The 57173-nt window shown below is 69.5% G+C and carries 50 protein-coding genes and 2 tRNA genes (1 of these 52 running past the window's edge); 34 read left to right on the forward strand and 18 right to left on the reverse strand.

Annotated elements, in window-relative coordinates:
* Positions 1 to 104: 104 nt before the first annotated feature.
* The 18 genes from phnE (at position 105) to ABD056_RS13735 (ending at position 14836) form a co-directional block, all read left to right on the forward strand.
* Entirely contained in the window at positions 105 to 920 is an 816-nt protein-coding gene (gene phnE / locus ABD056_RS13650; RefSeq protein ID WP_343867412.1) for a phosphonate ABC transporter, permease protein PhnE, read from the forward strand.
* A gap of 22 nt (positions 921 to 942) precedes the next feature.
* Positions 943 to 1554 (forward strand): DapH/DapD/GlmU-related protein, encoded by a 612-nt coding sequence (locus ABD056_RS13655; protein ID WP_343867414.1) that lies wholly within the window; start codon positions 943 to 945, stop codon positions 1552 to 1554.
* A 238-nt stretch (positions 1555 to 1792) separates the two neighbouring features.
* Positions 1793 to 3460, forward strand: coding sequence for a methyl-accepting chemotaxis protein (locus ABD056_RS13660; RefSeq protein ID WP_343867415.1), 1668 nt, complete (start codon positions 1793 to 1795; stop codon positions 3458 to 3460).
* Between the two features lie 228 nt (positions 3461 to 3688).
* Positions 3689 to 5104 (forward strand): nitrogenase iron-molybdenum cofactor biosynthesis protein NifE, encoded by a 1416-nt coding sequence (gene nifE / locus ABD056_RS13665; RefSeq protein WP_343867416.1) that lies wholly within the window; start codon positions 3689 to 3691, stop codon positions 5102 to 5104.
* 4 nt (positions 5105 to 5108) lie between these two features.
* Complete coding sequence (gene nifN, locus ABD056_RS13670; protein ID WP_343867418.1) at positions 5109 to 6485, forward strand: nitrogenase iron-molybdenum cofactor biosynthesis protein NifN; 1377 nt, start codon at positions 5109 to 5111, stop codon at positions 6483 to 6485.
* Positions 6457 to 6948 (forward strand): nitrogen fixation protein NifX, encoded by a 492-nt coding sequence (gene nifX, locus ABD056_RS13675; protein WP_343867419.1) that lies wholly within the window; start codon positions 6457 to 6459, stop codon positions 6946 to 6948. The genes nifN and nifX overlap by 29 nt, the downstream gene beginning before the upstream one ends.
* 5 nt (positions 6949 to 6953) lie before the next feature.
* Positions 6954 to 7412 carry a NifX-associated nitrogen fixation protein gene (locus ABD056_RS13680; protein ID WP_343867421.1) on the forward strand — a complete coding sequence of 153 codons (459 nt, stop codon included), beginning with the start codon at positions 6954 to 6956 and terminating at the stop codon, positions 7410 to 7412.
* Positions 7413 to 7425: 13 nt separating this feature from the next.
* Positions 7426 to 7632: a CCE_0567 family metalloprotein gene (locus ABD056_RS13685; RefSeq protein ID WP_343867422.1), complete on the forward strand. Its 207-nt coding sequence runs from the start codon at positions 7426 to 7428 to the stop codon at positions 7630 to 7632.
* A 71-nt stretch (positions 7633 to 7703) separates the two neighbouring features.
* Positions 7704 to 8000 carry a ferredoxin III, nif-specific gene (gene fdxB / locus ABD056_RS13690; RefSeq protein ID WP_343867424.1) on the forward strand — a complete coding sequence of 99 codons (297 nt, stop codon included), beginning with the start codon at positions 7704 to 7706 and terminating at the stop codon, positions 7998 to 8000.
* Positions 8001 to 8014: 14 nt separating this feature from the next.
* Positions 8015 to 8623 carry a nitrogen fixation protein NifQ gene (locus ABD056_RS13695; protein WP_343867425.1) on the forward strand — a complete coding sequence of 203 codons (609 nt, stop codon included), beginning with the start codon at positions 8015 to 8017 and terminating at the stop codon, positions 8621 to 8623.
* 64 nt (positions 8624 to 8687) lie between these two features.
* Complete coding sequence (locus ABD056_RS13700) at positions 8688 to 9152, forward strand: GNAT family N-acetyltransferase (protein WP_343867427.1); 465 nt, start codon at positions 8688 to 8690, stop codon at positions 9150 to 9152.
* Between the two features lie 169 nt (positions 9153 to 9321).
* Positions 9322 to 9651, forward strand: a complete 330-nt coding sequence (locus tag ABD056_RS13705) for a HesB/IscA family protein (RefSeq protein ID WP_343867429.1) — start codon at positions 9322 to 9324, stop codon at positions 9649 to 9651.
* Between the two features lie 80 nt (positions 9652 to 9731).
* Positions 9732 to 10715, forward strand: a complete 984-nt coding sequence (gene nifU / locus ABD056_RS13710; protein ID WP_343867431.1) for a Fe-S cluster assembly protein NifU — start codon at positions 9732 to 9734, stop codon at positions 10713 to 10715.
* Between the two features lie 44 nt (positions 10716 to 10759).
* Positions 10760 to 11983, forward strand: a complete 1224-nt coding sequence (nifS, locus tag ABD056_RS13715) for a cysteine desulfurase NifS (RefSeq protein ID WP_343867432.1) — start codon at positions 10760 to 10762, stop codon at positions 11981 to 11983.
* A gap of 28 nt (positions 11984 to 12011) precedes the next feature.
* Entirely contained in the window at positions 12012 to 13193 is a 1182-nt protein-coding gene (gene nifV, locus ABD056_RS13720; protein ID WP_343867433.1) for a homocitrate synthase, read from the forward strand.
* Positions 13193 to 14062, forward strand: a complete 870-nt coding sequence (gene cysE / locus ABD056_RS13725) for a serine O-acetyltransferase (protein WP_425545039.1) — start codon at positions 13193 to 13195, stop codon at positions 14060 to 14062. Before nifV ends, cysE begins: the two co-directional genes overlap by 1 nt.
* A gap of 38 nt (positions 14063 to 14100) precedes the next feature.
* The gene (gene nifW, locus ABD056_RS13730) at positions 14101 to 14427 is read left to right on the forward strand and encodes a nitrogenase-stabilizing/protective protein NifW (protein ID WP_343867434.1); all 327 of its coding nucleotides are present in this window, start codon (positions 14101 to 14103) and stop codon (positions 14425 to 14427) included.
* Between the two features lie 85 nt (positions 14428 to 14512).
* Entirely contained in the window at positions 14513 to 14836 is a 324-nt protein-coding gene (locus ABD056_RS13735; protein ID WP_343867435.1) for a peptidylprolyl isomerase, read from the forward strand.
* 119 nt (positions 14837 to 14955) lie between these two features.
* Here ABD056_RS13735 and ABD056_RS13740 read toward each other — a convergent pair whose 3' ends face one another.
* Positions 14956 to 15933 carry a 2-hydroxyacid dehydrogenase gene (locus tag ABD056_RS13740; RefSeq protein ID WP_343867436.1) on the reverse strand — a complete coding sequence of 326 codons (978 nt, stop codon included), beginning with the start codon at positions 15931 to 15933 and terminating at the stop codon, positions 14956 to 14958.
* An 81-nt stretch (positions 15934 to 16014) separates the two neighbouring features.
* Between ABD056_RS13740 and ABD056_RS13745 the strand changes: the two genes are divergently transcribed.
* Entirely contained in the window at positions 16015 to 16899 is an 885-nt protein-coding gene (locus tag ABD056_RS13745; protein ID WP_343867438.1) for an NAD(P)-dependent oxidoreductase, read from the forward strand.
* A 59-nt stretch (positions 16900 to 16958) separates the two neighbouring features.
* Entirely contained in the window at positions 16959 to 17717 is a 759-nt protein-coding gene (locus ABD056_RS13750) for an SRPBCC family protein (protein WP_343867440.1), read from the forward strand.
* A gap of 105 nt (positions 17718 to 17822) precedes the next feature.
* On the opposite strand, the gene infA is transcribed toward ABD056_RS13750, so the two are convergent.
* Positions 17823 to 18044 (reverse strand): translation initiation factor IF-1, encoded by a 222-nt coding sequence (gene infA / locus ABD056_RS13755; protein ID WP_343867442.1) that lies wholly within the window; start codon positions 18042 to 18044, stop codon positions 17823 to 17825.
* Between the two features lie 302 nt (positions 18045 to 18346).
* Complete coding sequence (locus tag ABD056_RS13760) at positions 18347 to 19525, reverse strand: M20 aminoacylase family protein (RefSeq protein WP_343867444.1); 1179 nt, start codon at positions 19523 to 19525, stop codon at positions 18347 to 18349.
* A 153-nt stretch (positions 19526 to 19678) separates the two neighbouring features.
* Between ABD056_RS13760 and ABD056_RS13765 the strand changes: the two genes are divergently transcribed.
* From ABD056_RS13765 to ABD056_RS13775, 3 genes are all read left to right on the forward strand, one after another.
* A complete protein-coding gene (locus ABD056_RS13765; RefSeq protein WP_343867447.1) occupies positions 19679 to 20947 on the forward strand; it encodes an MFS transporter in 1269 nt (422 codons plus the stop codon).
* A complete protein-coding gene (locus ABD056_RS13770; protein ID WP_343867449.1) occupies positions 20944 to 21681 on the forward strand; it encodes an SAM hydrolase/SAM-dependent halogenase family protein in 738 nt (245 codons plus the stop codon). The genes ABD056_RS13765 and ABD056_RS13770 overlap by 4 nt, the downstream gene beginning before the upstream one ends.
* A 130-nt stretch (positions 21682 to 21811) precedes the next feature.
* Positions 21812 to 22639, forward strand: coding sequence for an MBL fold metallo-hydrolase (locus ABD056_RS13775; protein ID WP_343867451.1), 828 nt, complete (start codon positions 21812 to 21814; stop codon positions 22637 to 22639).
* 19 nt (positions 22640 to 22658) lie between these two features.
* Here ABD056_RS13775 and ABD056_RS13780 read toward each other — a convergent pair whose 3' ends face one another.
* The 5 genes from ABD056_RS13780 to ABD056_RS13800 all read right to left on the reverse strand — a co-directional run bounded on the left by ABD056_RS13780 (position 22659) and on the right by ABD056_RS13800 (position 28240).
* Complete coding sequence (locus ABD056_RS13780; RefSeq protein WP_343867453.1) at positions 22659 to 23399, reverse strand: hypothetical protein; 741 nt, start codon at positions 23397 to 23399, stop codon at positions 22659 to 22661.
* A gap of 86 nt (positions 23400 to 23485) precedes the next feature.
* Entirely contained in the window at positions 23486 to 24157 is a 672-nt protein-coding gene (locus ABD056_RS13785; RefSeq protein ID WP_343867456.1) for an OmpA/MotB family protein, read from the reverse strand.
* Between the two features lie 4 nt (positions 24158 to 24161).
* Positions 24162 to 24959 carry a motility protein A gene (locus tag ABD056_RS13790; RefSeq protein WP_343867458.1) on the reverse strand — a complete coding sequence of 266 codons (798 nt, stop codon included), beginning with the start codon at positions 24957 to 24959 and terminating at the stop codon, positions 24162 to 24164.
* Positions 24960 to 25097: 138 nt separating this feature from the next.
* Positions 25098 to 26471, reverse strand: coding sequence for an HlyD family type I secretion periplasmic adaptor subunit (locus tag ABD056_RS13795; protein ID WP_343867460.1), 1374 nt, complete (start codon positions 26469 to 26471; stop codon positions 25098 to 25100).
* Complete coding sequence (locus ABD056_RS13800) at positions 26468 to 28240, reverse strand: peptidase domain-containing ABC transporter (protein ID WP_343867462.1); 1773 nt, start codon at positions 28238 to 28240, stop codon at positions 26468 to 26470. Before ABD056_RS13800 ends, ABD056_RS13795 begins: the two co-directional genes overlap by 4 nt.
* A 187-nt stretch (positions 28241 to 28427) precedes the next feature.
* Here ABD056_RS13800 and ABD056_RS13805 point away from each other — a divergent pair, with 187 nt between their 5' ends.
* Positions 28428 to 30671 (forward strand): CHASE2 domain-containing protein, encoded by a 2244-nt coding sequence (locus ABD056_RS13805; RefSeq protein ID WP_343867464.1) that lies wholly within the window; start codon positions 28428 to 28430, stop codon positions 30669 to 30671.
* Positions 30672 to 30808: 137 nt separating this feature from the next.
* Here the strand turns inward: ABD056_RS13805 and ABD056_RS13810 are convergent, their stop codons facing one another.
* Positions 30809 to 31912: a TolC family outer membrane protein gene (locus tag ABD056_RS13810; RefSeq protein WP_343867466.1), complete on the reverse strand. Its 1104-nt coding sequence runs from the start codon at positions 31910 to 31912 to the stop codon at positions 30809 to 30811.
* A gap of 486 nt (positions 31913 to 32398) precedes the next feature.
* Between ABD056_RS13810 and ABD056_RS13815 the strand changes: the two genes are divergently transcribed.
* On the forward strand, positions 32399 to 35641 hold the full coding sequence (locus ABD056_RS13815; protein ID WP_343867468.1) for a bifunctional diguanylate cyclase/phosphodiesterase: 3243 nt from the start codon (positions 32399 to 32401) through the stop codon (positions 35639 to 35641).
* A 136-nt stretch (positions 35642 to 35777) separates the two neighbouring features.
* Positions 35778 to 36716 carry an SMP-30/gluconolactonase/LRE family protein gene (locus ABD056_RS13820; protein ID WP_343867470.1) on the forward strand — a complete coding sequence of 313 codons (939 nt, stop codon included), beginning with the start codon at positions 35778 to 35780 and terminating at the stop codon, positions 36714 to 36716.
* Here ABD056_RS13820 and ABD056_RS13825 read toward each other — a convergent pair.
* The 7 genes from ABD056_RS13825 to ABD056_RS13855 all read right to left on the reverse strand — a co-directional run bounded on the left by ABD056_RS13825 (position 36706) and on the right by ABD056_RS13855 (position 43267).
* Positions 36706 to 39423 carry a bifunctional acetate--CoA ligase family protein/GNAT family N-acetyltransferase gene (locus ABD056_RS13825; RefSeq protein WP_343867472.1) on the reverse strand — a complete coding sequence of 906 codons (2718 nt, stop codon included), beginning with the start codon at positions 39421 to 39423 and terminating at the stop codon, positions 36706 to 36708. The two genes, ABD056_RS13820 and ABD056_RS13825, sit on opposite strands and share 11 nt — an antisense overlap.
* Positions 39424 to 39545: 122 nt before the next feature.
* On the reverse strand, positions 39546 to 40613 hold the full coding sequence (locus ABD056_RS13830) for an SLAC1 anion channel family protein (RefSeq protein ID WP_343867474.1): 1068 nt from the start codon (positions 40611 to 40613) through the stop codon (positions 39546 to 39548).
* Positions 40614 to 40723: 110 nt separating this feature from the next.
* Positions 40724 to 41398 (reverse strand): hypothetical protein, encoded by a 675-nt coding sequence (locus ABD056_RS13835; protein WP_343867476.1) that lies wholly within the window; start codon positions 41396 to 41398, stop codon positions 40724 to 40726.
* A gap of 365 nt (positions 41399 to 41763) precedes the next feature.
* Positions 41764 to 42465 (reverse strand): hypothetical protein, encoded by a 702-nt coding sequence (locus ABD056_RS13840; RefSeq protein WP_343867478.1) that lies wholly within the window; start codon positions 42463 to 42465, stop codon positions 41764 to 41766.
* Between the two features lie 264 nt (positions 42466 to 42729).
* Positions 42730 to 43059, reverse strand: coding sequence for a heat shock protein HspQ (hspQ, locus tag ABD056_RS13845; protein ID WP_343867480.1), 330 nt, complete (start codon positions 43057 to 43059; stop codon positions 42730 to 42732).
* Between the two features lie 40 nt (positions 43060 to 43099).
* A tRNA-Asn gene (locus ABD056_RS13850) sits at positions 43100 to 43174 on the reverse strand.
* A 19-nt stretch (positions 43175 to 43193) separates the two neighbouring features.
* Positions 43194 to 43267 (reverse strand) — tRNA-Cys (locus ABD056_RS13855).
* A gap of 276 nt (positions 43268 to 43543) precedes the next feature.
* On the opposite strand from ABD056_RS13855, the gene ABD056_RS13860 reads away from it, so the two are divergent.
* The 8 genes from ABD056_RS13860 (at position 43544) to ABD056_RS13895 (ending at position 53708) form a co-directional block, all read left to right on the forward strand.
* On the forward strand, positions 43544 to 44200 hold the full coding sequence (locus tag ABD056_RS13860) for a protein-L-isoaspartate O-methyltransferase family protein (protein WP_343867482.1): 657 nt from the start codon (positions 43544 to 43546) through the stop codon (positions 44198 to 44200).
* Between the two features lie 174 nt (positions 44201 to 44374).
* Entirely contained in the window at positions 44375 to 45790 is a 1416-nt protein-coding gene (locus ABD056_RS13865) for a TolC family outer membrane protein (protein WP_343867484.1), read from the forward strand.
* A gap of 95 nt (positions 45791 to 45885) precedes the next feature.
* Positions 45886 to 46560, forward strand: a complete 675-nt coding sequence (locus tag ABD056_RS13870) for a DUF2497 domain-containing protein (protein ID WP_343867486.1) — start codon at positions 45886 to 45888, stop codon at positions 46558 to 46560.
* Positions 46561 to 46692: 132 nt separating this feature from the next.
* The gene (locus ABD056_RS13875) at positions 46693 to 49347 is read left to right on the forward strand and encodes a valine--tRNA ligase (protein WP_343867488.1); all 2655 of its coding nucleotides are present in this window, start codon (positions 46693 to 46695) and stop codon (positions 49345 to 49347) included.
* A gap of 57 nt (positions 49348 to 49404) precedes the next feature.
* On the forward strand, positions 49405 to 49917 hold the full coding sequence (locus ABD056_RS13880) for a hypothetical protein (protein WP_343867490.1): 513 nt from the start codon (positions 49405 to 49407) through the stop codon (positions 49915 to 49917).
* A gap of 8 nt (positions 49918 to 49925) precedes the next feature.
* The gene (locus tag ABD056_RS13885; protein ID WP_343867492.1) at positions 49926 to 50828 is read left to right on the forward strand and encodes an HAD-IIA family hydrolase; all 903 of its coding nucleotides are present in this window, start codon (positions 49926 to 49928) and stop codon (positions 50826 to 50828) included.
* 129 nt (positions 50829 to 50957) lie between these two features.
* Positions 50958 to 52811, forward strand: coding sequence for a dihydroxy-acid dehydratase (ilvD, locus tag ABD056_RS13890; protein ID WP_343867494.1), 1854 nt, complete (start codon positions 50958 to 50960; stop codon positions 52809 to 52811).
* A gap of 33 nt (positions 52812 to 52844) precedes the next feature.
* Positions 52845 to 53708: a bacteriohemerythrin gene (locus tag ABD056_RS13895; RefSeq protein ID WP_343867496.1), complete on the forward strand. Its 864-nt coding sequence runs from the start codon at positions 52845 to 52847 to the stop codon at positions 53706 to 53708.
* A gap of 61 nt (positions 53709 to 53769) precedes the next feature.
* Here ABD056_RS13895 and ABD056_RS13900 read toward each other — a convergent pair whose 3' ends face one another.
* Entirely contained in the window at positions 53770 to 56265 is a 2496-nt protein-coding gene (locus ABD056_RS13900; RefSeq protein ID WP_343867499.1) for a cation:proton antiporter, read from the reverse strand.
* Between the two features lie 156 nt (positions 56266 to 56421).
* Positions 56422 to 57173, reverse strand: the 3' portion of a protein-coding gene (gene xth / locus ABD056_RS13905) for an exodeoxyribonuclease III (protein WP_343867501.1). It continues 31 nt past the right edge of the window; only the last 752 of its 783 coding nucleotides appear in the window; its start codon lies off the right edge, out of view — the gene reads right to left on this strand; the stop codon is at positions 56422 to 56424.

The raw sequence follows: 57173 nt of genomic DNA on the forward strand, positions 1-57173 counted from the left end.
CATGAAAACCCGCCGCCCCTTCGTCCCGACTTGACGCCCGACACGGTATCTCAGGCGGGAGCGGCGCCGTCCCTTTTCAGCGCCCCGTGCCGGAGATCCCCGCCATGACCGCCGCCTTCGCCCGCCGACGCACCGTGCAGAGCCTGGAGCCGCCGCGCCGCGACCTCAAGCGGTCGCTCGGATACTACCTGGGCTGGGCCGCCATCCTGACGGTGCTGGCCTGGTCGTGGGAGGGGGCGGACATGCGCCCCGGCGCCCTGGTGCAGTACTGGCCCAACATGGTGCGCTTCGCCGAGGGCTTCTTCCCGCCTGCCTTCGGCGAGTGGCAGATGTACCTGGAGGAAATGGTCATCACGGTGCAGATCGCCGTGTGGGGCACTTTCCTCTCCATCGTGCTGTCCATTCCCTTCGGCATCCTGTCGTCGGAAAACATGGTGCCGTGGTGGGTCTATCAGCCGGTGCGCCGCCTGATGGACGCCTTCCGCGCCATCAACGAGATGGTCTTCGCCATGCTGTTCGTGGTGGCGGTGGGTCTCGGGCCGTTCGCCGGCGTGCTGGCGCTGTTCATCCACACCACCGGCATCCTCGCCAAGCTGTTCTCCGAGGCGGTGGAGGCGGTGGACCCGCGCCCCATCGAAGGCATCCGCGCCACCGGCGCCGGCTGGCTGCAGGAAGTGGTGTTCGGCGTCATCCCGCAGGTCATCCCGCTGTGGATCAGCTACAGCCTCTACCGCTTTGAAAGCAATGTGCGTTCCGCCACCGTGCTGGGCATCGTCGGGGCCGGCGGCATCGGCCAGGTGCTGTGGGAATACATCCGCGGCTTCTACTACGCCGAGACGGCGGCGGTGATGCTGATCATCATCCTGACCGTGTCGCTGATCGACGTCGCCTCGCAGCGCCTTCGCAAGATGTTCCTGTAAGCCCATGGCCATGCACGAAATCATGCCGAAAACCCTGAGCGTCGCGCCGTTCATCCACCCGGCGGCGGAGGTGCGCGACTGTTCCTTCGGCCGCTATTGCGAGGTCGGCGCCCGCACCCGGCTGGCGGAAACCACCTTCGACGATTACAGCTACATCGGCGAGGATTGCGAGGTCATCTACACCACCGTCGGCAAGTTCGTGAACATCGCCGCCGCGGTGCGTCTGAACCCCGGCCAGCATCCCGTCGACCGGCCGAGCATGCATCACTTCCAGTACCGCAGCGCCATGTACGGCATGGGGCCGGACGATGATGCCTTCTTCGGCTGGCGGCGGTCGCAGCCGCTGACCATCGGCCACGACGTCTGGATCGGCCATGGCGCCACCATCATGGGCGGCCTCAGCATCGGCACCGGGGCGGTGATCGGCGCCGGGGCGGTGGTCACCCGCGACGTGCCGGACTACACCATCGTCGCCGGCGTGCCGGCCCGCCCCCTGCGCGAGCGCTTTCCGCCCGACGTCCAGCGGGCGCTGAAGCGCATCGCCTGGTGGCACTGGGACCACGAGCGCCTGACGGAGGCACTGCCGGATTTCCGCACCCTCGGCGTCGAAGGCTTCATTCGGAAGTACGGATGAGGCCTCGCCCGGCCGGTGCCAACGGTGCGGCCGCAGGTACCGGAAATCACCGTCTTCGGTTCCTTTACGGCTAAAAGGTATATGCGCGGTTCTTCCGCATACCAGTGGCAAAGCCGACTTTCGTCGTCACCTATTTCGCGGTAGAGCTTCCGCCGAAGGGCGTAGGCACGTGCGGCGGGTTTCCCGGACCTGCCGGCGGCGCGGGCCCGGCCGGTTCACCCGAAAGAAGATCGGAACAATGCTGCTTGAGAAATTCTCGATTGCCCGCCGCCTGTGGCTGCCGGTGATCGTGGCGGCCGTCGGCGTGGTTGCCGCTTCGGCCATCGGACTGGTGATGATCAAGTCGGTGATGCTGTCGGAGCGCGAGGAGATGCTGCGCTCGGTGGCGTCCTCCACGGTCACCGCGGCGGTGCAGGCCGCCCGCGGCGCCGACGGCGCGCTTGACGTGGAGGCGCTGGCGGAAGCCATGAAGGGCGCCCGCTTCGGCGACAACGAGTACTTCTTCCTCTACGGCTACGACGCGGTGATGCGCATGCACCCGCACAATCCGTCGCTGCTCGGCAAGGACCGCAGCGGCATCGCCGACACCACCGGCAAGCTCTACGTGGCCGAGATGGTGCAGAAGGCCCGCGCCGGCGGCGGCACCGTCACCTACTGGTTCCCCAAGCCCAACCAGACCGAGCCGTCGCCCAAGATGGCCTACGTCTTCCCCATCGCCGGCACCGACCTGTTCGCCGCCACCGGCGTCTACATTGACGACATCGAGCACGCCTTCTGGAGCCGCGCCACGGTGCTGGCGGCGGTTGCGGCCGTTCTGCTGGTGGTGGCTGTGCTGGCCTCGCTGCTGCTGCGCCGCTCCATCGTCGGGCCGCTGGCGGAGCTGACGGCGGACATGCAGCGGCTGGCCACCGGCGACACCTCCGTGGTCGTCGAGGGCACCGAGCTGAAGACCGAACTGGGCGCCTTCGCCCGCGCCCTGGAGGTGTTCAAGGAGAACGCCATCGAGCGCGACGCCGCCCTGGCCCGCGAGCGCGAGGAGGAACGCCGCCGCAGCGAGCGCGCCGCCCGCATCGACGCCCTGACCGCCGAGTTCCAGCGCGACGTCACCGCCCTGGTGGCGGAAGTGGACGATGCCGCCCACCACCTGTCGGAAACCGCCTCCACCCTGTCGGCGGCGGCGGCCCAGACCACCGGCCAGTCGGCCGAGGTGGCGGCGGCCTCCACCCAGGCGTCGACCAACGTCGAGTCGGTCGCCTCGGCCACCGAGGAACTGTCGGCCTCGGTGTCGGAAATCGGCCGTCAGGTGCAGAAGTCGTCGGAAATTGCCGCCCGCGCCGTGGCCCAGGCGGAAAGCACCAACACCACCATCAGCGGCCTGGCCGTCGCCGCCGACCGCATCGGCCAGATCGTGCAGCTGATCACCGACGTGGCCTCGCAGACCAACCTGCTGGCGCTCAACGCCACCATCGAGGCGGCGCGCGCCGGCGAGGCCGGCAAGGGCTTCGCCGTGGTGGCGAACGAGGTGAAGAGCCTCGCCACCCAGACCGCCCGCGCGACGGAAGAGATCGCCAACCAGATCACCGACATCCAGAAGGAAACCAACCGCGCCGTCGATGCCATGCGGGAAATCGCCGCCACCATCGAAGAGATGAACGGCATCTCCGCCGGCATTTCCTCGGCGGTGGAAGAGCAGCACGCCGCCACGGCGGAAATCGCCCGCAACATCCAGCAGGCGTCCCACGGCGTGGCGGATGTCAGCCGCAGCATCGTCGGCGTGTCGTCGGCGGCGGAACTGACCAGCAATGCCTCCGACGAGGTGCACGGCCGCGCCGGCGGCCTGAAGCAGCAGGCCCGCACCCTCGGCCAGTCGGTGGAAAGCTTCCTGGCCCGCATCCAGGCGGCCTGATCCTCCCCGCACTACTGCCACCGGCCACGGGCCCGGCCGCCACCCTGGCGCCGGGCCCGTGGTCTGTCTGTCGGCCGGCCGTGTACGACATCCGACAATGGCCGGGATGCGACACAGGGGCCTTGGCTCAACCTGTTGATATTGCAGCCTTCCTGCTCTGGCATGAGGGTTGCTTTCCCTGGCGGTACCACCTCGGGACCACTCCCCCAGCCCCGGAGGACGCCGCCAATGCTGAAAGAGAAGATCCAGGACCTCTTCAACGAGCCCGGTTGCGACAAGAACCAGGCCAAGAGCGCCGCCGAGCGCAAGAAGGGGTGCACCACCAAGGGCCTGACGCCCGGCGCCGCCGCCGGCGGCTGCGCCTATGACGGTGCGCTGATCGCCCTGCAGCCCATCACCGACGTCGTGCATCTGGTCCACGGGCCCATCGCCTGCCTCGGCAATGCGTGGGACAACCGCCATGCCGCGTCGTCGGGGTCGCAGCTCTACCGCATGGGCTTCACCACCGACATGGGCGAGCTGGACGTGGTCTACGGCGGCGAGAAGAAGCTGTGGAAGGCCATCCGCGACGTCATCGCCGACCGCGACCCGCCGGCGGTGTTCGTCTACCAGACCTGCGTCCCCGCTCTCATCGGTGACGACATCGAGAAGGTCTGCGAGGCCGCGACCGAGAAGTTCGGCCGCCCGGTGGTGCCGGTGAACGCGCCGGGCTTCGTCGGATCGAAAAACCTCGGCAACAAGCTGGGCGGCGAGGCGCTGCTCGACTACGTCATCGGCACGGTGGAGCCCGACGACGCCGGCCCGACCGACGTCAACATCATCGGCGAATACAACCTGTCGGGCGAGCTGTGGCAGGTGAAGCCGCTGCTGGAAAAGCTCGGCATCCGCCTGCGCGCCTGCATCACCGGCGACGCCAGGTTCCAGGACGTGGCGACGGCGCACCGGGCGCGGGTGAACATGATGGTGTGCTCCCAGGCCATGATCAACGTCGGCCGCAAGATGCAGGAACGCTGGGGCATCCCCTACTTCGAGGGCAGCTTCTACGGCATCGAGGACACCTCCGACGTGCTGCGCACCATGGCGCGCATGCTGGTGGAGCGCGGCGCGCCGGCCGACCTGACCGACCGCACCGAGGCGCTGATCGCCGAGGAGGAAGACAAGGCCTGGGCCGCCATCCGCGCCTTCCGCCCGCGCCTGGAGGGCCGCAAGGTGCTGCTCTACACCGGTGGTCACAAGAGCTGGTCGGTGATCTCCGCCCTGCATGAGGTGGGGATGGAGGTGATCCGCACCAGCGTCCGCAAAGCCACCGCCAACGACAAGGCCCGCGCGCTCGACCTCATGGACGGCGATGAAAGCGCCCTGGTCGGCCAGATCCCGGCGCCCGAGATGTACCGCATGCTGGAAGACGGCGAGGCCGACATCATGCTGTCGGGCGGCCGCACCCAGTTCATCGCCCTGAAGGCCCGCCGCCCCTGGCTCGACATCAACCAGGAGCGCCATTACGCCTACGCCGGCTATGTCGGCATGGTGGAACTGGTGCGCCAGCTCGACAAGGCCATCAACAACCCCATGTGGGCGCTGATCCAGAAGGACGCGCCGTGGGACGAGCAGGGCCAAGTCCGAACCAGCGGCGGGGAGGGCTGAGGCCATGCAGAAGCACTCCGACAAGTTCGTCATCGCCCGCAAGTCGGCCTCCACCAACCCGCTGAAGATGTCGGCGCCGCTGGGTGCGGCCATGGCCTACCTGGGGCTGGACGGCTGCCTGCCGCTGTTCCACGGCAGCCAGGGCTGCACCGCCTTCGGCCTCGTGCTGCTGGTACGCCACTTCAAGGAAGCCATCCCGTTCCAGACCACCGCCATGAACGAGGTGACCACCATCCTCGGCGGTATGGACAACGTGGAGCAGGCGGTCCTCAACATCTCCAAGCGGGCGAAGCCGCGCATCATCGGCATCTGCTCCACCGGCCTGACCGAAACCCGCGGCGAGGACACCGGCGCCGACATCCGCGTAATCAAGGCCCGCAATGCCGAGGCGCTGGGCGACTGCGAACTGGTGTTTGCCGCCACGCCCGACTTCGCCGGCGGCATGCAGGAAGGCTGGGGCAAGGCGGTGGCGGCGATCATCGACGCCTTCGTGCCGGCCGCCGATGGCACCCGCGCCTTGCGGCAGGTGAACATCCTCGCCGGCTGCCACATGACGCCCGGCGACGTCGAGGAGCTGCGCGACATGGTCGCCGCCTTCGGGCTGGAGGCCATCGTGCTGCCGGACCTGGCGGGGTCGCTGGACGGCCACGTTCCGGGCCGCTACGTGCCCACCACCTACGGCGGCACCACGCTGGAGGACATGGGGCGCATGCACCGCTCCGTCGCCACCATCGCGGTGGGCGAGCACATGCGCATCTCGGCCGAGCGGCTGGAGGCGCGCACCGGCGTGCCGACGCGCTTCTTCGACAGCCTGACCGGCCTGGATGCGGTGGACCGCCTGATGGTGGCGCTGTCGGACATCTCCGGCCAGCCGGTGCCGCGCAAGTACCGCCGCCAGCGCAGCCAACTGGTGGACGCCATGCTCGACGGCCACTTCCACTTCGGCCAGAAGAAGATCGCGCTGGCCGCCGAGCCCGACCTGCTGTGGGCGGTCGGGCGCCTGTTCACCGACCTGGGGGCGGAGCTGGCGACGGTGGTGACCACCGTGCCGGCGCCGCACCTGGAACGGCTGCCGTGCGCGCAGATCATCGTCGGCGACCTGTGGGACCTGGAGGAAGGGGCGGCGGCCACCGGCGCCGACCTGCTGGTGACCCACAGCCACGGCCGCCAGGCCAGCGAGCGCCTGGGCCTGCCGCTGGTGCGCGTCGGCTTCCCGCAGTTCGATCGCATCGGGGCGAGCCACCAGACGCTGATCGGCTATCGCGGCACGCGGGAGCTGGTGTGCAGCATCGCCAACACCTTCATCGACAGCCAGCACGCCCACAGCCCGCAGGACTGGCAGGAGGATCGCCATGGCGGTTCGCACGCTGCGGCTGGTTGAGCACTCCGCGCCGGCCGATGCCGCCGGCGCCGACCGCAAGAGGGGCACCATGAAGATCGCCTTCACCACCCAGGACATGAAGACCTGCGACGCGCATTTCGCCAGCGCCCGCAACATCGCCGTCTATGAAGTCTCCAAGGACGGCTACCGCTTCCTCGAAGCCATGCAGTTCGACAACACCAGCAACGAGGAAGGCAAGCATTCCGAGGACGGCGACGACCGCATCGCCGGCAAGGTAGCGGCGCTGGGCGGCTGCACCATCCTGTTCGTGAAGGCCATCGGCGGGCCGGCGGCGGCGCGCGTGGTGCAGGCCAAGGTGCACCCGATCAAGCTGCCGCAGCCGGAGCCCATCACGGTGGTGCTCGACCGCATGGTCGGCATGCTGAACGGCGCGCCGCCGCCGTGGCTGCGCAAGGCGCTCGCCCAGACCGACGACCGCGACATGAGCTTCATGGAGGACTGACTGACATGACCACCGACGTTCTGGAGGCCGGCCTCGACGGCGATTTCGTGAAGGAACTGGTGCGCCAGATCCGCGCCCACGACAGCTACGGCACCTGGGAGCGCAAGGACGACGCCGCCCTGCTGGCCGACTTCATCGTCACCAAGGAACAGCGGCGCGAAATCCCCATCATCGGCGACCCCGACCCGGACATCCTGTGGCGGATCGAGATGTTCTACGCCGCCGTCGGCCTGCTGGTGGAACGCCGCACCGGCCGCATGTGCAGCCCGATGATGAAGATGAGCCACGAGGGTTTCGGCCGCCTCATCATGACCACCGGCCGGCTGGTGGCGGTGGTGAAGTCCCTGCGCGACGTCCACCGCTTCGGCTTCGAGACCTTCGAGAAGCTGAACGACGCCGGCGAGAAGCTGGTCGCCGACGCCGTGAAGTGGATCGAGAAGTACCCGCAGGTGGCGGACGAGTGAGGAGGACGGCGGCATGTCGGAAATCGACGACCTGAAGGCGGAGCTGAAGAAGCTCTCGGCCCGCGCCACCACGGCGAAGATGAACCTGCACGACCTGTCGGAGGAACTGCCGACCGACTGGGAGAAGATCCCGGCGGTGGCGCAGGCGACCTACGACGCCCACGCCGCCCTCATGGCCGCGCGGGCGAAGCTGAAGGCGCTGGAGGCGGCGGCGGGCTGAGAGAACCGTCGCCGGAGAGAGACAGAACTGCAAACGGCCTCGAAAATGGGGCCATCGAGAGGGGTAAAGCCATGGCCAACGTGACTTATGCGACCCGCGACGGGACGCCCTGGGAACCGAAGTACATCGAAAGCATCAACATGGCCTCGTGCATCGGCTGCGGCCGCTGCTTCAAGGTGTGTACCCAGGGCGTGCTGGAGCTGAAGGGCGTCAACGACGAGGGCGAGCTGTGCGACCCCTTCGACGACGATGAAGAGATCGAGCGCAAGGTCATGACGGTGGCCAATTCCGGCAAGTGCATCGGCTGCAACAGCTGCGCCGCCGTCTGCGGCGCCAACTGTCAGACCCACGCCGCCGCCGCGGCCTGAAGCGGAGACGGCACATGACGCAGACGGTGTATCGCAGGCTCATGGCGAGCGGTGGCTTGGGGGAGTACGTCGACCGCCATGTCTTCGCCTGCGTGATCGCCGTCTGTCGTGGTGATCCGGCGCGGACCCTTGCCGACGGCACGGGTCTCGCGCCGGACACCTTGACCCTGCTGGTCGACCTCCACTTCCCCGGCTGCGAGGACATCCTCGCCGACCCCCCGACGGCGGTGCCGGACACCGCCGCGGCGCTGGAGGAAGAGGACCTCGTCCAGCTGCTGCTGGATCACCGCAGCGATCCTCACAACATCCGCTCGGCGTGGATGGCGGCGCTGGTGGCCCGCCGCTCGCTCGGGGCCAATCACCTGTGGCAGGACCTCGGCCTGACCCGCCGCGACGAGCTGTCGGCCCTGCTGACCCGCCACTTCCGCCCCCTGGCGGCGCTGAACGTGCAGAACATGAAGTGGAAGAAGTTCTTCTACCGCCAGCTCTGCCAGCGCGAAGGCATCCTCATCTGCAAGGCCCCCAACTGCGAGGTCTGCACCGACTTCGCCCACTGCTTCGGCCCCGAAACCGGCGACCCGCTGGCGACCCTGGCGGAGGCGGCGCGCGTGGCGGCGGAGTAGGCGCTTATACCCATCGACCGCGATTCATGGCAATCTCCGGCAACTAGCTCCGGGGGCTCGCCGCATGTCGTCCTTCACCATCACCTCCGCAGACCCGCTCGACCCGCCGGTCTCCGACCTGATCCGCGAGTGGCTGGCCCTTTCCGCCGCCACCACGCCCGATCCCAGGAGCCGTCATGCCTTCCCGGTCGAGCGTCTGGCCGACCCGCGGGTCTCCTTCTTCGTCGCCCGGACCCAGCGGGCCGATCTCCTCGGCTGCGGGGCACTCTATCGCCACGACGGAGGGCTCGGCGAGGTGAAGAGCATGTACGTCCGCCCCCAGGCGCGGCGGCTCGGGGTCGCGCGGGCCCTGTTGCAACAGGTCGAGGCCGCGGCGCGGGAGGCCGGACTTGCGCGGCTGAGCCTGGAGACGGGGGCCGCGTTCGCCCCTGCCATCGCGCTGTATCGGGCGGCTGGCTTCATCCCCTGCGAGCCGTTCGCCGCCTACCGTCCCGACCCGCTGTCGGTCTTCCTGACGAAGGCGCTGTAATACCCTCACGATCCGTGCGTGTTTCATGTCGTGAATGCGACACAGCCCCGCCGTTGTCGGGAACCGATCACCGGCCGCGGGCGCCTACACCTTCCATATCAAGCACTTAGAACTTGGCATCCGGCTTGCTTTTCCTCCGGCAGAGGTTTCCCCCACGGAGGATGATGCAATGCTCGACGTGACCTCGAACGCTGTGGATGCCATCCGTCGCGTGCTCGGCAAGGGCGATACCGCCGCGCCGGCCGCCGGCCTGCGGATCATGGTCTCGGCCGGCGGCTGCTCCGGCTACCAGTACCGCATGGGCCTGGTGGCGGCCGCCGAGCAGTCCGACACCGTCATCGACCTGGACGACGTCAAGGTGTTCGTCGACGCCGACAGCGCCCCGCTGCTGGCCGGCGCGCGGCTGGATTTCGTGGAAGACATCTCGGGCTCCGGCTTCGTGTTCGACAACCCGCAGGCGGCCGACAAGTGCTCCTGCGGCAAGTCGTTCTCCTGCTGAGCGGCTGACCCGCGCCCGGCCCCACACACCGCCCGCCCGACCGCCCGCGAAGACGACACGTAGACAGGAAGGCCCCCGCCATGTGGAACTACACCGACAAGGTCAAGGAATACTTCTTCGATCCGAAGAACGCCGGCGTGCTGAGCGATGCCAACGGCGTCGGCGAGGTCGGCTCCATCTCCTGCGGCGACGCGCTGCGCCTGATGATCAAGGTGGATGAAGCCACCCACGTCATCACCGAGGCCCGCTTCCAGACCTTCGGCTGCGGCTCGGCCATCGCGTCGTCGTCGGCGCTGACGGAACTGATCATCGGCAAGACGGTGGACGAGGCGCTGGCCGTCACCAACCAGGACATCGCCGACTTCCTGGGCGGCCTGCCGCCGGAGAAGATGCACTGCTCGGTCATGGGGGCGGAAGCCCTGCGCGCCGCCATCGCCAACTACAAGGGCGTCGAGCTGGACGAGGACGACCACGAGGAAGGGGCGCTGCTGTGCAAGTGCTTCGGCATCGACTACGGCATGGTCGAGCGCGCCGTCCGCACCAACGGCCTCACCACCCTCGACCAGGTCACCGCCTACACCAAGGCCGGCGGCAGCTGCAAGACCTGCCACGAGAAGATCGAGGAAGCCCTGGCCGAAATCAACGCCGCCATGGTCGCCGAGGGCGCGCTGGCGGCGGCGGAGGCCTTCTCCGTCGGTGCCGCGCCGTCGCCCAAGGCACCGGCCAGCCCCATCGTGGTGAAGAAGCCCGGCACCTCCGCCCCGGTGCAGGTCAGCCCGCTCGCCGCCCAGGCGGAGAAGGCGCGGCCGGCCGGCCTCACCAACCTGCAGAAGATCACCCTCATCCAGGCCGCCATTGAGGACATCCGCCCGCAGCTGCAGCGCGACGGCGGCGACATCGAACTGGTGGATGTGGACGGCGACACGGTGGTGGTGAAGCTGTCGGGCACCTGCGTCGGCTGCCAGATGAGTTCCATCACCATCCAGGGCGTGCAGGCGGCGGTGATGGAGAAGGTGGGGCGGCCGCTCCGCGTCATTCCGCACACCGCCCTCGCCAGCGCCTGACGCCTGATCCCCCGACCCCCCGCGAGCCGAGAAAGGGACACGCCATGACCGCCGTGACCGCCGCGCCCAAGGGCATCTACCTCGACAACAACGCCACCACCCGCGTCGATCCGCGCGTGGTGGAGGCCATGCTGCCGTTCTTCACCGAGCAGTTCGGCAACCCGTCCTCCATCCACAGCTTCGGCGCCGATGTCGGCAAGGCCGTGCGCTGGGCGCGGGAACAGGTCAAGGCGCTGCTGGGCGCCGAGCACGACACCGAGATCGTGTTCACCTCCGGCGGCACGGAAAGCGACAATGCCGCCATCCTGTCGGCCCTGAAGACGCAGGTCGGCCGCAACGAGATCATCACCTCGGCGGTGGAGCATCCGGCCATCCTGTCCCTGTGCGAGTACCTGGCCAAGCACGAGGGTTATGTGCTGCACGTCATCCCGGTGGACAGCCTCGGCCGGCTGGATATCGAGGCCTATGGCAAGGCGCTGTCGGAGAAGACGGCCATCGTCTCCTTCATGTGGGCCAACAACGAGACCGGCACCATCTTCCCCATCCCGCGACTGGCGGCCATGGCGAAGAAGGTCGGCGCCCTGTTCCACACCGACGCGGTGCAGGCGGTGGGCAAGATCCCGCTCGACCTGGCTCAGACGGAGGTGGATTTCCTGTCGCTGTCCGGCCACAAGCTGCACGGCCCGAAGGGCATCGGCGCGCTGTACGTGCGCCGCGGCGTGCGCTTCCGGCCGATGATCCGCGGCGGCCACCAGGAACGCGACCGGCGCGCCGGCACAGAGAACACCACCGGCATCATCGGCCTCGGCAAGGCCTGCGAGCTGGCGCTGACGCACATGGAGGAGGAGAACACCCGCGTCCGGGCCCTGCGTGACAAGCTGGAGCAGGGCATCGTGTCGCAGGTGTCGCACTGCTTCGTCACCGGCGATGCCGCCAACCGCCTGCCCAACACCTGCAACATCGCCTTCGAGTACATCGAGGGCGAGGCCATCCTGCTGTTCCTCAACCGCCTGGGCATCGCCGCCTCGTCGGGGTCGGCCTGCACCTCGGGGTCGCTGGAGCCGAGCCACGTCATGCGGGCGATGAGCGTGCCCTTCACGGCGGCCCACGGCGCCACCCGCTTCTCGCTGTCGCGCGAGACGACGGAGGCGGAGATCGACGCCACCATCGCCGCCGTGCCCGGCATCATCGACCGGCTGCGCAGCCTGTCGCCGTTCTGGGACAAGAGCGCCCCGCAGGCGGAGAGCTTCCAGCCCGCCTACAGCTGATCACCCTGTGACCCGGGAGGGCGCGGCCATGGCCTTCACCCCCATCGTGATGAACGACACCACCCTGCGCGACGGCGAGCAGACCGCCGGCGTTGCCTTCACCAGCCTGGAACGGCTGGCCATCGCCACCGCCCTGGCCGAGGCCGGGGTGCCGGAAATGGAAGTCGGCATCCCCGCCATGGGGGCGGAGGAACAGGACGACATCCGTTCCATCGTCGCCCTGCGGCTCGGCCCGACGCCCATCGCCTGGTGCCGCATGCTGGATGCCGACCTGACGGCCGCCTATGGATGTGGCGTGCCGATGGTGAACCTGTCGGTCAGCGTGTCCGACCAGCAGATCCGCAACAAGCTCGGCCGCGACCGGGCCTGGGTGCTGGCGCAGGTGGACCGGCTGGTGCGGCAGGCCTGCGACCTCGGCCTTGCGGTGGCGGTGGGGGGCGAGGATTCCAGCCGCGCCGACCCCGACTTCGTGCTGCGGGTGATCGAGGCGGCGGAGAAGGCCGGCGCCCGCCGTTACCGCTTCGCCGACACCCTCGGCATCATGGACCCGTTCTCCACCCGCGCCGTGTTCCAGCGGCTGCGGGCGGCGACGGGGCTGGAGCTGGAAATCCACGCCCACGACGACCTCGGCCTCGCCACCGCGAACTCCCTGGCTGCGGTGATGGGGGGCGCGACTCATGTGTCGACCACCGTCAACGGCCTGGGCGAGCGGGCCGGCAACGCGCCGCTGGAGGAGGTGGTGATGGCGCTTCACCATCTCCACCAGCGCCCCACCGGCGTGCAGCCGCGCGCCCTGCCGCAGGTATCGGCGCTGGTGGCGCAGGCGTCAGGACGGCCGGTGCCGGTGAACAAGTCCATCGTCGGCGACGCCATCTTCACCCATGAAAGCGGCATCCACGTCGCCGGCCTGCTGCGCGACCCGGCCAACTATCAGGCGGTGGACCCGGCGGAGCTGGGGCGATCGCACCGGGTGGTGCTGGGCAAGCACTCCGGCCTCGCCGCCGTCCTCAACGCCTGCCAGGACATCGGCCTGGCGGTGGAAGAGGCGCAGGGCCGCGCCATGCTCGCCCGCGTCCGCCAGCACGCCGCCGAGACCAAGCGACCGCCGTCGCCGGACGACCTCAAGCGCTTCTTCCTCGACACCGTGGCGGTGGCGGAGGCGGCGGTCGACCTGCGCGGCGCCGAGCCCGCCTCGCGGAGGACCAACTGATGACGGCCGTTCCCGCCATGACCGACGATCCCGCCGCCTCCGCCGCTGCCTCGCGCCCGCCGCTGCCCGGCCTGTTCGCCCTGCTGCGGGAGGACGTGGACAGCGTGCTCGCCCGCGACCCGGCGGCGCGCGGCCGGCTGGAGGTGCTGTTCACCTACCCCGGTCTGCATGCGGTGATGATCCACCGCCTGACCCATGGCCTGTGGCGGCGCGGCTTCCGCTTCACGGCGCGGTTTCTGGCCTTCCTCGGCCGGCTGGTCACCAATGTGGACATCCACCCCGGCGCCACCATCGGCCGGCGCTTCTTCGTCGACCACGGCGCCGGCGTGGTGATCGGCGAGACGGCGGAGATCGGCGACGACGTGACGCTGTACCAGGGCGTCACCCTCGGCGGCACCTCCCTCAGCAAGGGCAAGCGCCACCCGACGCTGGAGGACGGCGTGCTGGTGGGGGCGGGGGCGAAGATCCTGGGCGCCAACCGCATCGGCCGCGGCGCCCGCATCGGCGCCAATTCGGTGGTCATCGGCGACGTGCCGCCGGCCATGACGGTGGTCGGCATTCCCGGCCGCATCGTCTGGCCGGAGGACCGCAAGCGCCCGGCCGTCGCCGGCATCGACCTCGACCACCACCTGATGCCCGATCCGGTCGGCAAGGCGCTGGCCTGCATGCTCGACCGCATCTCCGAGCTGGAAGACAAGCTGGCGCGGGTGGCGCCGCACCTGCTCACCGACGATGCCGGCGCCAGCGCCGCGCTGCTCGCCCGCCCCGATCCGCAGGACCATCACCTGTGCGGCGAGCCCTGCGACGGCGCCTGCCTCGGCCACGGCGGCGAGGCGGCGGCTGCGCCCCGCATCGCGCTGCCGTCCTGACCCGTTCAACCGACCCTCAACCCCCGGAGGTCCCCGTCATGAGCACCTTCCTCGACACCTTTTCCCGCCTGTCGGCGGCGGAAGAGATCTTCGATTTCCTCGGCGTGCCCTACGACGCCCACGTGGTGCGGGTGAACCGCCTGCACATCCTCAAGCGCATGCACGACTACCTGCGGCGGGAAAGCAGCGAGGGGCTGGACGATGCCGCCCTGCGCGACGTCTATCGCGCCGCGCTCACCCGCGCCCATGCCGACTTCAGCACCAGCAACGCGGTGACGGAAAAGGTGTTCAAGGTGTTCCGCGATCAGGCCGGGCAGGGCTTCGTCGGACTGGATGACATCGAGGTGCTGCCGGCGCGCGGCTGACCCCGAACCCCCTGCCGGTTTGGGGTTGCGGCGCGCCGCCGGATCGGGGACAACGGGCCTTCGAACCCATTACGGAGTGTTTGCCATGTCCCCCTCCCAGGTCCGCGCGTCGCACATCCTGCTGATGTACGTCGGCTCCATGCGCTCGACCGCCAGCCGCAGCAAGGACGAGGCGAAGGCCGAGATCGAGTCCCTGAAGGCCCAGATCGACGGCGGCGCCAGCTTCGCCGAACTGGCCCAGAAGCACTCCGACTGCCCCTCGGGCCAGGAAGGCGGTGACCTCGGCTTCTTCCCGCGCGGCGCCATGGTGCCGGAATTCGAAAAGGCCGCCTTCGCCATGGAACCGGGCGAGACCTCGGGCGTGGTGGAAACCTCCTTCGGCTACCACCTGATCCAGCGCACGGCCTGATTTCAAGGCAGGGGCCGCGCGGCGCAGTCGCGCCGTTCAGGGAGCGGTGAGGGGACTCACCGCTCCCTGGCTGGTTCTGGCGCCTGATCGACCGGGGCGCTCTGTGCTATGCCGCGCCGTCAGGCCACCCGGTCCGGCGCCGGGGCGCCGCGGAATACCGCATCCAGATTGTCCAGCGCCCGCATGCCCATGGCGGTGCGGGTTTCCAGCGTTGCCGTGCCCAGGTGCGGCAGCAGGAAGGCGCTGGGCAGGTCGAGGTAGCCGGGGTTGACCGCCGGCTCGCCGTCGTAGACATCAAGCCCCGCCGCCGCCACCCGGCCGCTGCGCAGGGCGTCGATCAGGGCGGCGTCGTCGATCACCGTGCCGCGGGCCGTATTGACCACCACTGCCCCCGGAGGCAGCAGGGCCAGCCGCTCCGCGTTGAGGAAGTGGCGATTCTCGGCCGACCCCGGCATGTGGACCGAGAGGAAGTCCGACACCGCCAGCAGGCTTTCCGCCGTGTCGTGCCAGATCAGGCCGAGAACCTGTTCCTCCGCCGCCGACAGGCGGGTGCGCTTGGTGTAGTGCAGGCGCATGCCGAAGGCCGCCGCCCGCCGTGCCACCGCCATGCCGATGCGCCCCATGCCGAGGATGCCCAGCCGCTTGCCGCCGGGGTGCATGCCGAGCAACTGGGTCGGAGTCCAGCCGGTCCAGCGGCCCTCGCGCACCAGCGTCTCGCCCTCCCACGCCCGCCGGGCCGCGCCCAGCAGGCACAGCAGGGCGATGTCGGCCGTCGCCTCGGTCACCACCTCGGGGGTATTGGTGACCACCAGCCCGCGCGCCCGCGCCGCCGCCAGGTCGATGTGATCGTAACCGACGGAGAAGGTGGCGATGGCTCGCACCCGCGCCGGCAGGGCGGCGATGACCTCGGCCGTCAGGCGGTCGGTGGGGGTGACCAGCAAGGCGTCGGCATCGCAGGCGGCGGCGGCCTCCACCAGCTCGCTGCCGGTATAGGGGCGGTCCTGCGGGTTCAGGCGGGCATTCCAGTCGCGGGCGGCCCGTGCCTCCACCGGCTCCGGCAGGCGGCGGGAGAGCAGGAGAACCGGTTTGTCGGCCATGGGAAATCCCTTATAGTTGTTGTTCCTGCACGGCGCCGCTCGGCGGCGGTCGGCGCATCCACTGGCGGAGCATAGCGGACCATGGCGGTCGGAATCACCACCGGGAATACGGTCGGGGTCATCGGCCTCGGCATCATGGGCGCGTCCATGGCGCGCAACCTGATGAAGGCGGGCTTCCCGGTGCACGGCTACACCCGCACCAAGGCGCGCGCCGAAGGGCTGATTGCCGACGGGCTGGTGTGGCAGGAGTCGCCGGCGGCGCTGGCGGCAGCCTGTGACGTCATCATCACCATGGTCGGCTACCCGCAGGATGTGGAAGAGACCTATTACGGCGACGGCGGCATCCTGAGCCATGCCCGACCGGGCAGCTACCTGATCGACATGACCACCAGCTCGCCGTCGCTGGCCGCCAGGATTGCCCAGGATGCCGAGATGCGGGCGCTGCATGCGCTGGATGCGCCGGTGTCGGGCGGCGACGTCGGGGCGCGCGAGGGCACGCTCGCCATCATGTGCGGCGGCCGGCAGGAGGATTTCGACGCCGTGCTGCCGGTGTTCCAGGCCATGGGCAAGACCATCGCCCTGCTCGGCCCGGCGGGCGCCGGCCAGCACACCAAGATGGTCAACCAGATCGTCATCGCCGGCACCATCATGGGCGTCGCCGAGGCCATGAGCTACGCCGGCCGCGCCGGGCTGGACCGCAACGCCGTGCTGGACGTCATCGGCCAGGGGGCGGCGGGCGGCTTCCAGCTGAACGTGCTCGGGCGGCGCATGGCGCAGGGGGATTTCGCGCCCGGCTTCTTCGTCCATCACTTCCAGAAGGACATGGGCATCGCCGCCGCCGAGGCGGAGGAGCTTGGCCTTGACCTGCGCGCCCTGCAACTGGCGCTGCAGCAGTTCCAGCGCTATGTCGACGAACGCAACGGCCGCGAGCGCGGCACCCACGGGATTCTCGAACTCTACGACTGAGCGGTCGCGCGCATGTGGGGGTGCGCCGGCAAAATCGTGGCGCAGCAGGGGGATACAGCATGAAGTTCGCAGGGGACTACCGCATTCCGGCACCGCGCGAAGCGGTGTGGCAGGCGCTGAACGATACCGAGATCCTGAAGGCCAGCATCGACCAGCTGGAAGCGCTGGAGTGGACGGCGCCGGATGCTCTGCGGGCGACGGTGGCGACGCCGGTCGGGCCGCTCACCGCCCGCTTCCAGGCCACCATCACCCTGACGGAGGTGGAGCCGCCGCACCGCTATGTGCTCAGCGGCCGGGGCGAGGGCGGCATGGCCGGTTTCGCCGGCGTGGTGGCGCGGGTGCGGCTGGAGGACGACGGCGAGGACGCCACCCGTCTGGTCTACGACTGCGACGTGGAGATCGGCGGCAAGCTGGCCGATGTCGGCGGCGGTGTCGTCAAGGCGGTGGCCGACCGGGCGGCGGAGGCCTTTCTGGAGGGGTTCACCAGCCGCCTGCTGGTCGCCATGGCGGCGGCGCCCTTCGATCTGGCGGCGCTGCTGGGCGACGCCGATGCCGACGGCGCGGCCGCCGGGGCCGAGGCGGTCGATGCGCCGTTCTCGTGGGGCGGGGCGGGCAGCCGCATCGGCGACCGTCTGCGCGAGCTGGAGGCGCTCAGCCTGACGGAACAGGGCGCGGCGGGGCTGGTGGTCGGCGGGGCCAGTGGCACGGGGGCCGGATCGGTGCCGGGCGGCAGCATCCCCCTCAACGCCACGACGGCGATCATCGTCGCCGGCTGGGGGGCCATGGCGGGCATCCTGCTGCTGCTGTTCGCCATCTAGGCGGGGCGCAGGCGCCGCCGGATCGGGCCGGGCAGACCTCGACAGAAGAGGCGGGGGCAGAAGAGGCGGGGGCGCCGGGTCGGCGCCCGCCTGCGGACTGCCGCCTCAGTGCTTGTGGCGGAAGACGATGCGGGCCTTGGTGAGATCGTAGGGGGTCATCTCGACATCGACCTTGTCGCCGACGGAAACGCGGATGCGGAACTTGCGCATCTTGCCGGCGGTATGGGCCAGCACTTCATGCTCGTTGTCGAGCTTCACGCGGAACATGGCGTTGGGCAGCTTCTCGACCACCGTGCCGCCGAATTCGAGCACTTCTTCCTTGGACATGGCAAACTCCTTGTCTGGTCGTCCGACGGCCGGGGCGCGGTGACGACGGGGCTTCATCCCCGCATCGGGTGCGGGGGCGGACGACGGGTTCGTCGTAGTGAACGCCGGAAGGCAAAAAGGCTTTCGCAGCGGGGGGATACCGCCGCCGTGCGAGCACGATGCCGGGTCCGGGCAAGGGCGGCGCAACCAGGGCGCCGGACGAAAGGGGCGCCCGCGCCAATGGCGGCCACCCCATGTTGTGGTGTGTTATATAAAGACCCCGGCGCCCGCTGGCAAGTTGCATGCCGCCGTGCCGACGCGGCTCAGCGTTGCGGACAAAGCGTTTCCGCCAGCCGGGCGAAGAACGAGGCGCCCGCCGTCAGGATGTCGTCGTTGAAGTCGTAGCGCGGGTTGTGCAGGCCGACGCAGCCCAGCGCCGGGCTGCCCTCGCCGTTGCCGATGAAGCCGTAGGCGCCCGGCTTGACCTGCAGGAAGAAGCTGAAGTCCTCGGCGAACATCACCGGATGCTGCACCAGCGCCTTGTCCTCGCCCAGGGTTTCGGCCGCCACGCGCAGCGCCGCCTCCGCCTCGGCGGCGGTGTTGACGGTGGGCGGATAGCCGTACTGGTAGTCGAAGCTCATGGTCACATCGTGCGCCGCGGCGATGCCGTCGATCACCCGTCGCATGCCGGCGATGGCGGCCTCGCCCAGATCCTTGTCGAAGTAGCGCACGGTGCCGCCCAGGCGGGCGGTATCGGGCAGCACGTTGAAGGTGTCGCCGGCGTGGAACTCGGTGACCGAGATCACCAGCGTCTCGTGCGGCGGGCAGTTGCGGCTGACCAGATGCTGCAACGCCTGCACCAGCGCCGCCCCGGCCACCACCGGATCGCGGCCGAGGTGCGGCGCGGCGGCATGGGCGCCCTTGCCCTGGATGGTGATGGAAAAGCGGTCGGCGGCGGCCATCACCGGCCCCGGCGACACCGCCACGGCGCCGGCCGGCAGGCCGGGCATGTTGTGGACGCCGAACACGCTCTCCACCGGCCAGCGGTCGAACACGCCGTCCTCGATCATGGCGCGGGCGCCGGCGCGGCCTTCCTCCGCCGGCTGGAACAGGAACACCAGGGTGCCGGAGAAGCGCCGCGTTTCCGCCAGATAGCGCGCCGCCCCCAGCAGCATGGCGGTATGGCCGTCGTGGCCGCAGGCGTGCATGACGCCGTCGTGGCGGGAGCGGTGCGGCCGGTCGGCCAACGTTTCCTGGATCGGCAGGGCGTCCATGTCGGCCCGCAGGCCGATCATCGGGCCGTCGCCCTGGCGCAGCACGCCGACCACGCCGGTGCCGCCGATGCCTTCCACCACCTCGTCGAAGCCGAACTCCCGCAGCCGCTCCGCCACCGTCTTCGCCGTCCGATGCTCCTCGAAGGCCAGTTCGGGGTGCATGTGCAGGTCGTGGCGCCATGCGACCAGATCGTCGCGGAAGCCGGCGATGCGGTTGATGACGGGCATTCGGGGCGGACTCCTCGGCTGTCGATGGGGCAGGGTAGCGCGTGCAGTGGCTCTTGCGAAGCGGCCTCGGCGCGGCCTAAGCATGGGGCTCGGGCCGCCGTCGGTGGCCCTGGAGATGGGGGCGCCGGCGCCCGCCGGCAAGCGAGGGAGCGGATGACGGGGGCAGGGGGGCAGCACACCGACAGCCCGGCGGGCGGACCGGCCGCCTCGCCCTGGGGCGTGCTGGCCGCCACCACGGCGGTGCAGGCGCTGATCAGCATGGCCGCCCTGACGCCGCCGGTGTTCGCCGCTGTGGCGACGCGGGAGGTGGGGCTGCCGGCCAGCTTCGTCGGCTATTACACCTCGCTGGTCTACCTGGGGGCGATGCTGACCTCGCTCATCTCCGGCAGTCTGGTCGGCCGCTTCGGCGCCATGCGGGTGAGCCAGGTCTGCCTGCTGCTGTGCGGCGGCGGCCTGGCGGTGCTGGCCGCCACCCAGGCCGGTCCGCTGCTGGCGCTGGCGGTGGCCGGGGCGCTGGTGATCGGCTTCGGCTACGGCCCCGTCACCCCGGCGTCGAGCCACATCCTCGCCCGCTCCACGCCGGCCCATCGGCGCGGGCTGGTGTTCTCGCTCAAGCAGACCGGGGTGCCCATCGGCGGCATGCTGGCCGGCGCGGCAGTGCCGCCGCTGGTGCTGTGGGGCGACTGGCGGCTGGCGGCGATGGCAGTGGCGGCAGTGGCGGCGGTGCTGGCCCTGGTGGTGCAGCCGGCGCGCCCCGGACTGGATGCCGACCGCGACCCCGGCCGCAGCCTGCGCGCCGCCGGCGTGCTGGGGCCGCTGCGGCTGGTGTGGCGGCATCGACCGCTGCGGCTGCTGTCGCTCGCCTCCTTCACCTTCGCGGCGATCCAGCTCAGTCTGGCGAGCTTCCTGGTCACCTACCTTGTGCAGCGGGTGGGGCTGACCCTGGTCGATGCCGGCTTGGTGCTGGCCGTGGCCCAGGGCAGCGGCATCGCCGGCCGCGTGGTGTGGGGCATCGTCGCCGACCGCTGGTGCGGCGCCCGCGTGACGCTGGTCGGGCTGGCGGTGGTGATGGCGGCGGCGGCGCTGGCGGCGGGCTGGCTGTTCCCGCTGCTGCCGCTGGCGGTGATCGTCGCCGTCGCGGCGGTGTTCGGCGCCACGGCCATCGGCTGGAACGGCGTCTTCCTGGCCGAGATCGCCCATCTGGCCCCGAGCGGCCGGGCCGGCGAGGCCACCGGCGGGGCGCTGTTCTTCACCTACGGCGGCGTGGTCTGCGGCCCGTCGCTGTTCGGCGTGGCGGTGGAGACCCTGCCCGGCGATTACGGCGCCGCCTTCACCGCCTTTGCCGTCGCGGCGCTGGCGGGCGGCGTTCTCACCCTGCGGGCCGGCGGCGGCCGGCGGCAGACGGAGGATCGGCAGTCATGATCGTGCTGTTCACCGATTTCGGCCTCACCGGCCCCTATGTCGGCCAGATGAAGGCGGTGCTGGCGCAGCAGGCGCCGGGGGTGCCGGTGATCGACCTGTTCGCCGATGCGCCGGCCTTCGAGCCGCAGCTGTCGGCCTATCTGCTGGCTGCCTATGCGCCGTGGTTCCCGCCCGGCACCGTGTTCCTGTGCGTGGTCGACCCCGGCGTCGGCACCGACGAGCGCCTGCCGGTGGCGGTGCGGGCCGGCGGCCGCTGGTTCGTCGGCCCCGGCAACGGCCTGTTCGAGCCGGTGATGCGCCGCAGCCCGCAGCCGGCGGAGGCGTGGCGCATCGCATGGCAGCCGCCGCAGCTGTCGGCCAGCTTCCACGGCCGCGACCTGTTCGCCCCGGTGGCGGCGGAACTGGCGACCGCGCCGACCGTCAGCGGCCGGCTGGAGACTGTCGACCCGGCGCTCCTCGCCCGCCCCGACTGGCCGGACGACCTTGCCCGCATCGTCTATGTCGATCCCTACGGCAATGCCATGACCGGCCTGCGGGCCTCGGCGGTACCGGGCGATGCGGTGCTGCGGGTCGGCGGGACATCCATCGCACCGGCCCGGACTTTTGGCGAGGTGCCGGTGGGATGCACCCTGTGGTATGAGAATTCGACCGGACTGGTCGAGATTGCCGTCAACAGGGGGCGGGCCGCAGAAGTCTTGGGGTTGCGGCCCGGCATGGCGGTGGATTTCACCTGACGGTCGTGGCAGGGGCGTGCCAATGCGCGTATCCTGTTGCGCAAGAACCATAAAGCGTAGAAGCTGACGAAATGCGGTCGACGGGGGAAAGCGACAGACCGATGCGGTGTCGAGAGGGGTGCAGTCGGAAATGTCATTCACCGTAAAGTTCTGGGGCGTGCGGGGCAGCATCGCGTGCCCGTCCCCGAACCATGTCATCTATGGCGGCAATACAAGCTGTATCGAGGTGATTGCCGGCAAGCGGCACATCATCCTTGATGCCGGCACGGGCATTCGCAACCTGGGTCACCGGTTCATCCAGGAGGACATCCAGGAAGCGGTGCTGCTGCTGACGCACACGCACTGGGACCACATCAACGGGTTCCCGTTCTTCGCGCCGCTGTTCCAGAAGAACCGCAGCTTCGACATCTACGCCGGCCACCTGTGGGATACCGGCGGGGTGCAGAGCGTGCTGGCCTCCAGCATGTCCAACCCCATGTTCCCGGTGCCGCTGGCGGCGCTGCAGGCCAGCCTGCGGTTCCACGATTTCCGCGCCGGCGAAACCCTGGACCTGGGGCCGGGGGTGACGGTGAAGACGGCGCCGCTGAACCATCCCAACGGCGCCACCGGCTATCGCATCGAGTACGACGGCCGGTCCGTGTGCTACGTCACCGATACGGAACACCTGCCGGGCCAGCCGGACGACAACGTGCTGCAGCTGATCGCCGGCGCCGATCTGGTGATCTACGACAGCACCTATACCGATACCGAGTTCCCGGCCCGCGTCGGCTGGGGCCATTCCACCTGGCAGGAAGGCGTGCGCCTGTGCCGTCAGGCGGATGTGCGGCGGCTGGCCATCTTCCACCACGACCCCGACCACGACGACGCCTTCATGGCCGAGCTGGAGGACGAGGCGCATCTGCTGTGGGACGGCACCTTCGTCGCCCGCGAAGGCATGCAGGTGACGGTCGGCGACTGAGCCGAGGCTGGCGGCGCCTCTACACCGCCACCAGCAGCAGCCCGGCATAGAGCGCGGCACCACCGGCGAAGGCGCCGAAGTGGCTGCCGCGCTCCTCCGGCAGTTCCTCCTTCAGGATGTTCAGCATCATGCCGCCGGCCAGGAAGGCGAACAGCAGCCCGACGGCCGCATCCGGCAGGCGGGTGGCGACGCCCAGCGCCCAGCCGGCGGCGGCGCTGGCCGTCAGCAGCCAGCGGCCGTGGCGGCGGTAGCGCTCGCGGTGATCGCGCAGCAGGGCGAAGTCGGTGCTGACGAAATGCAGGGCCATGGCGACGGCGAACAGCAGCAGGGCGGTCAGCGACTCTGCCTCCCGGTGGCTGAGCAGGTAGCCGACGAAGGCATTGTAGGCGGCGAAGGCGGCCAGATGGACGGCGTAGAGGCCGGGGCGCGGCGCATCGGGCGGCAGCGGGTCGTGCCGCTGTCGCTGCCGCCGCCGCTTCACCGCTCGCTCCATGCCGTAGAAGGCGGCGAGGCCGGCCAGCGCGACGGCGTGGATGGTCTGTTCCCGCACCAGCCAGGCGCCGTCCTCGGTCTCCGGCGCCAGCGACTGCTGATGCAGCGCCAGTTCCGGCAGGATGTGCATGAACAGGTAGGCGACAGCCCCGCCGCCGGCCGCCGACAGCCAGCGGCTGCGCGGGGCATGGTCGACCAGATGCAGGTGATGGACCCCCAGGTGCACCACGGCGAACAGCAGGGTGCAGGCAAAGGTGGCAACGACCATCAGGCAGGCTCCCGGCGGGTGAACTCCTGCACGGTCAATGCCTGGGGCCGCCGGCGGGTGCGCGCTGGCGGGGACGGCCGGACGGATCAGCGCGGATAGACGCGCACCACCACTCGCCGGTTGATTTCCTGGTTCATGGGCAGCGGATCGCCATAGGCGTCGCGGTTGGGCACCTTCGGCCGGGTGTCGGCATAGCCGATGGCCTCCATGCGCTCCGGCGTGATGCCGGTATCGGCGAAGAAGCGCACCACGCGCGTCGCGCGCCCGGCCGACAGTTCCCAGTTGGAGGGGAAGACCTGGGTGGCGATGGGGCTGTCGTCGGTATGCCCCTGCACCTCAATCTGGAAGCCGCGGTAGCGCTCGGCCGCGATGGTGGCGGCGATGCGCTGCAGCGGCTGGATGGCTTCCTCCCGGATCTCGGCCGAGCCCGGCTCGTAGAAGGCGGAGGAGGCGAACTCGATGGTCAGGCCCTGGTCGTCGGTGCCGACGGCAACCACGTCTTCCAGCTTCATGGCCTGCACGGCGTCCTGCACGTCGATCTTCAGCAGCTGGATCGGCCGCACCGTGTCACGGTTGCCGATGCCCTTGGCGACGCCCGCCTTGACCTGTTCGAACAGCACCACGTCCACCTTGGAGATGGACACCAGCATGATGAAGAACGTCAGCAGCAGGGTGACCATGTCGGCGAAGGTGGTCATCCAGTCTTCGTCGGCTTCCACCTTCTTCCGCTGAAAGCGGTTCCCCATGTTCTGGATCATGGCGCTAGCCCTTCCGCATGCGGTCGATGCTGAAGTGGATCGACGGGTCGAGGTAGGCGTTCATCTTGTCCTGGATGTACCGCGGGCTCTTGCGCTCGGCCAGCAGGGCGAGGCCCTCGGCGATCAGGTAGTTGCGGAAGCGCAGGATTTCCTCGCGCTGCTGCACCTTGGTGGCGGCCGGCAGCAGGATGAGGCGGGCAAACAGGATGCCGTAAAGGGTGGTGATCAGCGCCACCGCCATGCCCGGACCGATCTTGGACGGGTCTTCGCCCATGTTGTCGAGCATGATGATCAGGCCGACCAGGGTGCCGATCATGCCGAAGGCCGGTGCCGTCGACGACATGGCGCGCAGGATGTCGGACTGCACGGTGTTGCGCTGGAAGGTGGTCTCGACGGTGGTCGCCAGGATCTCGCGGATTTCCTGGCCGGTGTAGCCGGAGATCACCAGGTCGATGCCGAAGCCGAGGAAGCGGTCCTGGTGGCGGACCTTGCCGGCGTCGCTTTCCAGGCCCGGCAGGCCGCTTTTCTGGATGATGTAGCCCCAGCGGATCACCCGTCCGACCTCGTTGGTCAGGATGGAGCGGGTGACCTTGTTGACGAACAGCACCGACTGCAGGCTTTTCAGCGACAGCAGCACATAGCGGAATTCATAGGCGGTGAAGGTGGCGGCGAAGGTGCCGCCGATCACCATGATCACGCTGGGGAGGTTGAGGAAGACCCAGAAATTTTCCGTCGACAGCACGATGGCGCCGACGAAAAGCCCGAACCCTACCAGCACACCGATGATCGTTGCGAACGACATATAGCTTCTGCCCCTCTCGACGCGCCGTTCTCGGCCCCGTCTCTCCCCGAACGCGCCGCCGGTCTTACGGAGTAAGCACTATAGGCGAAGGCCAACTCAAAAGACACTATTTCTGATTGGGTGGCGTGCGGTTCCTGCTCAGCGTTCGCGGAAGGCCTCGTGGCGCAGCTTCAGCACCGGCTTGATCAGGTAGTCGAGCACGGAGCGGGTGCCGGTGTGGATGTCCACGGTGGCCTGCATGCCCGGCGTTATGGCGAAATCGCCGGGGTTTTCACCCAGATAGTCCTTGTCCGTCTCCACCAGCACGCGGAAGTAGGGGGGCTCCCGCTCCGGCGCCGTCGAGTCGGGGGCGACGTGGGTGACGCGGCCCTCCAGGCCGCCGTAGCGGGCATAATCGTAGGTTGAGACCTTCACCGTCGCCGGCTGCCCCTCGCGCACATAGCCGCGATCCACCGGGCTCAGCCGCGCCTCGATGATGAGGGTGTCGCCGGTCGGCACGATGTCCATGATCGGCTCGCCGCCCTTCACCACGCCGCCGATGGTGCTGTAGCGCATGTTCTTGACGACGCCGTCGATGGGGCTGCGCACTTCGGTGCGCAGGGCCTGGTTGGTGGCGTCCCGCAGCAGTTCGGTGGTGCGGGCGATGTTCAGTTCGGCCTCGGCGATGCCTTCCTGGGCCTCGCGGCGGAAGCGCAGCGTCTCTTCCTCGACCCGCTTCTGGGCCTCCGCCAGGGCGGCGCGGGCGCGCGGGATGCTCTGGCCGATGACCGCCAGTTCGCCCTCCAGCGCCTGCACCTCCGACTGCAACTGCAGGTGTTCAAGCTTGGGGGTGAGGTTGTCCTTCAGCAGCTGCGCCGACATGCCCAGCTTCTGCCGCGCCAGCCGCACGGCGGAGCCCAGCGCCGCCTGCTTGGCCTCGTACTCGCGGATTTCGTGGCGGCGCTGCTCCACCTGGTCCTCCAGCACCGCGATCTGCTTGGACAGTTCGTTGCGGCGGGCGACGAAGGCCTCGCGCTCGCCGGCGGCCAGTTGCGGGCGGCGGGCCGCTTCCTCCGCCGGCAGGGCGAGGTCGGTGCCGCGGGCCTCGGCCTCGTGGCGGGCGCGGGCGAGGGTGAACCCGTCCATGCGGACCTGCAGTTCTTCCTTGTTGATGGCCGTCTGGGCGAGGTCGAGCAGCACCAGCGGCGCCCCGGCGGCGACCAGATCGCCCTCGCGCACATAGAAGTCGGTGATGATGCCGCCTTCCAGGTGCTGGATGACCTTCACCTTGCTCTGCGGCACCACCTCGCCCTCGGCCACCGACACCTCGTCGAGCTGGGCCACCGCCGACCACCCCATGGCGGCCGCCAGCAGCAGGCCGGCGACGGCGGCGGCGGTGCGCCAGCCGGGCGCCCGGCGGCTCGACAGCAGGGCGCCGAGCGGATCGGCGGCGGCCGGGGCAGGGGCCAGGACCGGGGCGGGAGCCAGGACCGGGGCAGCGTCGGAGGGGGAGGCGGGCAGCGGCGCGGTCATTGCAGGATGGTCCGGGCGGGCGTGACGGTGGGCTTGGGCTGGGCGGCCTGCTGCTGGGCGGCGCCGGGCGGCGTCTTCTGCCCGCTCAGCCATGCCAGCACCTGGCTGGCGGGGCCGCCGGCGGCGACCCGGCCGCGCTCGATCACCACCAGCGAGCGGGCGACGTTGAGCAGGGCCGGGGCATGGGTGACCAGCACCACGTTATGGTCCTGCGCCAGCTGCGCCAGGGTCTTCGCCAGGTCTTCCTCGGCCTGACGGTCGAGGTTGCTGGAGGGCTCGTCCATGATCACCACCGGCGGGTCGCCGACCAGGGCGCGGGCGATGGCGATGCGCTGGCGGATGCCGCCGGAGACGATGGCGCCGCCCTCGCCGACGTCGGTGGCATAGCCGTCGGCCATGTCCATGATGGCCTGATGCACGCCGGCCAGCCGGGCGGCGGCGATGATCTGGTCGTCGGTGGCGCCGGGGGCGCCCTGGGCGATGTTGTCGCGCACGGTGCCGGAGAACAGCCGGCAGTCCTGCGGCACGTAGCCGATCCAGCGGGCGAGGTCGTCGCGGGAGAACTGCCCCATGTCGCCGCCGTCGAGCAGCACCCGGCCGCTCTCCGGCTGGTAGAGCCCGGCCATCAGCTTGGCCAGCGTGCTCTTGCCGCTGCCGTTGCGGCCGATCAGGCAGGTGATGCCGCCGGGCGGGATGTCGATGGCGATGTCGGCCAGCACCGGCTGCGCCTGGGCGCCGTAGCGGAAGGCGGCCTTCTCCAGAGTCAGCCGGCCGGCCGGGCGCGGGTGGGCGATGGCCGAGGTCATGCGCTCCTCGCTCAGCCCGAACAGCTCGTCCAGGCGGCGCAGGGACTGGCGGAAGCCGCTCCAGGTCCGCCACGCGCCGACCAGCTGGTTCATGGGCGACATCATCCGCCCCGACAGCATGTTGGCGGCGATGAGGGCGCCGATGGTCATCTGCTGTTCCATGATCGCCAGGGCGCCGACGGTGGTCATGGCGACGGTGGTGACCAGGGTGATGGCGTGGGCGAGGTTGATCCAGCCGTCGCTGCGGGTGCCGCGGTCGATGGACTGGGCGATGGCGGCGGCCTGCGCTTCCTCCCACCGCGGGCGCAGCTGGCTGTGCATGGCCAGGGCCTTGAGGGCGGTGCGGTTGTGGATGGTTTCCGTCACCAGCCGGTCGCGGTCGGCCAGCTGCTTCTTCTCCCGCCCGGCGGCCCCGTTGAGGGTGGCGGCCGACCGCCAGCTGATGAGCACGAACACCGCGAAGGCGGCCACGATCACCCATGCCACCGGCCAGGCGATGACGAAGATCAGGGCGACGAACAGCAGCACGAACGGCAGGTCTACTAGTAGAACGACGGTGGCGCCGGACAGGGTGTTGCGCACCGCGTCCAGGTCGCGGAACACGCCCTGCCAATAGGCGGCCGGGCGGGCCTCCAGGGTGCGCAGGGGCAGGCTGACCATCTTGTCGAACAGGCGGCGGCCGACCTGGACGTCGATCTCCAGCGCCACCCGCTGCAGCACGCGTGACCGCGTCTGCCGCAGCACGTAGTCGAAGGCGGCGACCAGCGCCATGCCGATCACCAGCCCCTGCAAGGTGGACATGCCGCTGTGGAACACCACCCGGTCGTAGACCTGCAGGGTGAACACCGGCGCGGCGACCGCCAGCACGTTCGTGAAGAACGAGATGGTCAGCACTTCCAGGAACAGCGGTCGCACCGGCGCCAGCACCGGGCGCAGCCACGACGAACGGTCGGCATCACTCATTTGGAAGCTTTCACCACCCCTGGCGGCCGGCCCGTGGTCGGGCCGGTCCTGCGCGTTCTTCCCCACCGCAGAGGGAACACCCGCGCGCCACCCGGTGGCAAGAGCTTTTTCCTGTCCCCGGCGGCGGTTGAACTGCGCTATGCTGCCGCCGCAGAGAGTTGAGGGGATCAGGGGGATTTCCAAAGCCATGGCCAGTGCGGGCAAGGGCAGGGTGGCGCGTGCAATGCGCGCCGCCTTCGGCATGGATAAGGGCAGGGGCTGGGCGCTGCTGCTGTTGATGGCGCTGCTGGTTCTGCGGGTCTACGACCCCGCTGCCATGGAGCTGCTACGGGTCAAGACCTTCGACGTCTACCAGACGCTCAAGCCCCGGCAGGTGAGCGAGCAGCGGCCGGTGACCATCATCGACCTGGATGAACGCTCCCTGCGCGAGGTCGGGCAATGGCCGTGGCCGCGCACGGTGGTGGCCGATCTGGTGCAGCGTCTGACCGCCCTCGGCGCCGTCGTCATCGGCTTCGATATTGTGTTCGCCGAGCCCGACCGCACCTCGCCGGCGCTCATCCAGGCGTCCATGCCCGGCCTCGACGACGACACCCGCGCCCGCCTGATGGCCATGCCGAGCAACGACGCGGTGCTGGCCGCCGCCATCTCCCAGAGCCGGGTGGTGATGGGGCAGAGCGTGCGCGCCGACGCCCCGCCGGTGGACCCGGCGGCGCCGCGCCCGTCGGTGGCGATGATCGGCAACGACGTGGCCTCGCTGCTGGAACAGCACGCCGGCGTCCTGCGCAGCATCGTGGAGCTGGACAAGGCCGCCGCCGGCCGCGGCATCTTCAACACCACCGGCGAAGTCGACGGGCTGGTGCGGCGGGTGCCCATGGTGGTGACGGTGGGCGGCAAGGATCTTTACCCCAGCCTGTCGGCGGAGATGCTGCGCGTCGCCACCGGCTCCCAGACCATCGCCGTCAAGGCCCGCGGCACCGAAGGGGTGGAGGGCGTGGTCATCGCCCGCAACCTGGTGCGCACCGACGACAGCGGCCGCATGTGGGTCTATTTCTCCCACATGGACGAGAAGAAGTACGTGCCGGCGGTGGACGTGCTGAACGGCACCGTCGATCCCTCCCGCATCGCCGGCAAGCTGGTGCTGATCGGCACCTCCGCCGTCGGCCTGCTCGACATCAAATCGTCGCCGTTGGATGCCTTCCTGCCGGGGGTGGAGGTCCACGCCCAGATCCTGGAAAACATCCTCGCCAACGAGCAGGTCTGGCGGCCGCGCAACGCACATTCGGTGGAAGTGGTGGCGGCGCTGGTGGTCGGCTACCTGATGATCATGCTGGTGCCGCTGGTGCGGGCGCGCTGGACGGTGCTGCTGGGGGCGGCGGCCATTGCCGCCATGTTCGGCTTCTCGTGGTATTCCTTCGACACCGCGCTGACGCTCTATGACCCGGTGTTCCCGGCCATGGTGGCGACCATCCTGTTCGTCTACCTGACCTATGTCGGCTACACCACCGAGGAAGCGCAGAAGCGGCAGGTGCGCCAGGCCTTCGGCCAGTACCTGTCGCCGGCCCTGGTGGAGCGGCTGGCGGCCGACCCGACTCAGCTCAAGCTGGGTGGCGAGATGCGCGACATGACGCTGATGTTCTGCGACGTGCGCGGCTTCACCACCATTTCCGAGCTGTTCGACGCCGAGGGCCTGACGCGGCTCATCAACCGCTTCCTGACGCCCATGACCGACATCATCATGGCCCGCCAGGGCACCATCGACAAATACATGGGCGACTGCATCATGGCGTTCTGGAACGCGCCGCTGGACGATGCCGACCATGCCCGCCACGCCTGTGACTCGGCGCTCGGCATGATCGCCTCGCTGACGGCGCTGAACCAGGCGCTGGAGCAGGAGGCGAAGGAGGAAGGCCGCCGCCACGTGCCGCTGAACATCGGCATCGGCCTCAACTCCGGCATCGTCTGCGTCGGCAACATGGGCTCGCAGCAGCGCTTCGACTACTCCGTGCTGGGCGACAACGTGAACCTGGCGTCGCGCCTGGAAGGCCAGTCGAAGACCTACGGCGTCACCGTGGTGCTGGGCGAGGGCACCGCCGCCCAGGCCCCCGAATACGCCATGATCGAGCTGGACCTGATCAAGGTGAAGGGCAAGACGGAAGCGGTGCGCATCTTCGCCCTGCTCGGCGATCCGGCCCTTGCCGCCACCGAAGGCTTCCAGGCCCTGCGCGCCAAGCACGACCGCATGCTGGTCGCCTACCGGGCGCAGCAGTGGTCGCAGACCCGCACCCTGATGGCCGAACTGCGCCACGATGCCGCCGCCATCGGCCTGCACCTGGACGGTCTCTATGACCTCTACGAAGACCGCATGGTCGCTTACGAGGCCGATCCGCCCGGCGAGGGCTGGGACGGCGTGTTCGTGGCGACCTCGAAGTAAGCCGCAGACACTGCGGGAGGAAAAGGAAATGGCCCCGCCGGTGCGTCCGGCGGGGCCATTTCTGTTTCTGTCTCTGTCTCTGTCTCGACCTCGGCCGCTGCCCGGGGGGACGGGGCAGGGCAGGCGGTCGGTTCAGGTCAGGCCGGACCCTCGCCGGCGGCGGCGGAGCCGGCGGCGTCCAGCGTCTCCAGGTTCAGCTTGCCCATGGCGGCGAGCACCTGATAGCTGGCGATCTGGGCATCGAACAGCGCCGAGATGTAGTTGATCTTGGCGGTGAAGACCTCGTTCTCCGCATCCAGCACGTTCAGCGCCGTGTCCTTGCCAGCCTCGCGCAGGCGCTGGCGGGCGGTATAGACCTCTTCGGCGATGTTGACGGCGTTCTGCAGCAGGCTGACGCGCTGGCGGGCGGTATCCAGCGACTCCCAGGCGATGCGGGTCTGTTCGGTGACCCGGCGGCGGGTGTGCGACTGGGTTTCCTGCGCGGCGGCATGCTCGAAGGCCGACCGGGCGACGGCGGCGCGGGTGGCGAAGCCGTTGAAGATGTTCCAGTTGGCCCGCAGCAGGGCGGTGACGTCGCGCCGCACGCCGGGGGTGCCGTCGACATCGTTCTCGTAGCTGGCCGACAGCTCGACGTCGAAGCGCGGGAAGTAGCCGGCCTCGGCGACATTGCGGCGCTCGTCGGCGATGGAGATCTGCTTGTCGCCGGTTTCGATGGCCGGGTTATCGCGCTGGGCGATCTCGATGGCCTCTTCCAGGCTCTGCGGCAGCGCCGACAGCGGCGGGCGCGGGCGCTGCATGCTGCCGACGTCGGCGGCCTGGCCGAACAGCTGGTGATAGCGGGCCTGCGCCTCCTTCAAGGCGCCTTCCACCGCCACCCGCCGTTCCTTGGCGATCTGCAGGCGCGACTTGGCCTGCAGCACGTCGACGGCGATGCCGGAACCGCGCTCGACGCGCTCGTTCTCCAGGCTCAGCTGGGTCATGATGTTGTTTTCGTTCTGGCGCGACAGCTCCAGCAGGCGCACCTGCCGCAGCACGTTCATGTAGGCAGTGGCACCTTCCAGAAGAACCTGCTGGCGGGTCGCTTCCAGCGACACCTGGGCGGCATCGCGCTGCAGCTTGGCCGAGGCATAGGTCGCCTCGCGCGCGCCGCCGTCCCACAGCTTCTGCGACAGGGTGAGAGTGGCGCTGTCGCGCTCGGTCTCGAACACCCCTTCGCCGGCCCGGCAGGTCGCTGCGGGCATAGCCGGCGTCGGCGGAGAGATCGAGGCGCGGCAGGTAGTCGCCGAAGGCCTCGTCCACGCCTTCGGTGGCGGCAAGGACGGATTTGTAACGAGCCTGAACCTGCGGGTTGGTGTCAACCAGAAGGCGCAGCTCCTCGACCAGCGGCCCCGCGACGGCCGAGCCGGCCGTGGCAGTCAGCGCCAGTCCGAAGTAGACGGCAAAAAGGGTACGCTGCACCGTGAAAGTCCCCCCAAACACGAAATGGCATGCGTCCGTCCTCTATATCCTAGGAGGTAAGGTGCGTAAAGCGCTTGTGGCGGAACACTCGCCGGAAGTTCATCCTGCGGGTTCCATGCCACAGCCGTTCGGCAGGGGCTGACGGATCACAGTTGTGTCACAGGAAGTAAGGTGATACTGCCTTCGAATGCCTGCCTCTGCGACTGATGGACAGGGTGCGGGCCGCAAGGGCGGGTTCGTGCGGGGCGCGTAAGGGTGGAAAGAACGTGATGGCGTTTTCGCTGTCGGCGGCCGTGGTGGGGGCGGTCCTCGGGTCGCTGGTGCTGGCAACGGCTCTGGCCTATCTGGCGCGGCTGCCCAATGCGGCGCGCGGCCTCAATGCCTGGGCGGCGTCCTTCGTCGCCAATGCCCTGCACCTGCTGGTCATCGCCAACGATCCGCTCACCTCCAATCCCTGGGCGCTGTTCCTGTCGGAAAGCCTGAACGGGCTGACGGCGGTGCTGCTGCTGGCCGGCACCTGGCAGTTCCTGGGCAAGGCGGCGCGGCCGATGGTCTATGCGGCGCTGCTGGTGGCCTCGGTCGGGTGGGCTCTGGCAGCGGCCCTGATGGCGCTGCCGTTCCTGTGGATGACCCTGCCGCAGTACGTGTTCATGGCGGTGGTGCTGGTGCTGACCGCCTGGGCGTTCTGGAGCCGGCGGGCGGAGCAGCGCGACAACTACACTTACATCGCCACCCTGTTCCTGCTGTGGGCGGCGCATACCATCGGCTATCCCTTCCTCGGCCGTGACGAGGTGCTGGCGCCGTTCGGCTTCCTGGCGGCGCAGGCCATCACCATGGCGGTGGCGGTGGGCTTCATCGTGCTGGTGCAGCGCAAGCAGGCGCGCGAACTGGCCGTCGCCCGCGAGCAGGCGGAAGAGGCGGAACGGGTCGCCGAGGCCCGCGAGGATCACGTGCGGGCGGTGCTCGACACCGTGGCGGACGGCATCATCGGCGTCGATGGCGGCGGCACGGTGACCGATTTCAGCGCCGCGGCGGAGCGCATCTTCGCCCTGCCGGCGGCGGCGGCGGTGGGGGCGCCGGCGGCGCGCCTGATGCCCGGCGCCCGGCCCGACGGCGGTCGCGGCGGCCTGATCGCCGAGCTGGGGGCGGGGCTGGTCCACGGCCAGACCGACGGGCAGGCCCTGCAGACCACGGTGCGCCGGGCCGGCAGCATCATCACGGTGGAACTGCGGGTCGCCACCATGCGCGACGCCATGGGCTCCCACTACGTGGCGGTGGTGCGCGACATCTCCGAAGCGCTGATGACCGACCAGCTGGACGACCTGCTGCTGGAACTGGACCAGATGGCCTTCCGCGGCGGCACGCTGGACGATGTGGCGCAGGCCGCCTCCGAGCGCCTGGCCACCATCGGCACCCTGCAGCTGGTGTGGATGGGCACGCGCGAGCTGAACGGCACCGTGCGCCTGCGCGGCGCCGCCGGCACCCGGGCGGCCGAGGTGTCGTTCGACAGCGACCCCATCCGCTGGGACGTGCCCATGCAGCAGGTCTGCCCCGCCGCCGTGGCGGTGCGCACCGGCCTGATGCAGCAGGTGGTCATCGCCGAGGTCACCGGCGAGCCCGGTCCCTGCGTCAAGGCGGTGATGAAGCTGGGGCTGGAGGCCATCCACGCCATTCCGCTGCACGCCCAGGGCGAGGTGGTGGGCGTGGTGGTGCTGGCGGGATCGGCGCAGCATCTGGCACGGCCGGATACCGCCCGCATCGAGCGCGCCGGCGCCCGCCTCGGCTCCGCCATCCAGATCGTGCGCGACCAGGAACGCCTGCGCCTGCAGGGCACCGCCATGGCCGCGGTCGCCAACGCCATCTTCATCACCGATGTCGAAGGCCGCATCCTGTGGGTGAACGACGCCTTCACCCGCCTGTCCGGCTATGACCCCGACGACGTCATCGGCAAGACGCCGGCGGTGCTGAAGTCGGGCATCCAGACCAAGGAAGCCTACCGCTCGCTGTGGGATACGGTGAAGGAAGGGCGCATCTGGCGCGGCGAGATGGTGGAGCGGCGCAAGGACGCCACCCTCTACACCGTCGACCAGACCGTCGCCCCCATCACCGACGAGAAGGGCGCCATCACCCACTTCGTGGCGGTGCACGAGGACGTGACGGAGCGCAAGCGGGCGGAGGAGCGCATCCGCTACCTCGCCAACTACGACACGCTCACCCGCCTGCCCAACCGCGTGCTGTTCCGCGACCGCCTGCATCAGGCCGTCGGCCATGCCCGCCGCCTGCACAAGGCGCTGGCGGTGATGTTCGTCGACCTCGACCGCTTCAGCCGCATCAACGACACCCTCGGCCATGCCGCCGGCGACAAGCTGCTGGCCATGATGGCCGAGCGCATCCAGGCGGTGGCGGAGGATGCCGACACCGTCGCCCGCATCGGCGGCGACGAGTTCGCCATCATCCAGGCCGACCTCGCCAATGCCGAGGCGGCGGCGGTGCTGGCCAAGAAGGTGGTGGACGCCGTGGGCGCCACCGTCGCCATGGACGGTCACGAAATCCACCTGGGCGCCAATGTCGGCATCGCCATCTATCCCCAGGACGGCGAAGACCCCGACCACCTGATCAAGAACGCCGACATGGCCATGTACCGGGCCATCCGGTCGGAAACCGCCTCGTACTACTTCTTCAGCTCGGAGATGAACGCCGAGGCGCAGGTCCGCCTGGGCATCGAGGGCGACCTGCGGCGGGCGGTGGAGCGGCACGAGCTGCAGCTTTACTACCAGCCGCAGATCAACGTCGCCACCGGCGCCATCATCGGCGTCGAGGCGCTGCTGCGCTGGCTGCACCCGGACCAGGGCATGATCTCGCCGGCCCGCTTCATCCCGGTGGCCGAGGATTCCGGCCTCATCCTGCCCATCGGCGACTGGGTGCTGAGCGAGGCCCTGCGGCAGGCGCGGGCGTGGGAAGATGCCGGCCTGCCGGCCCTGACCATGGCGGTCAACATCTCCGCCGTGCAGTTCCGCCAGGAGGGTCTGGTGGCGCGGGTGAAGGACCTGCTGGCCGAACACCGCGTCGATCCCACCATGGTCGAACTGGAACTGACGGAAAGCATGCTGATGCAGGATGCCCGCCAGGCCATCGAGCTGCTGACGGACCTGTCCGACCTGGGCATCCAGCTGGCCATCGACGACTTCGGCACCGGCTATTCGTCGCTCAGCTACCTGAAGCAGTTCCCGGTGGACAAGCTGAAGGTGGACCAGAGCTTCGTCCGCCACCTGACCACCGACAAGAACGACGCCGTCATCGCCCGCGCCACCATCAACCTGGGCCACAGCCTGGGCCTGGAAGTGGTGGCGGAAGGGGTGGAGGACGCCGAAACCTTCGCCTACCTGAAGGCGGAAGGCTGCGACGTCGCCCAGGGCTACTACTTCGGCAAGCCCATGCCGGCCGACAAGGTGGCGGAACTGCTGCGGGCGCAGGTCGCGACGGGCAGGGGGCCGGCGGCCGCGGCGGGGTGACGGGCTCTTCCTCCTCCGGTTGACGGTCTGGAGAGAATCGCGATATAGGTGCCGGAGCAGGGAGGGGGCTCCATGGTCGGCATCGCATCGCGTCTTGTCCGGCGTCTGGCGACGCTGTCGGTTCTGGCTGGACCCGGTGTCCCGCCAGCTGTTCGTGTCCGCCAATCCCCAGTGCCGCGACGGTCGCCCCGGCCTGTACCGGGTGTCGGCGGAGGCCCTGCACGGGTCCGGCGGCACCCTGGCCCTCACCGCCGCCGCCGATCTCGGCAAGCCGCACGGCATCGGCCTGGATGTGGAGCGGCGCGAGCTGGCGGTGATCGACCATGCCGAGCGCGATAGCGACCACCAATCCATCGTCCGCCGCTTCCTCATCGCCGACGACGGCAGCCTCACCGCCGCCGGCACCTACGGCTATGTCCGCAATGCCAACGACGTGGTCGCCGACGGCGCCGGCGGCGTTTACGTCACCCAGAACCTGGAGGCGACGTCGATCCTCGGCCAGCTGTGGGAACTGGCGCGGAAGGAGACGCTCGGCCGCGTCCACCGCCTGCCGCCTGCCGGGGACTGCGCCCCGGGCCCGACTGCGGCGCCGAAACCGGCCGTGGTGGCAGACGACCTGTCCTTCGCCAACGGCATCACCCGCCGGGACGACCACCTGTATGTGGCGGAAACCCGCGCCGCTCGCATTGCCGTGTTCGAGGGGGCGCTGGCGGGGAACCTGCGGCGGGTCGGCCACATCGCCCTGCCTGGGCAGCCCGACAACTTGACCCTGGACCCGGAGGGGCACCGCCTGCTCGCCGCCCTGCTGCCGGACCCGGACAGCCTGATGCTGGCCCTCTTCCGCCTGCGCGGAGAGGCGGGCATCCCCAGCGCCGCCGTCGCGGTGCCGCTGGCGGACGCCCCGCCGGACGCCCTGTTCGGCGACCCCGGCGGGCAGGTGATCAGCGGCGCCACCGTCGCGGTGGTGGCCGACGGGCTGCTGGTGCTGGGGTCGGTGGTGGCGCCGACGCTAGCCGTCTGCCCGCTGGCGCCGCCAGCGCCTCCGCCTCCGCCGGTCCCGCCGGTCAGCCGGTGAAGGGTTCGGCCACCGGGGTGTTCTGCAGGTCGAGGGTGACTTCTACAATGTCGACGTCGATGGTCGCCGTGCGCTTGAAGCCCAGGTGTTCCACGAAGGTCAGCATGCGGTGGTTTTCCTTCAGCACCTGGCCGACCATGTAGCGGGTGCCGCGGGCGCGGCAGTAGTCGATCATCTTCTCCATCATGCGCACGCCGAGGCCGGACCCCTTCAGGTTCGACCGCACGACGATGGAGAATTCCGCCGTCTCGTTGTCGGGGTCGGTGACCGTGCGCACCACGCCCAGGGTCTCCTCGTCGCCCTTGTCGTTGCGGGCGACGCCGATGAAGGCCATCTCGCGGTCGTAGTCGATCTGGGTCAGGCGGGCCATCTGGCTGTGCGGCAGTTCCTGCACCAGGCCGAAGAAGCGGAAGCGGATGTCTTCCGGCGTCAGGGCGGCGACGAAGGCGTGGTGGTTGGGCTCGTCCTCCGGCCGGATGGGGCGCAGCAGCACCGGGCGGCCGTTGCGCATGATGAACTCTTCCTCCAGCTCCTTGGGGTAGGGGCGGATGGCGAGGCGGTCGGGGCCCGACTCCGCGGTGGCCTGGCGCACCTTCATGCGGGCGTCGATGGCGAGCACGCCGTTGGCGTCGGCGAACAGCGGGTTGATGTCCAGCTCGACGATTTCCGGCAGGTCGGTCACCAGCTGCGCCACCTGGATCAGGGTGCGGCTGATGCTCTCGATGTCGGCCGGCGGGCGGCCGCGGTAGCCTTCCAGCAGGCGGCAGACGCGGGTGCGGCCGATGAGTTCCTTCGCCAGGGTCATATTGAGCGGCGGCAGCGCGACGGCGCGGTCGCCGATCACCTCCACCGCGATGCCGCCCTGGCCGAACAGCACCACCGGGCCGAACACCGGGTCGGTGGAAACGCCGACGATCAGCTCGTGCGCGCCCGGCCGGCGGGCCATGGTCTGCACGGAGAAGCCGTCGATGCGCGCTTCCGGGAAGGTCTGGCGCAGGCGGGCGGCCATGGCCTCGGCGGCCTGGCGCGCTTCCTCCGGCGAGGCGATGTCGAGCACCACGCCGCCGACGTCGGACTTGTGGGCGATGTCCGGGGAGATGATCTTCAGCGCCAGGGTGCCGCCCATGCGCTCGGCCTGCCGCAGCACCTCTTCCGGCGTCTTGGCGATGTGGGTTTCGACGGTCGGGATGCCGTAGGCGGCCAGCACCGCTTTCGCCTCGGGCTCCGACAGCAGGGTATCGCCGCGCTTCAGCACGTCGTGGATGATCATGCGGGCGGTGACGGTGGCGGGCGTGAAGTCGTCGGCGAGCGAGGCCGGCGTCTCCATCAGCAGTTCCTGGTTGCGCTTGTATTCCACCGTGTGCATGAAGGCCCGCACCGCCTTGTCGGGGGTGTCGAGGGTCGGCACGCCGGCTTCGGCGAACAGCTGGCGGGATTCGCGCACCTTCTCGTCGCCGACCCAGCAGGTGGTGATGTGGGCGGTGCGCTTTTCCTGCGCGAAGGAGATGACGGCCTTGGCCACCGCCGTCGCCTCCACCATGGCGACCGGCACGTGCATGACCAGCACCGCGTCCACCTCCTTGGCGGCGTGGAGGATCTTCAGCGCCTCCAGGTAGCGGTCGGGCGGAGCGTCGCCGATCAGGTCGATGGGGTTGGTGCGCGACCAGATGCCGGGCAGCACCGCATCCAGCTTGGTGATGGTGTCGTCGCTGAGGGTGGCGAGGCGGCCGTCCAGTGCGATCAGGTCGTCGGTCGCCATGATGCCGACGCCGCCGCCGTTGGTGACGATGGCCAGCCGGTCGCCCTTCAGCTTGCGCGAACGGCCGAGGGTTTCGACGGCGGCGAACAGTTCCTCGAAATCATACACCCGCAGCATGCCGGCGCGGCGGAACACGGCGTCGTACACATGGTCGGACCCGGCCAGGGCGCCGGTGTGACTGGCGACGGCGTGGCTCACCGCTTCGTGCCGGCCGGCCTTGATGGCCAGCACCGGCTTGTTGCGGGCGGCGGCGCGGGCGGCCGACATGAAGTTGCGGCGGTCCTTCACCGACTGGATGTAGAGCAGGATGGCCGCCGTCTGCGGATCGCTGCCGAGGTAGTCGAGGATGGCGCCGAAGTCGGTGTTCACCGCCTCGCCGATGGACATGAAGTGGGAGAAGCCGACGCCATGGGTATGGGCCCAGTCCAGCACCGAGGCGCACAGGGCGCCGGACTGCGACACGAAGGCAAGCCGCCCCTTGCGCGCCGGCAGGTGCAGCGAGCTGGCGTTGAGGCCGATGCCCGGCACCATCAGCCCCATGCTGTTGGGGCCGAGGATGCGTATGCCGTACTTGCGGGCGCAGTCTTCCACCGTCGCCATGGCGGTGCGGCCGTCGCCGGTTTCCGCCTTGCCGAGGCCGGCGGAGCCGATGATCACCGCCCGCGTGCCGCGCCGGCCAAGATCGTCCACCACCGCCGGCACCTCGGCGGCGTCGGGCAGGGTGATGACCGCCAGCTCCGGCACCAGCGGCAGGCTGGCGACATCGGGATAGGCAAGCACCCCCTGCACCGCCTGGGCGGTGCGCGTCACCGGCATGATCGGCCCGGCGAAGCCGCCCGCCAGCAGGTTGCGCATGACGATGTTGCCGACGGTGTTGGGCGTGTTGGACGCCCCGATCACGGCGACGGACTGCGGCTTGAACAGGTACGGCAGGTTGCGGACGCTCATGATCCCCTCGTCTTGCCCGTGGCGGACCCGGCTCAGCCTACCCCCTTCACGCTGCGGTGCAACAGGAAACGGGCCAGCCTCGACCTTCGGCGGGGGATCATGCGGCGATTGGCGAAGGCGGCCTATTCCGGCACGAAGAGGTGGCCGCCAACCAGCGCCCGCAGGGTGCGCAGGAACACGGTGACGATGATCACCGTCGCCGCCGCCAGCAGCGCCCAGGCCACCATGGTCAGCCCGGTCGAGCCGGTGCGGGCGGCATAGTCGAGGGTCGCCGCCGCCAGCGCCGCCGACGGGAAGGTGAAGGCCCACCACGACACCGCGAACGGCACCTTCAGGAAGGTCGGCGCCATGGCCAGCAGCAGCAGCGCCTTGAACAGGGCGATGTGGACCAGCACCCGCGCCAGCCCGTCCAGCGCCGCCGCCTCGCCGCCCATCAGCGCCATATGGGACAGGTACCCGACCGAGGGCGGCGCCAGCAGGATGAACAGGGTGGGCAGCAGCTTCACCGGCAGCGGGGCGTGGAAGATGATGCGGTAGATCATCACCGTCAGCAGCACCACCCAGAACACCATGCCGACGGAGAAGAAGAACCACGACAGTTCCACCTGCCCGATCTGCATGCCGGTGAGCGGAGCGATGACGTTGCCGACGATGGGGATGAACCACGCCGGGTTGGAATGCACCAGCTCCACCTCGCGCAGGATCCAGCGCTTCAGCAGGGTGACGGTGAGGGTGAGGTGAACCGCCGCGCCAACACTCCACAGCGCCACTGCCACGGCGTGCGCGTGGGGCAGGGCGGCAATGGACAGCAGCAGCATGCCGATGGAGATGGCGGGGAAGAAATTGGCCCGCACCGGATGCCCGAACTCGTGCGCCACGGCCTTGGGAAAGCGCAGCGCTTTGGCGCCGTACAGGCAGGCGATGGCGACGAACAGCAGGCCGGCCAACGCCAGGATGCCTTCGCCGATGGCGGCGGGCACATGCAGCACATGGGCCGCCTTGCGCCACGCGATGCCGAGGCCGGTGACGCCCATCACCACGGCGAACAGCGGCACCGGCACATGCATCAGCCACGGCCCGGCGGCCGAGGTGGCGGCGGGAATGGCCCCTGCCGGAGCCGCTCCGGAGGCGGTATCGGCAGGGGCGGCGGGGGGATGCGGTGGGGTCTGCGGCGCCGGGGTGGGCGACATGACGAGGGGCTCCATGGACGTGGGACGGCGGAAACGGTCCGCCGTCGACAATTACATAAGTGGTAACTAATGTAATTGACGGACGTCAATGGGGAACCCTGCCATCCGCCTCAGGCGGACGCATTGATGAGGACGCCGCGGGGTTGCTGGCTTTCGTCGAAGCGGGGCTCGTAGCGGTAGGTCCAGGTCGATCCGCTGCGGTTGTCGGTGATGCTGTAGCGGGACTCGCGCCCGCCGCCGCCGGTGAAGGTCATGGACACGCCGTCGTTTCTGGCGGAACCGTCCTTGAACTCCCGCGTCACCTCGAAGGCGGCGACACGGCGGTAACCCTCGGCGCTTGTTTCGATTTGGGCGGGCTTTCCGGCGGTGGTTTCAATGTGGCCGAGGGCAGTCGACAACAGCGCTCTCGCGAAATCCTCAATGTTCCGCCTCCGCGCCGCGCTTTCCGCATCGCTCTCCTGCGCAGGCGCCGATGTCTGTATGCCGGGCCTGCCGTCGAGGATTTCCAGGGCGCCGTTGGCCAAGCTCGTCATTAAACCAAGAATTTCGCCCGTCCTTACGGCGTGGTCCGTAGCCGATGCCGATCCGTCGTCCGTCACGCGCGCCGCCGTGGTGTGCGGTGCCGGCTGGAGGGGCATCGCCTTGGCCTGTTTGGCGGTTGCGTCCAGGTGGTCGAGGCCGGGCACCTTGGCGGCGCCGACGAGGTCCGGCTTCCGCTGGACGCCGCCGAACAACTGCTTCACGGCAGCTATGGTGAGGCCGTTGGCGGGGACGATGGTGACCATGGTGAGATATCCCTCTTCCAGGAGAGCGGATGTTGCAGGCGAAACCTTGCCGGTGAGGGGTAGGCCATTGGCTGCAGCCTATGACTCTCCTCTCCGGCTGCATCTCTCGCCGAGAGTTATGCGCCAATAGGTCTCTATGGTCAATATGGCTAATGGTAACCTGGCGGGGCATCCTCTCTTAACCACCCCCACGCACGACAACGCCCGCCGGGCAGCTGGCTCGGCGGGCGGGGCAGGCGGGTAGACGCCGTCGTCGGTCTCGCCCAGCCACTCCTCGATGTCGGGGTTGTCGATGGGGTCGTCGCTGTCGTCGGCCTGGAGGTAATGTAATTGACGGACGTCAATGGGGAACCCTGCCATCCGCCTCAGGCGGACGCATTGATGAGGACGCCGCGGGGTTGCTGGCTTTCGTCGAAGCGGGGTTCGTAGCGGTAGGTCCAGGTCGATCCGCTGCGGTTGTCTGTGATGCTGTAGCGGGACTCGCGCCCGCCGCCGCCGGTGAAGGTCATGGACACGCCGTCGTTTCTGGCGGGACCGTCCTTGAACTCCCGCGTCACCTCGAAGGCGGCGATACGGCGGTAACCCTCGGCGCTTGTTTCGATTTGGGCGGGCTTGCCGAGCATTCCCTCCAGGTGGCCGAGGGCAGTGTCTAGAATGATTCTAGCAAATTCTTCTGCCATCTTTCTTTCATCTTGCTTCGCTTTCACTGAAGCGTCAGACGTGAACTCAGGACTGTTACCGGCCGTTGGGGCGAGATCCTCATTCGCAGCCATGATATCAAGCGTTTTCATTGCGCTTTCAACCAGGTGGGTCATAAGTCCCAACGTCTCGCCGGTCCTTACGGCGTGGTCCGTAGCCGAAGCCGATCCGTCGTCCCTCACGCGCGCCGCCGTGGTGTGCGGTGCCGGCTGGAGGGGCATCGCCTTGGCCTGTTTGGCGGTTGCGTCCATGGGGTCGAGGCCGGGCACCTTGGCGGTGCCGACGAGGTCCGGCTTCCGCTGGACGCCGCCGAACAACTGCTTCACGGCAGCTATGGTGAGGCCGTTGGCGGGGACGATGGTGACCATGGTGAGATATCCCTCTTCCAGGAGAGCGGATGTTGCAGGCGAACCCTTGCCGGTGAGGGGCAGGGCCATTGGCTGCAGCCTATGACTCTCCTCTCCGGCTGCACCTCTCGCCGAGAGTCATGCGCCAATAGGTCTCTATAGTCAATATGGCTAATGGTAACCTGGCGGGAACATCCTCGCTTCACCACCCCCACGCACGACAACGCCCGCCGAGCAGCGGGCTCGGCGGGCGGGGCGGGCAGGTACGGGGAGGGTGAGGCGGCCTCAGTTGGGCCGGGTCAGGGGTAGGTAGAGGCCGTCGTCGGTCTCGCCCAGCCACTCCTCGATGTCGGGGTTGTCGATGGGGTCGTCGCTGTCGTCGGCCTGGAGGTTGCGCTCCGGCACGTAGGTCGACATTTCCGACTGGTCGACCAGCACGTGGTACCAGGGGCTGTCCTTCGGCGGGCGGCGTTCGGTCTGGGTGTCGTACCAGGTGTCGTCCATGCGGCACGACGCATCCACGTCCACCACGACGCCGCGGTAACGGTAGGATTTGTGCCGGACGGTCTGGCCGATGGAAAACCGGGCTCGCCGCGGCTGGGCTTGCGTGGTCAACGCTGGCGCTCCCTTCCCTATCGAGGCTGGCGTTTCAAGATGGCTCCGGCGGTAGGATTCGAACCTACAACCCTGCGATTAACAGTCGCATGCTCTACCGTTGAGCTACGCCGGAACAATGCCAACTCGATATATGGAGGCCCGGACCGGAATCGAACCGATGTACGGGGATTTGCAGTCCCCTGCATGACCACTCTGCCACCGGGCCCTCGATCCGGCCCGCATCGGGCGGGCGGCGGATCGTCTGTCTCCCCCGTGGGGGAGGGGCGTTTTATAGGGGCCTTCGAATGGCCGGTCAACACCCTTTCTCCGGGTCGGGTCGGGCGCCGGTGCGGCGGGTGGTCGCGGGGCGTTGTCTTTCGCGCCCGCGGGGGCTATAAGTCCGCCGGAAACCTGCACGAAGGGGCAGGGTGACGGGATCATCGTGACGACGGACCGCCGGGCCCATGGCCGCCGGCCTCCGGCACCGCAGAGGGGTCTTTCCATGGACTTTAGCATCGCTCGCCGCAACATGGTCGAGGGCCAGATCCGCACCAACCGCGTGACCGATCCGCTGGTTCTCGCCGCGCTCAACACGCTGCCGCGCGAACTGTTCGTGCCCAAGGCCATGCAGAGCATCTGCTACATGGACGAGGAAATCGCCCTCGGCAACGGCCGCGCCGTGATGGAGCCGCTGGCGCTTGCCCGCCTGCTGCAGGAAGCGGCGGTGCAGAACACCGATGCCGTGCTGGTGATCGGCGCCGGCACCGGCTATGCCGCCGCGGCGCTGGCGCACATGGCCTCGGCCGTGGTGGCGCTGGAAAGCGACCCTGACCTCGCCAACGGCGCCAGCCGCCGCATGGCCGACCTGGGAATCGACAACGTGGCGGTGGTCGCCGGCCCGCTCGACCAGGGCTATCCGCAGCAGGCCCCCTACGACGTGATCTTCTTCGACGGCGCCGTGGCGGACATTCCGGCCGCCATCTGCACCCAGCTGGCCGAAGGCGGCCGCCTGGTGGCGGTGGTGCAGCCCGATCGCGTGCAGATGGGCCGCGCCACCCTGGTCACCCGCAAGGACGGCATCGTCGGCCGCCGCGACGTGTTCGACACCAACATCCCGCTGCTGCCCGGCTTCGAGCCGGAGGTGACCTTCACCTTCTGAAACGGCGACGGGGTTGTGGCGACGCAACCCCGTCTCGCTTTGCGGTGGTCCTTTTTGCCGCTTCCCGAGCGGTGCCGCTTTGCAACGTGATTTGATTCGCGGATACGGTCGGTTATCCTCCGGGGCATGCGGATGCGCGCGGGGCGCGCACTCTCCTTGATTAAGGTGATTGTTATGAAAAAGCCGATTTCCCTTGCCGTGGCCGCCGTGCTGTTCGGCGCCGCCCTGCCGGCCCAGGCGGAAACGCTGGAGGAGGCGCTGGCCGCCGCCTACCTCAACAACCCGACCCTGCGGGCCGAGCGCGCCGCCGTGCGCGCCGCCGACGAGTCGGTGCCGCAGGCGCTGTCCGGCTGGCGTCCGGTGGTCAGCCTGTCCGGCTCCGCCGGCCTGGCCCAGAGCGAGACCCGCGCCCCCGGCGGCAGCGCCGACCAGAACCTGCGCCCGCGCTCCTACGATCTGACCGTGACGCAGCCGCTGTTCCGCGGCTTTCGCACCCTTGCCGCCACCGACCGCGCCGAAAGCTCGGTGAAGGCCGCCCAGGCGGCGCTGGTCGCCACCGAGCAGAACGTGCTGCTGGCCGCCGCCACCGCCTATATGGACGTGATCGAGGCGCAGGCGGTGGTGGAGCTGACCACCAACAACGTGCAGGTGCTGGAGCGTCAGCTGCAGGCCACCCGCGACCGCTTCCGCGTCGGCGAGGTGACCCGCACCGACGTCGCCCAGGCCGAGGCCCGCGTCGCCGGTGCCGTGGCTGACCGCATTGCCGCCGAAGGCGAGCTGCAGGCCAACCGCGCCACCTACGAGCGTGTCGTCGGCGCCGCGCCGACCCAGGTCAACCGCCCGCAGGCGCTCGACACCCTGCCGGGCAGCCTGGATGAAGCGGTGCAGCTGGCCATCACCTCGGCGCCGGCGGTCATCGCCCGCCAGCACACCGCCGAGGCCCAGGTGGCCGGCATCCGCGAGGTGCGCGGCGAGCTGCTGCCGACCGTGAACCTGCAGGCGTCCTATGGCGAGGCCTGGGACCGCAGCCAGGAAGACGTGTCCACCGAAACCGCCAGCGTGGTGGTGCAGGCGACCGTGCCGCTCTACCAGGCCGGTTCCACCTATTCCCGCCTGCGCGAGCAGAAGCACCGCGCCGGCCAGAGCCGCATCCAGGTGGACGAAACCCGCTACCAGGCCCGCGAATCGGCGGTGCAGGCGTGGGAAAACCTGCAGGCGGCCCGCGCCTCCATCGAGTCGCTGAGCGCCCAGGTGCAGGCGGCGGAAATCGCTCTGGAAGGCGTGCAGCGCGAGGCCCAGGTCGGCGCCCGCACCGTGCTCGACGTGCTCGACCAGGAACAGGAACTGCTGAACGCCCGCGTGTCGCTGGTGCGGGCGGAGCGCAACAGCTCCGTCGCCGGCTACCAGCTGCTGGCGGCGGTGGGCCGCATGACGGCGCAGTCGCTGGGCCTGCCGGTGCAGATCTACGACCCGACCATCCACTACAACGACGTCCGCAACCAGTGGATCGGCTCCAGCGATGCGGCCGAGGAAGATGCGGCCTACGCCCGCTCCGCCGGCGGGCTGGTGGAGGCCAAGTCCGGCCAGTGACATCCGGCGGCGCCGGGCGAGGGGGTTTTTCCCGTGGTGCGGTGCGGTGTTATCCGCTACTCTTCACGCGGGACTTGGTAAGGTGACGGTCAGGGATGATGGACGACAAGGGCCAGCAGGAACCATCAATGGAGGACATCCTCGCCTCCATTCGCAAGATCCTGTCGGAGGACGAGGAAGAGGAACCGAAACCGGCGCCCAAGAAGGCTGCGCCGCCGCCTCCGCCGCCGCCCCCCGAACCGGAGCCCGAGCCGGAACCGGAACCCGTGTGGGAACCGGAGCCCGAGCCGGAACCGGAGCCGGAGGAGGACATCCTGGAACTCACCGACAGCATGATGCTGCCGGTGGAGGATCCGGAGCCTGCCTACGAGCCGGAGCCCGAGCCGGAACCGGAGCCCATTGCCTGGGACGAGCCGGAGCCCGAGCCTGAGCCGGAACCCATGTGGGAGCCGGAACCCGAGCCCCCGCCGCCGCCGCCCCCTCCGCCGCCGCCGCGCCCGGCCCCGCCGCCGGTGATGGACGACGACGACGGGCTGATGAGCCGCGCCACCGAAGCCGCGTCCGCCGCCGCACTGTCGCAGCTGGCGCGCTCCATGGCCGGCGACCGTCAGCTGGCGGTCGGCCATGGCGCCATCACCCTGGAGGAACTGGTTCGCGATGCCCTGCGCCCGTTGCTGCGGGAGTGGATCGACGCCAACCTGCCGGACATCGTCGAACGGCTGGTCCAGCGCGAAATCGAGAGACTGGTATCGCGGTCGCAAAAGTTCTAGAACCGCTCCGGGTCCCAATACCCTCTTCAGCGCCGGGTCCCCGTGGGCCCGGCGTTTTCGTTGGCGCCAGTCGGCGCCGGCAGCCCATCCGCACCACACGCACGTCGCAGCCAGAAACGGGAAACAAACGCGATGCTGGACAAGACCTATAACGCCGCCGAAGTGGAGGAAAAGCTTTACGCTCGGTGGGAAGAGTCCGGTGTATTCGCCTGTAATCCCTCTTCCGGTGGCAAGCCCTACACCATCATGATGCCGCCGCCGAACGTCACCGGCAGCCTGCACATGGGCCATGCGCTGACCTTCACCCTGCAGGACGTGCTGATCCGCTATCACCGCATGAAGGGCCGCGACGCCCTGTGGCAGCCTGGCACCGACCACGCCGGCATCGCGACGCAGATGGTGGTGGAGCGCCGGCTGGAGAAGGACGGCATCACCCGCCACGACCTCGGCCGCGGCCCCTTCATCGACAAGGTGTGGGAATGGAAGGCGGAAAGCGGCGGCACCATCACCCGCCAGCTGCGCCGCCTGGGCGCCTCGCCGGACTGGGCGCGCGAACGCTTCACCATGGACGACGGCCTGTCGGCCGCCGTGCGCAAGATCTTCGTCGACCTGCACAAGAAGGGCCTGATCTACCGCGACAAGCGGCTGGTCAACTGGGATCCCAAGCTGCACACCGCCATTTCCGACCTGGAAGTGGAACAGCGCGAGACGGTGGGCAAGATGTGGTACTTCCGCTACCCGGTGGAAGGCCAGGAGGGCGTGTTCGTCACCGTCGGCACCACCCGCCCGGAGACCATGCTGGGCGACACCGGCGTTGCCGTCCACCCGGAGGATGAGCGCTACACCGCCCTCATCGGCCGCAACGTGGTGCTGCCCATCGTCGGCCGCCTGATCCCCATCGTCGGCGACGACTATGCCGACCCGGAGAAGGGCTCCGGCGCCGTGAAGATCACCCCGGCGCACGACTTCAACGATTTCGAGGTCGGCCGCCGGCACGACCTGCCGATGATCAACCTGTTCGACCGCGACGCCCGCCTGAACGAGAACGCCCCCGCCGGCTGGGAGGGCCTCGACCGTTTCGAGGCGCGCGAGAAGGTGGTGGCCGAAATGGAACGCCTGGGTCTGCTCGAAAAGATCGAGGAGAACCCCATGACCGTGCCCTACGGCGACCGTTCCGGCGTGGTCATCGAGCCGTGGCTGACCGACCAGTGGTTCGTCGACGCCAAGACCCTGGCGCAGGAACCCATCAAGGCGGTGGAAGAGGGCCGCACCCGCTTCGTGCCCAAGCACTGGGAAAACACCTTCTTCGAGTGGATGCGCAACATCCAGCCGTGGTGCATCAGCCGTCAGATCTGGTGGGGCCATCAGGTGCCGGCGTGGTTCGGCCCCGACGGCGAGATCTTCGTCGAGGAAACCGAGGACGAGGCCCGCGCCGCCGCCGAAAGGCACTACGGCAAGGCCGGCGTTGAGCTGACCCGCGACCCCGACGTGCTCGACACCTGGTTCAGTTCGGCGCTGTGGCCGTTCTCCACCCTCGGCTGGCCGGAGCAGACGCCGGAACTGGCGCGCTACTACCCGACCGACGTACTGGTCACCGGCTTCGACATCATCTTCTTCTGGGTCGCCCGCATGATGATGTTCGGCCACTACGGCATGAAGGACGTGCCGTTCAAGGACGTCTACATCCACGCCCTGGTCCGCGACGAGAAGGGCCAGAAGATGTCCAAGTCCAAGGGCAACGTCATCGACCCGCTGGTCATCATCGACCAGTACGGCACCGATGCCCTGCGCTTTACGCTCGCCGCCATGGCCGCGCAAGGGCGTGACATCAAGATGAGCGAGCAGCGCGTCGCCGGCTATCGCAACTTCGCGACCAAGCTGTGGAACGCCGCCCGCTTCTGCGAGATGAACGAGTGCCGTCCGCAGGCCGGCTTCGACCCCAAGGGCGTGACCTCGACCCTGAACCGCTGGATCGTCGCCAAGACGGCGGAGGCGGCCAACGCGGTCGCCGTCGGCGTCGACGAGTACAAGTTCAACGATGCCGCCCAGGGCGCCTATGCCTTCGTGTGGGGCACCTTCTGCGACTGGTACCTGGAATTCGCCAAGCCGGTCTTCAACGGCACCGACGAGGCCGTGAAGGCCGAGACGCGGGCGACGGCCGCCTGGGTGCTGGACCGCATCCTGGTCATGCTGCACCCCTTCATGCCCTTCATCACCGAAGAGCTGTGGGGCACCATCGGCTCCGGCCAGCGCGCCGGCATGCTGATTTCGGAAGCCTGGGGCGACTACAGCGGCCTGGAGGCGCCGGAAGCGGTGGCCGAAATGGACTGGGTGGTGGAGATGATCACCGCCATTCGCTCCGTCCGCTCGGAAATGAACGTGCCGCCGGGCGCCCGCCTGCCGCTGCTGCTGAAGGACGCCAACGCGACCACGCAGGAACGGCTGCAGCGCCACGTCGCCCTCATCCAGACCCTGGCCCGCCTGGACAGCGTGGCGGCGGTGGACGATGCCCCGGCCAAGGGCGCGGCGCAGGTGGTGATCGGCGAGGCGACGGCCCTGCTGCCGCTGGCCGGCGTCATCGACGTCGACCAGGAAAAGGCCCGCCTGACCAAGGAACTGGCCAAGGTCTCCGGTGAGATCGACAAGCTGGCGAAGAAGCTCGGCAACGAGGGCTTCATCGCCAAGGCGCCGCCGGAAGTGGTCGAGGAACAGCGCGAGCGCCTGGCCGAGTCCGAAGCCGCCAAGGCCAAGCTGGCCGAGGCGCTCGACCGTCTCGCCGCGCTGTAAGCGGCGGTCATGGCGGCCGGGGGGCGGGGCGGCAAGGGCAGGGGCGGCGGGTCCGGCATGGCCCCGCGCCCGCCCGGCGCCCCGACGCCGGAGGAGCGCGCCGAGGTGGTGGTGACCAAGCTGGAGCGGTTCATCCGCGAAAAGCGGTCGCCGTCGGCCGGGGTGTCGTTCAAGTCGTGGCAGGCCATGGCGCGGCAGGAAATCACCGACGCCGTGCGGGCGGTGGAGCAGGAACAGCGCCGCGACAGCCGGGCGCTGGACCGCCTCGTGCTGCTGGGCGGGGCGGCGCTGTCGACCATCGGCGTGTGGGGCACGGCGCTCGCCATCGGGCAGGCGCCCGACCGGGTGTGGGCGGCGGTCGCCATCATGGCGGCGGGGTTCGTGCTGCTGTGGATCATGGGGGCGCTGTTCATCCGTTCCCCCTTCGGGCGGTTCCGGGCGGAGCAGCGGCAGGGGGCCATGCGACGGGTGGGCGACCTGCACCGACAGGTGCGCCGCCTGGAAAACGACCTTAAGGCGCGGGCCAAGAAACTGCAGAAAGACCTCGACGCCGACGATCTGGAGCCCTGAGACCGCCCATGCTGTCCGTTTCCTTTGATGATGCCTGGCGCGTCTACCTCGACGCCCGCCCGCGCCTGCCTGCCTTTCCGCCGCCGGTGACGCCGCGCCGCGTCTCCGGCCTGCTGGAGGTGGTGGCGGACTTCGACCTGGTGGTGTTCGATGCTTACGGCGTGCTGCATGTGGGCGGCGATGCCCTGCCGCAGGGGCTGGCGGCGTTCCGGGCGCTGCGGCAGATGGGCAAGCGCCTGTGCATCGTCACCAACGACGTCACCCGTGGCCCCGACGGCGTCTGCCAGGGGCTCAATGCCCGCGGCTACGACCTGACGCCGGAGGAAGTGATCTCCGGCCGCTCGCTGCTGCCGGCCATCATGGATGCGCGGCCGCCCGGCGCCTGGGGCGTCATCGCCACCCACGCCGACGACATCGCCGCCCGCTTCCGCGACTGCCGGCCGCTGGGGCAGGAGGCGACGGCGGCGGAGTATGGCGGCGTCGACGGCTTCCTGTTCGTCGACAACAACTTCTGGACCGACGCCCATCCGGTGCTGCTGGAAACGGCGCTCGCCGCCCGGCCGCGGCCGATGATCGTGTGCAATCCCGATGTCGCCTGCCCATATAAGGGGTTCATCTCGCTGGAGCCGGGCTATCCTGCCCACGTGATGGCGGCCCGCGGGCTGACCGAGGTCACCTTCCTCGGCAAGCCGTTCCGGGCGGTGTACGATCTGGTGGCGCAGCGCTTCCCGGACGTGCCGCGCGACCGCATGCTCATGGTGGGCGACAGCCCCCATACGGACGTGCTCGGCGCCCGCGGGGCCGGCATGAAGGTGCTGCTGGTGGAGTATGGCTTCCTGCAGGGGCAGGACAGCCTCGCCCGCTGTGCCGAAGCCGGACTTCTGCCAGATTATGTCGCGGAAGCGCCGTGACGGATAATTTTCCGTCCCAACCCTCGCCGCTGAAGGGTTGATTATGACCGGGGCAGCGACTAAGCGTATAAAAGTCTTGTGACGAAAGCCGAAACCCGCATTATCTCTGCGGCTTCCTGGAGATCGACCATGCCCGAGTACCGTTCCCGCACCTCCACCCACGGCCGCAACATGGCCGGCGCCCGCGGCCTGTGGCGCGCCACCGGCGTGAAGGACGAGGATTTCGGCAAGCCGATCATCGCCATCGCCAATTCCTTCACCCAGTTCGTGCCGGGCCACGTGCACCTGAAGGATCTCGGCCAGATGGTGGCGCGGGAGATCGAGGCACAGGGCGCCATCGCCAAGGAATTCAACACCATCGCTGTCGACGACGGCATCGCCATGGGCCACGCCGGCATGCTCTACAGCCTGCCCTCGCGTGAGCTGATCGCCGATGCGGTGGAATACATGGTCAATGCCCACTGCGCCGATGCGCTGGTGTGCATCTCCAACTGCGACAAGATCACGCCGGGCATGCTCATGGCCGCCATGCGCCTGAACATCCCGACCGTCTTCGTCTCCGGCGGCCCCATGGAAGCCGGCAAGGTGATCCTGGAGGGCAAGGAACACGCCATCGACCTCATCGACGCCATGATCGTGGCGGCCGACCAGAAGGTCTCCGATGCCGACGTGGCGGCCTACGAGCGCTCCGCCTGCCCGACCTGCGGCTCGTGCTCAGGTATGTTCACCGCCAACTCCATGAACTGCCTGACCGAGGCGCTCGGCCTGTCGCTGCCCGGCAACGGCAGCATCCTGGCGACCCACGCCGACCGGCGGGAACTGTTCCTGGAAGCCGGCCGCACGGCGGTGCGCATCACCCGCCGCTATTACGAACAGGGCGATGCCCGGGTGCTGCCGCGCGGCGTCGCCACCGTGAAGGCGTTCGAGAACGCCATCGCGCTCGACATCGCCATGGGCGGCTCCACCAACACCGTGCTGCACCTGCTGGCGGCGGCGCAGGAAGGCGAAGTGCCCTTCACCATGGCCGACATCGACCGCATGTCGCGCAAGGTGCCGGTGCTGTGCAAGGTGGCGCCGGCGGTGCAGAACATCCACATGGAAGACGTCCACCGCGCCGGCGGCGTCTTCGGCATCCTGGGCGAGCTGGACCGGGCCGGCCTGCTGGCGACCGACGTGTCGACCGTGCATTCCGAAACCCTGGCCGACGCCATCGACAAGTGGGACGTCATGCGCACCGCCGCGCCGGAGGTCGACACCCTGTTCCGCGCCGCCCCCGGCGGCGTCCGCACCACCGAAGCCTTCAGCCAGAGCCGCCGCTACACCGAGGTCGACCGCGACCGCGCCAAGGGCGTCATCCGTTCGGCCGACAATGCCTACAGCAAGGACGGCGGTCTGGCCGTGCTCTACGGCAACATCGCGCTGGAAGGCTGCATCGTGAAGACCGCCGGCGTCGACGACAGCATCCTCAAGTTCTCCGGCCCCGCCGTGGTGTGCGAGAGCCAGGACGAGGCGGTCGCCAAGATCCTGGGCGGCGTCGTCAAGGCGGGCGATGTGGTGGTGGTGCGCTACGAGGGCCCGAAGGGCGGCCCCGGCATGCAGGAAATGCTCTATCCGACCAGCTACATCAAGTCCATGGGCCTCGGCAAGGACTGCGCCCTGGTGACCGACGGCCGCTTCTCCGGCGGCACCTCCGGCCTGTCCATCGGCCATGCCTCGCCGGAAGCGGCGGAAGGCGGCGCCATCGGTCTGGTGGAGGACGGCGACATGATCGACATCGACATTCCGAACCGCACCATCGCGGTGCGGCTGTCCGATGACGAACTGGCCCGCCGCCGCGCCGCCCAGGAGGCCCGCGGTGCCGACGCCTGGACGCCGGTGAAGCGCGAGCGTCACGTCAGCCAGGCCCTGCGCGCCTATGCCGCCATGACCACCAGCGCCGCCCGCGGCGCCGTGCGCGACGTCAGCCAGGTCGAGAAGCGGTAGAGCGACACAAGAAAACCGGAGGGGGATGAGTTCATGCACGGGGAGCGCACGATCGAGTGGACCAGCGACCTTGAAACCGGCATCGGCATCATCGACGCCGACCACAAGGTGCTGGTCTCTCTGCTCAACCAGGTGTTCGAGACGGTGGGCGACCGGGAGGAGAAGGCGACGCTCGGCAGCGTGCTCAATTCCCTGATCGAGTACACCGAGTACCACTTCGCCCGCGAGGAGCGCCTGCAGGCGGTGGCCGGCTACCCCGGCCTTGAGGCCCACAAGGCGCGCCACGCGGCGCTGACGCAGCAGGTGCAGACCATCCGCACCCGCTTCGAGCAGGACCCGGAAAGCGTCCACGGGGCGGAGGTGCTGGATTTCCTGCGGTCGTGGCTGGTGGACCACATCAAGGGTCACGACATGGCCTACCGCGACGACTGCATCGGCAACGAGGCGGCGATCAAGGCGGCGGCCGGCGTCACCTTCGACTTCATCGAAGAGGAGCCGGAAGCCGAGGGCATCCCCCACGTCGACTGGGCGCGGGTGAAGGTGCTGGTGGTCGAAGACAACCGCAACTTCCAGATCATCATCCAGACCATCCTCAAATCCCTGGGCGTGCGCGACATCACCATCGCCGGCAACGGGCGCGAGGGTCTAGCCGCCCTGGCGGAGAAGGCCCCCGACCTGGTGCTGTGCGACTGGCGGATGGAGACCATGGACGGGCTGGAGTTCGTCACCCAGGCCCGCGCCGGCGGCTCCACCGCCCGCATCATCATGATGTCCGGCTACTCCGACGATGGCGTCCGCGACCGCGCCGTGGCGGCCGGGGTGGACGACTTCCTGGAAAAGCCCATCACCGCCCGCGGCTTCCTGGAAGCCGCCACCAGCGCCCTGACGCGCAAGTAGGATCGGCGACAACGACGACGGCGGCGGCGGCTCCGGCATTCCGGGGCCGCGCCTGCCCCTCTCAGACCGCGGCTGCCTCGTCGGCCGCGGTCTTTTCCTTGCCGAGGCGCCGGCGGGCGGTGGTGTGGATGGCGTCCTTCAGGCTCGGGCAGGTGCGGGTCAGGGTGTCCAGGTCGCGGGCGTGCAGGGCGAGCAGGCGGCAGAAGCCCAGCGCCTCGATGTCGGCGCGGCGCGGGGCGCCGGTCAGCAGCGCCAGTTCGCCGAAGAAGTCGCCGGTGCCCAGGCGTACCGGGGCCGGCGTCAGCTTCACCTCGACGGCGCCGGAGGCGATGAAGTACATCGCCTCGCCGCGCTCCCCGCGCCGCACCAGCATTTCCCCCGGCACCGCCAGTTGCGGCCGCAGGCGGCGGGCGACGGCCTGCAGGTCGGCCGGCGCCAAGGCGGCGAACAGCGGCATGCGGCGCAGCAGCGCCACCGGCTCCAGATCCAGGTCGAGCGGCGGGCGGCGGGCGAGGGGGGCGCTGCGGTCGCGCAGGTCGTCCTGCAGGGCCTGGAAGACCTCGTGGCTGATGACGCTGTCGGCGCGCAGGCGGCGGTATTCGCTGTCCTCGATGCGGCGGGCGGCACGTTCCAGGTACTGCTGCTGCAGGGCCTGGAAGAAGCCGCCGTACTGCAGCCGCAGGGCGTCCAGCGCCTTGTCCACCGCCCCGGCCCGCTCCGCCAGGGCGGCGGTGCAGGCCGCCGCCGCATCGGCCCCGAGCACCGCCGCCACCCGGTCGCCGACGAAGGGCCGCAGCTGCCGCAGCACCGTCTGGCCGAGCAGCAGGGCTTCCGCCCGGCTGGCGAGGGCGGCGGCCAGCGGCCGGTCCCAGCCGAGCCGGCGGTGCAGGACGAGGGCAAGGCGCAGGCCGCGCGACACCGCCAGCAGGTCGTCGCAGGCGGCGCGGTAGCCGGCGACGCCGGTGGTCTTCAGCCCGTCCTCCAGCAGCGCCGTTTCCGCCATCAGGCGCCGCGCCATGCGGCCGGAGACGATGCCGTCGCGGAACTGGGCGAGGTAGAGGGCGTTCTCGTGCCCGGTGACGATCAGCAGTGCCGCCCGCAGCCGTTCCTCGCCATCGGCGGCGGTATCCAGCACTACCGTCGCCTCGGCGGCGGCGAGGCGTTCGGTGTAGCGGTCGGCGACGGCGGCGGCGCGGCCGGCGTCGATGCCGTAGTCGGCGGCGGCCTCGTCGATGCGGCCGCGCACGGTTGCCAGCGCCGCCGCGATGGCCCGTCCGCGCACGGCGGCATCGGCCGGCGACAGGCGATCAAGCCCCAGCCAGCGGATCAGCGGGCCGAGCAGCGGGGCGTTGACGAACAGGGTGAACAGCACATAGGCGGTGGTCAGCACGGCGACGAAGGTGCGCACCTCCGGCGGCACCCCCGGCGCCTCCAGCACCGCCAGGGCCAGCGCCAGCGAAACGGCGCCGCGCAGCCCGCCCCACAGCACCACCACCCGCAGCGGCCGGCTGACGTATTGGGCGAGGCCGGCCCGCGTCATCACCGGCAGCAGGCCGAACAGCACGGCGGCCCGCGACGCCAGCGCCGCCACCACCAGCACCGCCAGCAGCAGCAGGTCGGTGACGGTCATGGCCGCCAGCATCTCCGGCACCCGCATGGTCGCCAGCACGAAGATCAGCGAACTGGCCCAGAAGCCCAGCTGCTGCCACACGTCCACCAGGCTGGTCCAGCTTTGGGCGCTGAGGCGGGTGCGGCCCTCGTAGCTGAGCACCAGGGCCAGCGTCACCACCGCCACCACGCCGGAAACGTGCAGCTGGTGCTCGCCGAGGATGAACACCAGATAGGCGGCGGCGGCCGTCGCGGTGATCTCGGCGAAGCGATGGCCGCGCAGGGTGCCGAGCAGCAGGAACAGCCCCCGTCCGGCCAGCCAGCCGACCCCCAGCCCGCCGCCGAACCCCCACACGAAGGCGCCGACGGCGTTCAGCGGGTCGGGCTGGCGCTCGCCGGTGAGCATGCCGAGGAACAGGCTGAACAGCACGATGGCGGCGGCGTCGTTGAACAGGCTCTCGCCTTCCACCAGCAGGCTGAGGCGGTGCGGCACGCCGAGGTCGCGGAAGATGGCCACCACCGCCACCGGGTCGGTGGTGGAGACGATGGCCGCCAGCAGCAGGCAGGCGATCAGCCCCATGTCCGACACGGCAGCCAGCGACAGGCCGATGGCGGCGGTGGAGGCCAGCACCGCCACCACCGCCAGCAGCAGGATGGGGCCGATGTCGTCCATCAGCCGGCGCACGTCCACCACCACCGCCGTCTCGAACAGCAGCACCGGCAGGAACAGCAGGATGAAGGCATCGGACGACAGGTGAAAGGCGTCCAGCCAGCCGGCCACGGCGCCGCCCGGCAGCAGCGGCGCCAGCCCGCCGAGGGTCATGCCGAAGCCGGCAAGGGCCAGCGAGAACGGCACGTTCAGCCGCGCCGCCGCCGGCACCAGCAGGATGACGAGCCCGAGCAGCCCGGCCACGCCGAGCACCGCCAGCTCGATGCCTCCCACCGTCATGATGCGCCTGTCCCCCCGTGCGCCCGCTCCCCCGCGGGCGGCCCAGCTTAGCCCGCCGCCATGGGCCGCGGGAAGGCGGATGATGCGCCCGGCCGTTCAACCGCCGCACCCTGCATCCGCACGGGGCGGGGCAGCGGGTGGAGAGGTCAGAGGCGGTCAGAGGTCCAGTTCGCACCAGACGGGGGTGTGGTCGGAGGCCTTCTCCTTGCCGCGCGGGCGCTTGTCGATGTCGCAGGCCTGCACGCGGTCAAGGGCGCTGCCGCTCAGCAGCAGGTGGTCGATGCGCAGGCCGAGGTCGCGCTGCCACGCCCCCCCTTGGTAGTCCCAGAACGAGTAGCGGTGCGGTTCCTTGTGCAGGGCGCGGAAGGTGTCGGTGAGGCCGAGCCACAGCAGGGCGCGGTAGGCGGCGCGGCTTTCCGGGCGGCAGAGGGCATCGTTGGCCCAGCCTTCGGGGTCGTAGACGTCGTCGTCGGTGGGGCAGACGTTGTAGTCGCCGCCGATCACCAGCGGCAGGTCGCCTTCCACCAGCAGGCGGGCGGCGTGGCGGCGCAGGTTCTCCATCCACCGCAGCTTGTAGGGGAACTTCTCCGTCTCCACCGGATTGCCGTTGGGGACGTAGACCGACGCCACCCGCACCCGGCCGTCCACCACCGCCTCCACATAGCGCGCCTGCTGGTCTTCGGGCTCGTCGGGCAGGCCGCGCCGAACCTCGGTCAGCGGCAGGCGGGAGAGGATGGCGACGCCGTTGTAGGTCTTCTGGCCGCAGATGGCGCAGTGCTTGTAGCCGGCGGCCTGGATCTCCATCAGCGGGAAGCCGTCGTCGATGGTCTTGATCTCCTGCAGCAGGGCGACGTCGGGCTTGGCCTCGTCGAGCCAGCCGATGACGTTCGGCAGGCGGGCCTTGATGG

Source organism: Caenispirillum bisanense (assembly GCF_039523075.1).
GTDB classification, from domain to species: Bacteria; Pseudomonadota; Alphaproteobacteria; order Rhodospirillales; family Rhodospirillaceae; genus Caenispirillum; species Caenispirillum bisanense.

Coding starts and splice junctions, on each gene's coding strand:
- ABD056_RS13750 (WP_343867440.1), top strand. CDS start 16,959: ATGAAGTTCGCAGGGGACTACCGCATTCCGGCACCGCGCGAAGCGGTG.
- ABD056_RS13825 (WP_343867472.1), bottom strand. CDS start 39,423: ATGAGCGTCCGCAACCTGCCGTACCTGTTCAAGCCGCAGTCCGTCGCC.
- ABD056_RS13805 (WP_343867464.1), top strand. CDS start 28,428: ATGGCCAGTGCGGGCAAGGGCAGGGTGGCGCGTGCAATGCGCGCCGCC.
- cysE (WP_425545039.1), top strand. CDS start 13,193: ATGACGGCCGTTCCCGCCATGACCGACGATCCCGCCGCCTCCGCCGCT.
- ABD056_RS13685 (WP_343867422.1), top strand. CDS start 7,426: ATGTCGGAAATCGACGACCTGAAGGCGGAGCTGAAGAAGCTCTCGGCC.
- ABD056_RS13895 (WP_343867496.1), top strand. CDS start 52,845: ATGCACGGGGAGCGCACGATCGAGTGGACCAGCGACCTTGAAACCGGC.
- ABD056_RS13740 (WP_343867436.1), bottom strand. CDS start 15,933: ATGGCCGACAAACCGGTTCTCCTGCTCTCCCGCCGCCTGCCGGAGCCG.
- nifX (WP_343867419.1), top strand. CDS start 6,457: ATGGCGGTTCGCACGCTGCGGCTGGTTGAGCACTCCGCGCCGGCCGAT.
- nifW (WP_343867434.1), top strand. CDS start 14,101: ATGAGCACCTTCCTCGACACCTTTTCCCGCCTGTCGGCGGCGGAAGAG.
- ABD056_RS13875 (WP_343867488.1), top strand. CDS start 46,693: ATGCTGGACAAGACCTATAACGCCGCCGAAGTGGAGGAAAAGCTTTAC.
- ABD056_RS13860 (WP_343867482.1), top strand. CDS start 43,544: ATGGACTTTAGCATCGCTCGCCGCAACATGGTCGAGGGCCAGATCCGC.
- ABD056_RS13870 (WP_343867486.1), top strand. CDS start 45,886: ATGATGGACGACAAGGGCCAGCAGGAACCATCAATGGAGGACATCCTC.
- nifS (WP_343867432.1), top strand. CDS start 10,760: ATGACCGCCGTGACCGCCGCGCCCAAGGGCATCTACCTCGACAACAAC.
- nifN (WP_343867418.1), top strand. CDS start 5,109: ATGCAGAAGCACTCCGACAAGTTCGTCATCGCCCGCAAGTCGGCCTCC.
- ABD056_RS13765 (WP_343867447.1), top strand. CDS start 19,679: ATGACGGGGGCAGGGGGGCAGCACACCGACAGCCCGGCGGGCGGACCG.
- ABD056_RS13680 (WP_343867421.1), top strand. CDS start 6,954: ATGACCACCGACGTTCTGGAGGCCGGCCTCGACGGCGATTTCGTGAAG.
- ABD056_RS13785 (WP_343867456.1), bottom strand. CDS start 24,157: ATGATCCAGAACATGGGGAACCGCTTTCAGCGGAAGAAGGTGGAAGCC.
- ABD056_RS13835 (WP_343867476.1), bottom strand. CDS start 41,398: ATGGTCACCATCGTCCCCGCCAACGGCCTCACCATAGCTGCCGTGAAG.
- ABD056_RS13815 (WP_343867468.1), top strand. CDS start 32,399: ATGGCGTTTTCGCTGTCGGCGGCCGTGGTGGGGGCGGTCCTCGGGTCG.
- ABD056_RS13865 (WP_343867484.1), top strand. CDS start 44,375: ATGAAAAAGCCGATTTCCCTTGCCGTGGCCGCCGTGCTGTTCGGCGCC.
- ABD056_RS13800 (WP_343867462.1), bottom strand. CDS start 28,240: ATGAGTGATGCCGACCGTTCGTCGTGGCTGCGCCCGGTGCTGGCGCCG.
- nifE (WP_343867416.1), top strand. CDS start 3,689: ATGCTGAAAGAGAAGATCCAGGACCTCTTCAACGAGCCCGGTTGCGAC.
- ABD056_RS13745 (WP_343867438.1), top strand. CDS start 16,015: ATGGCGGTCGGAATCACCACCGGGAATACGGTCGGGGTCATCGGCCTC.
- ABD056_RS13735 (WP_343867435.1), top strand. CDS start 14,513: ATGTCCCCCTCCCAGGTCCGCGCGTCGCACATCCTGCTGATGTACGTC.
- ilvD (WP_343867494.1), top strand. CDS start 50,958: ATGCCCGAGTACCGTTCCCGCACCTCCACCCACGGCCGCAACATGGCC.
- ABD056_RS13695 (WP_343867425.1), top strand. CDS start 8,015: ATGACGCAGACGGTGTATCGCAGGCTCATGGCGAGCGGTGGCTTGGGG.
- phnE (WP_343867412.1), top strand. CDS start 105: ATGACCGCCGCCTTCGCCCGCCGACGCACCGTGCAGAGCCTGGAGCCG.
- ABD056_RS13880 (WP_343867490.1), top strand. CDS start 49,405: ATGGCCCCGCGCCCGCCCGGCGCCCCGACGCCGGAGGAGCGCGCCGAG.
- ABD056_RS13795 (WP_343867460.1), bottom strand. CDS start 26,471: ATGACCGCGCCGCTGCCCGCCTCCCCCTCCGACGCTGCCCCGGTCCTG.
- ABD056_RS13780 (WP_343867453.1), bottom strand. CDS start 23,399: ATGGTCGTTGCCACCTTTGCCTGCACCCTGCTGTTCGCCGTGGTGCAC.
- ABD056_RS13660 (WP_343867415.1), top strand. CDS start 1,793: ATGCTGCTTGAGAAATTCTCGATTGCCCGCCGCCTGTGGCTGCCGGTG.
- ABD056_RS13655 (WP_343867414.1), top strand. CDS start 943: ATGCCGAAAACCCTGAGCGTCGCGCCGTTCATCCACCCGGCGGCGGAG.
- ABD056_RS13770 (WP_343867449.1), top strand. CDS start 20,944: ATGATCGTGCTGTTCACCGATTTCGGCCTCACCGGCCCCTATGTCGGC.
- ABD056_RS13830 (WP_343867474.1), bottom strand. CDS start 40,613: ATGTCGCCCACCCCGGCGCCGCAGACCCCACCGCATCCCCCCGCCGCC.
- fdxB (WP_343867424.1), top strand. CDS start 7,704: ATGGCCAACGTGACTTATGCGACCCGCGACGGGACGCCCTGGGAACCG.
- ABD056_RS13810 (WP_343867466.1), bottom strand. CDS start 31,912: ATGCCCGCAGCGACCTGCCGGGCCGGCGAAGGGGTGTTCGAGACCGAG.
- ABD056_RS13705 (WP_343867429.1), top strand. CDS start 9,322: ATGCTCGACGTGACCTCGAACGCTGTGGATGCCATCCGTCGCGTGCTC.
- nifU (WP_343867431.1), top strand. CDS start 9,732: ATGTGGAACTACACCGACAAGGTCAAGGAATACTTCTTCGATCCGAAG.
- ABD056_RS13840 (WP_343867478.1), bottom strand. CDS start 42,465: ATGGTCACCATCGTCCCCGCCAACGGCCTCACCATAGCTGCCGTGAAG.
- ABD056_RS13775 (WP_343867451.1), top strand. CDS start 21,812: ATGTCATTCACCGTAAAGTTCTGGGGCGTGCGGGGCAGCATCGCGTGC.
- infA (WP_343867442.1), bottom strand. CDS start 18,044: ATGTCCAAGGAAGAAGTGCTCGAATTCGGCGGCACGGTGGTCGAGAAG.
- ABD056_RS13760 (WP_343867444.1), bottom strand. CDS start 19,525: ATGCCCGTCATCAACCGCATCGCCGGCTTCCGCGACGATCTGGTCGCA.
- ABD056_RS13790 (WP_343867458.1), bottom strand. CDS start 24,959: ATGTCGTTCGCAACGATCATCGGTGTGCTGGTAGGGTTCGGGCTTTTC.
- nifV (WP_343867433.1), top strand. CDS start 12,012: ATGGCCTTCACCCCCATCGTGATGAACGACACCACCCTGCGCGACGGC.
- ABD056_RS13900 (WP_343867499.1), bottom strand. CDS start 56,265: ATGACGGTGGGAGGCATCGAGCTGGCGGTGCTCGGCGTGGCCGGGCTG.
- ABD056_RS13700 (WP_343867427.1), top strand. CDS start 8,688: ATGTCGTCCTTCACCATCACCTCCGCAGACCCGCTCGACCCGCCGGTC.
- ABD056_RS13885 (WP_343867492.1), top strand. CDS start 49,926: ATGCTGTCCGTTTCCTTTGATGATGCCTGGCGCGTCTACCTCGACGCC.